This is a genomic window from Streptomyces sp. CMB-StM0423, assembly GCF_002847285.1.
GTDB lineage: Bacteria > Actinomycetota > Actinomycetes > Streptomycetales > Streptomycetaceae > Streptomyces.
This window is the reverse complement of the sequence record NZ_CP025407.1, coordinates 4205732-4262735: the sequence shown is the minus strand read 5'-3', so window position 1 is coordinate 4262735 and position 57004 is coordinate 4205732. Positions and strand designations below refer to the sequence as shown.

Annotated in this window: 50 protein-coding genes and 2 pseudogenes (1 of these 52 only partly in view); 27 read left to right on the top strand and 25 right to left on the bottom strand. The window is 73.4% G+C overall.

The window, feature by feature from the left end; translation table 11 throughout:
• A protein-coding gene (locus CXR04_RS18525; protein ID WP_101423495.1) for a MarR family winged helix-turn-helix transcriptional regulator crosses the window boundary here: on the bottom strand, window positions 1–49 show its 5' portion. Its footprint begins 413 nt before the window's first position; 49 of the gene's 462 nt are visible here — the first part of the coding sequence; its start codon is at window positions 47–49; its stop codon lies off the left edge, out of view.
• Window positions 50–209: 160 nt separating this feature from the next.
• On the opposite strand from CXR04_RS18525, the gene CXR04_RS18520 reads away from it, so the two are divergent.
• A complete protein-coding gene (locus tag CXR04_RS18520) occupies window positions 210–1478 on the top strand; it encodes an MFS transporter (protein WP_101423494.1) in 1269 nt (422 codons plus the stop codon).
• Window positions 1479–1657: 179 nt separating this feature from the next.
• Here CXR04_RS18520 and CXR04_RS18515 read toward each other — a convergent pair whose 3' ends face one another.
• Window positions 1658–2035, bottom strand: a complete 378-nt coding sequence (locus tag CXR04_RS18515; protein WP_101423493.1) for a cupin domain-containing protein — start codon at window positions 2033–2035, stop codon at window positions 1658–1660.
• A gap of 69 nt (window positions 2036–2104) precedes the next feature.
• On the opposite strand from CXR04_RS18515, the gene CXR04_RS18510 reads away from it, so the two are divergent.
• Window positions 2105–2578, top strand: a complete 474-nt coding sequence (locus tag CXR04_RS18510; RefSeq protein ID WP_101423492.1) for a MarR family winged helix-turn-helix transcriptional regulator — start codon at window positions 2105–2107, stop codon at window positions 2576–2578.
• Window positions 2579–2678: 100 nt separating this feature from the next.
• On the opposite strand, the gene CXR04_RS18505 is transcribed toward CXR04_RS18510, so the two are convergent.
• Entirely contained in the window at window positions 2679–3347 is a 669-nt protein-coding gene (locus CXR04_RS18505) for a winged helix-turn-helix transcriptional regulator (RefSeq protein WP_101423491.1), read from the bottom strand.
• 102 nt (window positions 3348–3449) lie between these two features.
• Between CXR04_RS18505 and CXR04_RS18500 the strand changes: the two genes are divergently transcribed.
• A complete protein-coding gene (locus CXR04_RS18500) occupies window positions 3450–4346 on the top strand; it encodes an alpha/beta fold hydrolase (protein WP_101423490.1) in 897 nt (298 codons plus the stop codon).
• Window positions 4347–4520: 174 nt separating this feature from the next.
• Here the strand turns inward: CXR04_RS18500 and CXR04_RS18495 are convergent, their stop codons facing one another.
• Window positions 4521–6119 carry a VWA domain-containing protein gene (locus CXR04_RS18495; RefSeq protein WP_101423489.1) on the bottom strand — a complete coding sequence of 533 codons (1599 nt, stop codon included), beginning with the start codon at window positions 6117–6119 and terminating at the stop codon, window positions 4521–4523.
• A gap of 309 nt (window positions 6120–6428) precedes the next feature.
• On the opposite strand from CXR04_RS18495, the gene CXR04_RS18490 reads away from it, so the two are divergent.
• Both CXR04_RS18490 and CXR04_RS18485 read left to right on the top strand, forming a co-directional pair.
• Window positions 6429–7037, top strand: coding sequence for a Repetin (locus CXR04_RS18490; RefSeq protein WP_101423488.1), 609 nt, complete (start codon window positions 6429–6431; stop codon window positions 7035–7037).
• Between the two features lie 261 nt (window positions 7038–7298).
• Window positions 7299–8054 carry a hypothetical protein gene (locus CXR04_RS18485; RefSeq protein WP_101423487.1) on the top strand — a complete coding sequence of 252 codons (756 nt, stop codon included), beginning with the start codon at window positions 7299–7301 and terminating at the stop codon, window positions 8052–8054.
• Window positions 8055–8085: 31 nt separating this feature from the next.
• On the opposite strand, the gene CXR04_RS18480 is transcribed toward CXR04_RS18485, so the two are convergent.
• The gene (locus tag CXR04_RS18480; protein WP_101423486.1) at window positions 8086–8844 is read right to left on the bottom strand and encodes a GNAT family N-acetyltransferase; all 759 of its coding nucleotides are present in this window, start codon (window positions 8842–8844) and stop codon (window positions 8086–8088) included.
• 330 nt (window positions 8845–9174) lie between these two features.
• Here CXR04_RS18480 and CXR04_RS18475 point away from each other — a divergent pair, with 330 nt between their 5' ends.
• On the top strand, window positions 9175–9750 hold the full coding sequence (locus CXR04_RS18475; RefSeq protein WP_101423485.1) for a DUF4240 domain-containing protein: 576 nt from the start codon (window positions 9175–9177) through the stop codon (window positions 9748–9750).
• A 57-nt stretch (window positions 9751–9807) separates the two neighbouring features.
• On the opposite strand, the gene CXR04_RS18470 is transcribed toward CXR04_RS18475, so the two are convergent.
• Together CXR04_RS18470 and thiC are read right to left on the bottom strand one after the other, a co-directional pair.
• Window positions 9808–9987, bottom strand: coding sequence for a hypothetical protein (locus CXR04_RS18470; protein ID WP_159072343.1), 180 nt, complete (start codon window positions 9985–9987; stop codon window positions 9808–9810).
• A 716-nt stretch (window positions 9988–10703) separates the two neighbouring features.
• A complete protein-coding gene (thiC, locus tag CXR04_RS18465; RefSeq protein ID WP_101423483.1) occupies window positions 10704–12521 on the bottom strand; it encodes a phosphomethylpyrimidine synthase ThiC in 1818 nt (605 codons plus the stop codon).
• 197 nt (window positions 12522–12718) lie between these two features.
• On the opposite strand from thiC, the gene CXR04_RS18460 reads away from it, so the two are divergent.
• Window positions 12719–14257, top strand: a complete 1539-nt coding sequence (locus CXR04_RS18460; protein ID WP_101423482.1) for a YibE/F family protein — start codon at window positions 12719–12721, stop codon at window positions 14255–14257.
• Window positions 14258–14282: 25 nt separating this feature from the next.
• On the opposite strand, the gene CXR04_RS18455 is transcribed toward CXR04_RS18460, so the two are convergent.
• Together CXR04_RS18455 and CXR04_RS18450 are read right to left on the bottom strand one after the other, a co-directional pair.
• Window positions 14283–14495 (bottom strand): DUF5326 family protein, encoded by a 213-nt coding sequence (locus CXR04_RS18455; protein WP_047020110.1) that lies wholly within the window; start codon window positions 14493–14495, stop codon window positions 14283–14285.
• 137 nt (window positions 14496–14632) lie between these two features.
• On the bottom strand, window positions 14633–14950 hold the full coding sequence (locus tag CXR04_RS18450) for a cupin domain-containing protein (RefSeq protein WP_101423481.1): 318 nt from the start codon (window positions 14948–14950) through the stop codon (window positions 14633–14635).
• A 56-nt stretch (window positions 14951–15006) separates the two neighbouring features.
• On the opposite strand from CXR04_RS18450, the gene CXR04_RS18445 reads away from it, so the two are divergent.
• The 6 genes from CXR04_RS18445 to CXR04_RS18420 all read left to right on the top strand — a co-directional run bounded on the left by CXR04_RS18445 (window position 15007) and on the right by CXR04_RS18420 (window position 19721).
• On the top strand, window positions 15007–15381 hold the full coding sequence (locus CXR04_RS18445; RefSeq protein ID WP_101423480.1) for a phage holin family protein: 375 nt from the start codon (window positions 15007–15009) through the stop codon (window positions 15379–15381).
• 116 nt (window positions 15382–15497) lie between these two features.
• Window positions 15498–16019, top strand: coding sequence for a low molecular weight protein-tyrosine-phosphatase (locus CXR04_RS18440; protein WP_101423479.1), 522 nt, complete (start codon window positions 15498–15500; stop codon window positions 16017–16019).
• On the top strand, window positions 16016–16999 hold the full coding sequence (locus tag CXR04_RS18435; RefSeq protein ID WP_101423478.1) for a fructosamine kinase family protein: 984 nt from the start codon (window positions 16016–16018) through the stop codon (window positions 16997–16999). The genes CXR04_RS18440 and CXR04_RS18435 overlap by 4 nt, the downstream gene beginning before the upstream one ends.
• Entirely contained in the window at window positions 16996–18192 is a 1197-nt protein-coding gene (locus CXR04_RS18430; RefSeq protein ID WP_101423477.1) for a cystathionine gamma-lyase, read from the top strand. Before CXR04_RS18435 ends, CXR04_RS18430 begins: the two co-directional genes overlap by 4 nt.
• 154 nt (window positions 18193–18346) lie before the next feature.
• Complete coding sequence (locus tag CXR04_RS36475; protein ID WP_101423476.1) at window positions 18347–19081, top strand: WGxxGxxG family protein; 735 nt, start codon at window positions 18347–18349, stop codon at window positions 19079–19081.
• A gap of 166 nt (window positions 19082–19247) precedes the next feature.
• Complete coding sequence (locus tag CXR04_RS18420) at window positions 19248–19721, top strand: NUDIX hydrolase (protein WP_101423475.1); 474 nt, start codon at window positions 19248–19250, stop codon at window positions 19719–19721.
• Here CXR04_RS18420 and CXR04_RS18415 read toward each other — a convergent pair.
• The 4 genes from CXR04_RS18415 to CXR04_RS18400 all read right to left on the bottom strand — a co-directional run bounded on the left by CXR04_RS18415 (window position 19718) and on the right by CXR04_RS18400 (window position 24125).
• A complete protein-coding gene (locus tag CXR04_RS18415; RefSeq protein WP_101423474.1) occupies window positions 19718–20362 on the bottom strand; it encodes an HAD family hydrolase in 645 nt (214 codons plus the stop codon). The genes CXR04_RS18420 and CXR04_RS18415 overlap by 4 nt on opposite strands.
• Window positions 20363–20450: 88 nt before the next feature.
• Window positions 20451–21347 (bottom strand): hypothetical protein, encoded by an 897-nt coding sequence (locus CXR04_RS18410; RefSeq protein ID WP_101423473.1) that lies wholly within the window; start codon window positions 21345–21347, stop codon window positions 20451–20453.
• A 176-nt stretch (window positions 21348–21523) separates the two neighbouring features.
• Complete coding sequence (locus CXR04_RS18405; protein WP_199850484.1) at window positions 21524–22528, bottom strand: metallophosphoesterase; 1005 nt, start codon at window positions 22526–22528, stop codon at window positions 21524–21526.
• Window positions 22529–23030: 502 nt separating this feature from the next.
• Entirely contained in the window at window positions 23031–24125 is a 1095-nt protein-coding gene (locus tag CXR04_RS18400; RefSeq protein WP_101423471.1) for a LacI family DNA-binding transcriptional regulator, read from the bottom strand.
• A gap of 503 nt (window positions 24126–24628) precedes the next feature.
• Here CXR04_RS18400 and hisC point away from each other — a divergent pair.
• The 5 genes from hisC (at window position 24629) to CXR04_RS18375 (ending at window position 34552) form a co-directional block, all read left to right on the top strand.
• On the top strand, window positions 24629–25732 hold the full coding sequence (gene hisC / locus CXR04_RS18395) for a histidinol-phosphate transaminase (RefSeq protein WP_101426458.1): 1104 nt from the start codon (window positions 24629–24631) through the stop codon (window positions 25730–25732).
• Window positions 25733–26304: 572 nt separating this feature from the next.
• Window positions 26305–27828: a cytochrome ubiquinol oxidase subunit I gene (locus CXR04_RS18390; protein WP_101423470.1), complete on the top strand. Its 1524-nt coding sequence runs from the start codon at window positions 26305–26307 to the stop codon at window positions 27826–27828.
• Window positions 27829–27844: 16 nt separating this feature from the next.
• Complete coding sequence (cydB, locus tag CXR04_RS18385; protein ID WP_101423469.1) at window positions 27845–28969, top strand: cytochrome d ubiquinol oxidase subunit II; 1125 nt, start codon at window positions 27845–27847, stop codon at window positions 28967–28969.
• A 1-nt stretch (window position 28970) separates the two neighbouring features.
• Complete coding sequence (gene cydD / locus CXR04_RS18380) at window positions 28971–32813, top strand: thiol reductant ABC exporter subunit CydD (protein WP_101426457.1); 3843 nt, start codon at window positions 28971–28973, stop codon at window positions 32811–32813.
• Window positions 32810–34552: a sensor histidine kinase gene (locus CXR04_RS18375; RefSeq protein WP_199850483.1), complete on the top strand. Its 1743-nt coding sequence runs from the start codon at window positions 32810–32812 to the stop codon at window positions 34550–34552. Before cydD ends, CXR04_RS18375 begins: the two co-directional genes overlap by 4 nt.
• A 231-nt stretch (window positions 34553–34783) precedes the next feature.
• Here the strand turns inward: CXR04_RS18375 and CXR04_RS18370 are convergent, their stop codons facing one another.
• Together CXR04_RS18370 and CXR04_RS18365 are read right to left on the bottom strand one after the other, a co-directional pair.
• Window positions 34784–35647: an HAD family hydrolase gene (locus CXR04_RS18370; RefSeq protein WP_101423468.1), complete on the bottom strand. Its 864-nt coding sequence runs from the start codon at window positions 35645–35647 to the stop codon at window positions 34784–34786.
• 132 nt (window positions 35648–35779) lie between these two features.
• Window positions 35780–37549 carry a penicillin-binding transpeptidase domain-containing protein gene (locus tag CXR04_RS18365; protein ID WP_101423467.1) on the bottom strand — a complete coding sequence of 590 codons (1770 nt, stop codon included), beginning with the start codon at window positions 37547–37549 and terminating at the stop codon, window positions 35780–35782.
• Between the two features lie 102 nt (window positions 37550–37651).
• Between CXR04_RS18365 and CXR04_RS18360 the strand changes: the two genes are divergently transcribed.
• Together CXR04_RS18360 and CXR04_RS18355 are read left to right on the top strand one after the other, a co-directional pair.
• Window positions 37652–38683: a LysR family transcriptional regulator gene (locus CXR04_RS18360; protein WP_101423466.1), complete on the top strand. Its 1032-nt coding sequence runs from the start codon at window positions 37652–37654 to the stop codon at window positions 38681–38683.
• Window positions 38684–38778: 95 nt separating this feature from the next.
• Window positions 38779–39663, top strand: a complete 885-nt coding sequence (locus CXR04_RS18355) for a serine hydrolase (RefSeq protein ID WP_199850482.1) — start codon at window positions 38779–38781, stop codon at window positions 39661–39663.
• Between the two features lie 4 nt (window positions 39664–39667).
• On the opposite strand, the gene CXR04_RS18350 is transcribed toward CXR04_RS18355, so the two are convergent.
• Both CXR04_RS18350 and CXR04_RS18345 read right to left on the bottom strand, forming a co-directional pair.
• Complete coding sequence (locus tag CXR04_RS18350) at window positions 39668–40561, bottom strand: LLM class flavin-dependent oxidoreductase (protein WP_101423464.1); 894 nt, start codon at window positions 40559–40561, stop codon at window positions 39668–39670.
• 70 nt (window positions 40562–40631) lie between these two features.
• Window positions 40632–41183, bottom strand: coding sequence for a hypothetical protein (locus CXR04_RS18345; protein WP_101423463.1), 552 nt, complete (start codon window positions 41181–41183; stop codon window positions 40632–40634).
• A 257-nt stretch (window positions 41184–41440) separates the two neighbouring features.
• Here CXR04_RS18345 and CXR04_RS18340 point away from each other — a divergent pair, with 257 nt between their 5' ends.
• On the top strand, window positions 41441–41782 hold the full coding sequence (locus tag CXR04_RS18340) for a hypothetical protein (protein WP_199850649.1): 342 nt from the start codon (window positions 41441–41443) through the stop codon (window positions 41780–41782).
• A gap of 59 nt (window positions 41783–41841) precedes the next feature.
• Here the strand turns inward: CXR04_RS18340 and CXR04_RS18335 are convergent, their stop codons facing one another.
• The 6 genes and pseudogenes from CXR04_RS18335 to CXR04_RS18310 form a co-directional block, all read right to left on the bottom strand.
• Window positions 41842–43017, bottom strand: a complete 1176-nt coding sequence (locus CXR04_RS18335; RefSeq protein ID WP_101423462.1) for a hypothetical protein — start codon at window positions 43015–43017, stop codon at window positions 41842–41844.
• Window positions 43018–43168: 151 nt separating this feature from the next.
• On the bottom strand, window positions 43169–44230 hold the full coding sequence (locus tag CXR04_RS18330; RefSeq protein ID WP_101423461.1) for a CobW family GTP-binding protein: 1062 nt from the start codon (window positions 44228–44230) through the stop codon (window positions 43169–43171).
• A gap of 59 nt (window positions 44231–44289) precedes the next feature.
• Window positions 44290–45480, bottom strand: a complete 1191-nt coding sequence (locus CXR04_RS18325; RefSeq protein WP_101423460.1) for a hypothetical protein — start codon at window positions 45478–45480, stop codon at window positions 44290–44292.
• A 234-nt stretch (window positions 45481–45714) separates the two neighbouring features.
• A complete protein-coding gene (locus CXR04_RS18320; protein ID WP_101423459.1) occupies window positions 45715–46650 on the bottom strand; it encodes a MerR family transcriptional regulator in 936 nt (311 codons plus the stop codon).
• 395 nt (window positions 46651–47045) lie between these two features.
• Window positions 47046–48815 carry an SDR family oxidoreductase gene (locus CXR04_RS18315; RefSeq protein WP_101423458.1) on the bottom strand — a complete coding sequence of 590 codons (1770 nt, stop codon included), beginning with the start codon at window positions 48813–48815 and terminating at the stop codon, window positions 47046–47048.
• Window positions 48816–48979: 164 nt separating this feature from the next.
• Window positions 48980–49804: pseudogene (locus CXR04_RS18310) on the bottom strand (M24 family metallopeptidase); the annotation flags it as partial.
• Window positions 49805–50160: 356 nt separating this feature from the next.
• On the opposite strand from CXR04_RS18310, the gene CXR04_RS18305 reads away from it, so the two are divergent.
• Genes CXR04_RS18305 through CXR04_RS18285 form a run of 5 tightly spaced genes read left to right on the top strand, consistent with a single transcriptional unit; the run spans window position 50161 to window position 54526 of the window.
• Window positions 50161–51213 (top strand): ABC transporter ATP-binding protein, encoded by a 1053-nt coding sequence (locus CXR04_RS18305; RefSeq protein ID WP_101423457.1) that lies wholly within the window; start codon window positions 50161–50163, stop codon window positions 51211–51213.
• Window positions 51203–52177 carry an ABC transporter permease gene (locus CXR04_RS18300; protein ID WP_101423456.1) on the top strand — a complete coding sequence of 325 codons (975 nt, stop codon included), beginning with the start codon at window positions 51203–51205 and terminating at the stop codon, window positions 52175–52177. The genes CXR04_RS18305 and CXR04_RS18300 overlap by 11 nt, the downstream gene beginning before the upstream one ends.
• Window positions 52174–53085 (top strand): ABC transporter ATP-binding protein, encoded by a 912-nt coding sequence (locus tag CXR04_RS18295; RefSeq protein WP_101423455.1) that lies wholly within the window; start codon window positions 52174–52176, stop codon window positions 53083–53085. Before CXR04_RS18300 ends, CXR04_RS18295 begins: the two co-directional genes overlap by 4 nt.
• A gap of 18 nt (window positions 53086–53103) precedes the next feature.
• Window positions 53104–53826 (top strand): ABC transporter permease subunit, encoded by a 723-nt coding sequence (locus CXR04_RS18290; protein ID WP_101423454.1) that lies wholly within the window; start codon window positions 53104–53106, stop codon window positions 53824–53826.
• A gap of 22 nt (window positions 53827–53848) precedes the next feature.
• Window positions 53849–54526: a hypothetical protein gene (locus tag CXR04_RS18285; RefSeq protein WP_101423453.1), complete on the top strand. Its 678-nt coding sequence runs from the start codon at window positions 53849–53851 to the stop codon at window positions 54524–54526.
• A gap of 7 nt (window positions 54527–54533) precedes the next feature.
• Here CXR04_RS18285 and CXR04_RS18280 read toward each other — a convergent pair whose 3' ends face one another.
• A complete protein-coding gene (locus tag CXR04_RS18280; protein ID WP_101423452.1) occupies window positions 54534–55088 on the bottom strand; it encodes a winged helix-turn-helix domain-containing protein in 555 nt (184 codons plus the stop codon).
• A gap of 108 nt (window positions 55089–55196) precedes the next feature.
• Between CXR04_RS18280 and def the strand changes: the two genes are divergently transcribed.
• Window positions 55197–55859 (top strand): peptide deformylase, encoded by a 663-nt coding sequence (def, locus tag CXR04_RS18275; RefSeq protein ID WP_101423451.1) that lies wholly within the window; start codon window positions 55197–55199, stop codon window positions 55857–55859.
• Window positions 55860–56118: 259 nt separating this feature from the next.
• Here def and CXR04_RS35995 read toward each other — a convergent pair.
• Window positions 56119–56346 (bottom strand): annotated as a pseudogene (locus CXR04_RS35995) (hypothetical protein); the annotation flags it as partial.
• Between the last annotated feature and the right edge of the window lie 658 nt (window positions 56347–57004).

The following is a 57004-nucleotide window of genomic DNA, read 5'->3' as shown; positions in this document are numbered from 1 at the left end:
CCGACCAGCCCCGGGCCAGTTCGTCGAGCTGCTCGGCTGTGGCCGCCATGAGCGCCTCCGCGTCCCGTGAGTGCAGTGCGTGCGTTCGCCGTCCTGACCCCGAGTTTACTCCACCACCGCAATAACCAGCGTTTGCAAGGACCAGCGTACGCAATTATTGTGGGCGCTTGGTAAATGCCAGCCCCCGCACCCACCGCAGGAGTCCCCGCATGCCTCTCGCGCTGCTCGCGCTGGCCATCGGCGCCTTCGGGATCGGCACCACGGAGTTCGTCATCATGGGCCTGCTGCCCGAGGTGGCCGACGAGTTCTCCGTCTCCGTCCCCACCGCCGGCTGGCTCACCACCGGCTACGCCCTCGGCGTCTTCGGCGGCGCCCCGCTGCTCACCGCGCTCGGCACCCGCGTCTCGCGCAAGCGGATGCTGATGAGCCTCATGGGCCTGTTCATCGCAGGCAACGTCATCTCCGCCCTCGCCCCCGCCTTCGGCATCATGCTCGCCGGCCGCATCGTCGCCTCGCTCGCGCACGGCGCGTTCTTCGGCATCGGCGCCGTCGTCGCCGCCGGGCTGGTCGCCAGGGACAAGCGGGCCGGGGCCATCGCGATGATGTTCACGGGGCTGACCGTGGCCAACGTCGTCGGCGTCCCCGGCGGCACGCTCCTCGGGCAGACCGTCGGCTGGCGGGCCACGTTCCTCGCCGTGGCGGCGATCGGGGTCGTCGGGCTGGCGGGTGTGGCCAGGCTCGTACCGGACCTGCCGCAGCCGCCCGCGGAACCCTCCTCCCCCGGTGCCACCGGTCTCCGGCGCGAACTCGCAGCGTTCCTCAACGTCCAGGTACTGCTGGCCATGGGCATGACCGTCGTCGGCTTCGGCGGGGTCTTCGCCGCCATCACCTACATCGCCCCGATGATGACGGAGGTCGCCGGCTACGCCGACAGCTCCGTCACCTGGCTCCTCGCCCTCTTCGGGCTCGGCATGGTCGGCGGCAACCTGATCGGCGGGCGCTTCGCGGACCGCGCCCTGATGCCGATGCTGTACGTCGCACTCAGCGCCCTGACCGCGACGCTGGCACTGTTCACGCTCACCGCGCACAGCAAGCCGGCGGCGGCCGTGAGCATCTTCCTGGTCGGGTTCTTCGGCTTCGCGACCGTGCCGCCGCTGCAGAAGCGGGTACTTGACCAGGCCGCCGCCGCGCCCACCCTCGCCTCGGCCGTCAACGTCGGCGCGTTCAACCTGGGCAACGCCATCGCCGCCTGGCTCGGCGGCCTCGTCATCTCCGCCGGCCTCGGCTACACCGCCCCCAACTGGGTCGGCGCCGCCCTCGCCGCCTCCGGCCTGGCCCTCGCACTCCTCTCCGCACGACTGGAGCGCCGCGCGGCAGGCACCGCGGGTACGGCGGCCGCCACACGGACGGTACCCGTGGCGGGCAGCGCCGTACACGACGAAGAGGGCGACCCGCGGAAGGACGCCGCGGCCGTATAGGCCGAAGACACCGCCGGCGCCGCACGGGCCGAGGACGGCGCCTCCGTACGGACCCACGCGACCGCCGACTGACGCGCACCGGACGCGCGCCTGCCGCGCGACCACCGCGGCAGCCGCCGAGCAGGCCGAACGCCGTCAACCGGGCACACCGGTCGCCTCCGCCGCCGCAGGGATGCGCCCTACTCCGCCCAGGGCAGGGAGCGCCGCGTGCCGTCCTCGGTGACTGCGCTGCCGCCGGCCTCCATCGCCACCAGCGCCTCGACGGCGCCGGTGCCCTCGGCAGCGCCGAGCCGCCGCAGCACGCCGGGCGGGAGCAGGACCGCTTGCCCGGCGGCGGCGGTCTCGGTGCGGCCGTCGCAGGCCACGGTGAGGGAGCCGGATATGACCATCCAGACCTGCTCGCGGTCGATGGCGTGCACGGGCCCGGACTGGCCCGCGTCCATGCGTACTCGCCAGGTACTGAGCGCGGTGCTGCCCTGGGAGGGGGTGGCGAGGGACTCCATGGAGGCGTTCGGGGTGGTGACGGTGCGGTCGGGGGCCGGGGTGATGACCTTCATGCGTGTAAGGCTCCTTTACTCGAATGGGTTGAGTAAAGGAGGTTTACTCAACTGTGTCAAGATGTCCCCGTGACCCGCGACCACGACAGCCCGCCGACGCCCGAGCTGCTGTTCCTGCTCGGCATGGCCTTCCAGCTCGTGCTGACCGAGTTCAACGAGCGGGTGGCCGCCGCCGGTTACCCCGACCTGCGGCCGGTGCACGGCATGATCTTCCAGATCCTCGGCACCGACGGCGCCACCAGCAGCGAACTCGCCGCCCGGCTCGGCGTCACCAAACAGGCCGCCGGCCAACTCGTCGACGACCTGGAGCGCCGCGGCTACGTACTCCGCACCGCCCACCCCGCCGGCGGCCGCCGCAAGCTCGTCGTCCTCACCGACGCCGCCCGCCGGCACCTCCGCATCGCCGGGGACGTCCTGCACGACCTCGAAGCCGAACTCGCCCGCCGCACGGGCACCGACACCCCTCTCCTCCGCACCGAGCTCCTCCGTCTCGTCCACGGCCTGGCGGGCGACGACCTCCCACCGCTGCGCCCGGTCTGGTGACCCGGCGCCCGGGGACAACGCGTCTGGCGAGCCGGCGTCAGGCCGACGACCGGGGAGGCGACCGAGGCGCCTGCCTGACGTAAGGCAGCAGGTCGGGGCCTCAGTTCCGCTGGACCGCCTCCACCAGGCGCTCCATCACGTCCCCGTCACCCTCGACCGTCAGCTCTCCCGCTTCGACCGCCTCGGACAGCGGGCGCTCGTGGGACAGCACCGACTGCAGCGTGTCGTGGTCCGTGGTCACCGCGACGTCCGGGAACGGCGGCTCCTCGCCGCGCCGCACCGCGGTCAACTCGCCGTCGGCGACCTCCAGCCGGTACACCTCGCGCTCCAGCTCTATGCGGTAGCTCGCCGACCACGCCGCGTGCGGCTGCGGCTGGAAGAAGGCACGCAGCCCGAGCAGCACGGTGTCGGAGGTCAGCACCCCCTCCAGAGGTATCACCGGGGAGCGCAGCCCCCACGTGCGCAGCGCGGCGAAGACCGGCTCCAGCTCGCTGCCCCACTCCGTCAGCTCGTACACCTTCGCCGAGGCGGGCGGCGGCAGCGCGCGGCGGGCGAGCACGCCGAACCGCTCCAAGTCGCGCAGGCGCTGGGACAGCACGCTGGGCCCGATGCCGGGGAGCGCGGCCTGAAGGTCCGCGTAGCGCCGGGGGCCCAGGCGCAGCTCGCGCACGACCAGCAGCGCCCAGCGCTCGCCGATCATGTCGAGCGCGTGGGCGATCGGGCACGCCTGCCCGTAAGTCCGCCTCTCGTCGCCGCCGTCCCTCGCCATCTCCGCGCTCCTCCCACGCTCCCGAATTTCGCTACGAAAAATGTAGCACACACTTCGAGAAATGTAGTAGCCTTCGGGAAAGCCAGGTGAGGGAGGCGAGTCATGAACGGCACGGCGGAAGTCCGGCCCGAGGCGGAGCGGTTGGTGCGGGTCGGGGAGGTGGAAATCTGTACGCAGACGTTCGGCGCGACCGCGGATCCGCCGATCCTGCTGATCGGGGGCGCGGAAGCGTCGATGGACTGGTGGGAGGACGGCTTCTGCTCACGCCTGGCCGCGGCCGGGCGGTACGTCGTCCGCTTCGATACGCGCGATACGGGCCGGTCCACGACGTTCCCGGTCGGGGCGCCGACGTACGGCGGCGAGGATCTGATCGCCGACGTGGTCGGGCTGCTCGACGCACTCGGCCGCGGCTCCGCGCACCTCGTGGGCGTCTCGATGGGCGGCGGCATGGCGCAGACCATCGCTGCGCGACATCCCGGCCGGGTCGCCTCGTTGACGCTGATCGCCACGAGCCCCGCGGCGCCGGTGGGGCCCGACCGTCCCGAGTTGCCGCCGATGAGCGACGAACTGGCCCGGAAGTTCGCGGAGCCGCAGCCGGGGCCGGACTGGTCGGACCGCGAGTCGGTCATCTCCTACTTCATCGCCGGTGAACACACCTTCGCCGGCGCCATCCCGGTCGACGAGCAGCGCGTGCGCCGCGTCGCCGGGCGGGCTTTCGACCGCAGTCCCGTCCCCGCCGCGGCCGCCAACCACTGGCTGCTCGACGATGGGAATGAGGAGGCCCCGCTGTCCCTTGGCGACATCACCGCGCCGACGCTCGTGCTCCACGGCACGCACGACCCCCTATTCCCCTACGCCCACGGGGAGGCGCTCGCCCGCGAGATCCCGGGGGCCAGGCTCGTACCGCTGCAGGGGATGGGCCACCAGATGCCACCCCCGGAGCTGTGGGACACGGTCATAGCCGAGCTCGTCCCCCACACGGGTGGGGCCGCCCGCTGACCGATCCGGCGGCCCGAACGGGGCGGGCCGCTCGGCGGATTGGGCCGCGGGGACAGGCGATCGCGCCGGGCCGGGAGGCCGGACCGGCGCGTCGAGCGGGATGCCGTGATGTCGGGGGCGTGCCAGGGGACGCCGAGTGGCGCTGCCCCTTGGCCGAGTCGGGGGTGAGGAAGGTCAGAGGATGCGTGCGCGGCGGGCGGCGGTGATCCAGCCGGGGAACTGGGAGAGGAGGCGGTCGTAGAGCTGCGGATCGGGAAGTCCGCTGATGTCGTCGACGGAGAAGAACCCGACGTTGTCGACGCGGCGGCCACCGAGGCTGTCGAACCGTTCCAGTACGCCGTAGTCGGAGGCTCCGAGGCCCACGAACTGCCAGAAGATCGGCTCCTCGACCGCTTCGCGCAGCTCGCGCTCGATCTCCGCGTTGCGGTAGACACCGCCGTCGGAGAAGAACAGCACGAGTGTGGGATCGGGGGCAGGGTCCTCGCGGACGTAGGCGCGGACTTCGGCGATGACCTTCTGCTCTTCGTTCTGGATACCGACCGTCCGCATGTCGACCTGGCCGTTCTCCAGGCCCTTGCGCTTCTTGCGGGGGCGGAAGAGAGCGAGCTGCCCGACCCGCACATGCAGTCGCAGCCAGTCGGGAAGGTCACCCAGGTGCAGGTCCGGAAGCCGGGCCGGATGGGAGGCGAACGTCCACGCCTGCATGGCCCCGTCGTCGTCCAACTCCGCGGCGACCGCGGCCATTCGCTCGACGACGTCGGCGACGACGCCTTGGGCGTAGAGGCGGGTCATGGAACCGGAGGCGTCCAGCACGATGATGACGCGCGCGGAGACATCGGCGGCCCCGTGCTTGCGCAGGCTGATGGCCACCTGTTCCTTGCGGAGCGACAGCCGCTTGCGCATGTCGACGGGCAGATGCTCCTCGCCCTTGACCAGCCGCGGCCCGCCGGACGCGGCGGGTGAGGCGGCAGGTGCCGGTGCGGGGTGTGTGCCCGGGGCGGGTGGCGCGGCGGCGGGGGCAGTCGGCGGGTAGGGCGCGGGAGGTGGCGCCGCGAAGGGTGCCTGCGGGGCGGGGACGGGCGCCGCTGGCGCAGGGGCCGGAGGCATGGGTGCCTGCGGGGCCGAGGGCGGCTGGGAAGGGGCCGGAGTGGGGGGTGCCGGTACGGGCGGGGGTGCCGCCGGGGCCGCGAGCGGGGCGGCTGGGGACGGGGTGGGTGGGGCGGGGGAGGGAGAGGGTGGGGAATCGTCGACCGTGATGCCGAAGTCGGTGGCCAGGCCGGCGAGTCCGGAGGCGTAGCCCTGGCCCACCGCGCGGAACTTCCAGCGGCCGCCCCGCAGATACAGTTCGCCGCCCACGAACGCGGTCTCCGTCGTCGCCTCCATGTCGAAGCGGGCCAGTTCGGCGCCCGTTGCGGCGTCCAGGAGCCGCAGCGACAGCCCGGGCACCTGGCCGAAGGTGCCGCCGTCGGCCGAGGCGCACAGGACGACGCGTTCGATGCCCGGTCCCAGGGAGTCCAGCAGCACCTCGACGGAGTCGGTGTAGCGGCCGCCGGCCTGCTGCTTGCCGAGGTGGGTGACCGCCTGGGTGGTGTGCTGCGGCTGGTTGTAGAAGACGAAGTCGCCGTCGTCGCGGACCCGGCCGGCGGCGGTGAGCAGCAGCGCCGAGGCGTCGACGTCGGGTACGCCGGGGCCCTCGGACCAGGAGAGTTCGGCGCGTACCGCGGGGGCGTCGACGGGCAGGTTGGCGCCTTTGGCGAGCGGTGCGGTGGCCATGGACTCGTTCCCTCTCCGATGCGGTCGGACTGCGGCTGTGGTTGTGGTGGCGTACGACGGACCGCGGGCTGCGCACCGTGGTTCCGTGGGGAACTCCCGGCGCCGCGACGTGGTTCCGCGGCCGGTGGCCGGGAGCCTGCCCTGGTCAGGTACAGCGTGTCATGCCGGGGAGGTAGCCGTAACGGTTGGTGAGGCAGACCACGGCGGTACGTCGCTTGCCGCCGCGGGCTGACGCGGCGCGCCTCCGCCGCGGGCGAGGCTGCTGGCACCCGGATCGTCCGGGCCAACAGCCCTTGAGGAGCAGTTCTCTTGCGCCACGTACGCAGCAACCGCCTTCGCGCCGTCGCCCTCTCCGCCGCCCTGCTCGCGACGGCCACCGCCGGTACGGCCGCCGCAGCCGGTGACTCCCGCACCGACGACCGCGGCGGCAAGAGCTTTCACAGCACAGATACCGCCTGGAGCGGCGACCGCGGGGAACGGCCCGCCGCCTCCCTGACCGGCACCGCGAAGCTCACCCGGTCGCTCGGCGACGACATCACGTTCTCCTTCGACGCCCGCCTCGCCGCGAAGCACAACGACGACCCCCTCCAGGCGACCGGCACGTTCCGCTTCAGCCACTACCTCGGCGGCGAGGGCGCGTGGGCGGAGGCCGACGTCGACTGCCTCGTCACCGGCGGCAGGGTCGCCGTCGTCTCCGGTGTCATCACCGACACCGACCTCCCCGGCGCGAAGGGCCTGCGCGTCGGCGTCACCGTCCACGACCAGGGCCGCAACGACCGTCTCGGCTACAGCTGGGCGGGCACGGGCAGCCCGGTGGAGGACAAGGACCTTGCGCCGTGCGTGAGTTCCGCGCCGTTCGAGAAGGTCAAGCGCGGCACCGGCGACTTCCGGGTCCAGCCCTGGCAGCCGGAGCTCTGACCGGCGGAGTTCTGACGAGCGGAGTTCTGACCGGCGGAGTTCTGACCGGAGTCACGCCCCCGTGCCCGCCCGGAGTCGTGACCCGCGCGCCCCGCCCCCGGTACGGTCCCGGGGTGAGGTGATCTTCCGGGCGGCGGCAGCCGGCCACCGGCCGCGGCGCGGCCAGTGGCCGCGGGCCCGCCGCGGACGACGCGGGCGGCTCCCGGCAGCGCGGAGCCGCCCGGCCGGCCTGCCCGCCCCGATCCCTCCGGAGACCACCGCATGACCGCCGAACAGCAGCAGCACCCCCTCGCCTACACCGACTTCGTCGCCCGCGCCACCGCCGACCCCGCCGTCGTCGGCCTCGTCCTCAAGGGGTCCCAGGCCCACGAGGGCATGGCGACCGAGCGCTCCGACCACGACCTGTACGTCGTCCTCGCCGAGGGTACGGCCGGTGGCCTCACCCGCCTCCACGGCCACCGCTCCGCCGCCCTCGACCTCCTCGTCCTCCCCCTCGCCGGCTTCCGCGAACTCGGGCGCGCGCCCGGCTTCGAGCGCTACGCCCTCGCGCGCGCCCGCGTCGTCCTCGACCGCCTCGGCGGCGGCATCGCCCGCGTCCTCGCCGCCGCCGCGCGGCTCGACGCCGACGAGGCGCACCGCGACGCCGCCGCGCTGCTGGACGCGTACGCCAACTCCCTCTACCGCTCCGTCAAGAACACCCGCGACGGCCGCCCCCTCGCCGCCCGCCTCGATGCTGCCGACAGCGCCCGCCACCTGCTGGAGCTGCTCTTCACACTGGAGCGCCGCCCGCGCCCGTACAACAAGTACCTGTGCTGGGAGCTGGCGCGGCACCCGCTGCCCGGCTGGGCGGGCGACGAGTTGCCCGCGGCCGTGGACCGCATCACGTGCACCGGGGACGCGGGCCTGCAGCGCGCCGTCTTCGCGCGGGTCGAGCCGGCGGCCCGGCGGGCGGGACACGGCGGTGTGCTCGACGCCTGGGGCGAGGACCTGCACCTGATGCGCCCGCCCCAGACCTGAGCCCCCGGCCTCCCGGCCACCGGCCCCCGGGTCAGTCAGGCAGGGAGACGTACAGGCGGGTGCCGCCGGGACGGTAGCCGACGCGGGTGTACGTGCCGCGGGAGCCCGCGCCGGAGTACTCCAGCCACACAGATCCCGCCCCGCGGTCGAACATCGCTTCCGTCAGTGCCGCGGTCACCGCCGCCGCGACGCCGCGGCGCCGGTACGCGGGGCGGGTACCGACGCCGGCGAGTTCCGCGGTGTCCTCCGCCCGCGGCGAGCACGTCGCGCCGCCGGCGCAACCGCCGTCCCCGGCCCGTACGAAACGCACCTCCCCGCCGTCCTCCCCCAGCCGCCGCAGCCGCGCCGCGCCTTCCGCCGACGCGGCGAACGCACCGCCGAACGCCTCCGCGAGCGCCGCGTCCAGCGCCCGGAACTCCGCCTCGGTGGCGGGGGTTTCCACCCTCGGGCGATTGCCGCCGGGCAGGGGATCGGTGTACGTGTGCGGGGTGCAGACGAGGTATTCGTGGACCGCCTCCGTCCCGAACCCCGCCGCCCGCAGCGCCCCCTCCACCCGGGGCGCGGCCCCGGGCGCGAACTCCAGCCGCGGCAGCAGCCCCCGCTCCCGGAACGCGCCGACGAGCGCGGCGACGTCGGCGGAGGTGGGGGCGGTGCCGGGCAGCGGGGTTGCGTAGTTGAGGTAGGGGCTGTCGGTGTCGACGGCGAAGCCGGCGACGAACCCGCCGGTCTCGACGACGTCGGGGCGGCGGCGGAGGTTGGCGACGGCGAAGTTCTGGACCTGCTTGTCCATGGGGGTAGCCACGGTGGTATCGACCTCACGAAGTCTCTGACGTGCGCAGACAGAAGAGAGCGTGGGGCCGCCGTACGGGACGGGCGTGTCCGGCGTGGGAGAGCGGGCGGCTCCGCTACGGAAGCGGGCGGGCCACTCGGCGCCGACGGCGGCCGCTGACGGGCGCCGGGATCAAAGGCTTCGTTCCTCACCGTGAGTGCGCCGGCGGACGGCCGGCGGATGTGTCCGCGGGCGCGCGGACGGCGGCCAATGTCCCACGCCGGCCGCGGCCGTGCAACGCGTTTACGGGATGAGACCGGAATGTCAGTGCGGGGTGCCACAGTACGGGACATGGACATCGACCGGTTCTGGCACCTCGTCGAATCGGCGCGCTCCTCCGCGGCGGCGGACGGCGTGCCCTTCGACGAGGCGCTCGTGGGACTCCTCGCGGGGCTCCCCCGGCAGGAGATCCTGGCGTACGCGGAGCGGTTCGGCGAGGTGCACGGTGCCCTGTACCGCTGGGACGTGTGGGCGGCCGCGTATCTCATCGGCGGGGGCTGCTCGGACGACAGCTTCATGGACTTCCGCGCCGGGGTGATCTCCCTCGGCCGCAAGTGGTACGAGCGCGCCGCGGCCGCGCCGGACAGCCTCGCCGAGCACCCTGCCGTCGCCGAGGCCGCGCGGCACGGCCACGACGAGGTCCTCTTCCACGAGGAAGTGAACTACGCGGCGGGCGCCGCCTTCGAGCGCCTGACGGGCAGCAGGGACGCCTTCCACGAGGCGTGGGCGGAGTACCGGCCGGCGGACGGCGAGGGCGGCGCGGCACCGGACATGGGGGAGGACTTCGACTTCGACGACGACGGGGAGATGCACAAACGCCTGCCGCGCCTCGCGGGGCTGTATCTCCGGGCGGCGGACCGGATGTAGCGGGTTCTCGCTCCGCTGCGCGTACGCCCCGGGCGTACCGGCGAACCGGCCGCCGGGTCACCCCGCGGCGAGGGCGACCGCGATCGCGGTGATCGTGCCGAGTACGGCGAGGAGGCCGGGGACGAGGAAGCTGAGCCCGGCGCAGTTGCCGACCAGGCGGCCGGCGGCCCGCCACCCTCGCGGCGTCAGCCCGGGCGAAGCGCCGCGCGGCACGGGCTGGGGCGCGGGATCCGGCACGGGCTCCGGTTTCAGGGTCGCGGCGGGCACCGCGGATTGCGGGTGCGAGCCGAGGAGATCCGCGCATCGAATTCGCCTTCCAGATCCCTCAAGCCGGCGATCTCCAACGGCCTTTCGCGATGTGCAATCCCTCCGAGGTCCAACGACGAACGATTGCCGCCGGGTGAGGATGGCCTCCGCATAATCTCTCTCAAAGATCACATCTGCGCGATCCCGGCTTGGGATGCGATCCAGCAGCAGGTCGATCTGACGGGCCTGTGCAGCTATGGCCCGGAACTGCTCTAGCTGCGTCCTTTGCCTTGGCAGCCAGGGTCCCGGCGGTTACCTCCATGCTGGCACTCCTTAGCATGTACTCGTTCGCACGGGTGGAACGCCCTGTCGTCCTCCGGGATCGGCGCCGGATTACCGTACCGGGAGAAGCGGCGGGCACACGAGCCCGGCGGCAGCCTCCGCCGCGGCACCCGCGGGCACGTCACCACCGAACCGCCCCCGGCACACGTTCACGAAGCGGCGCGGTCCCGGCGGTGCTGGGAACGCAGCCTGGCAAGCTCCCGGTTGCCGCCTGCGGCCCGTCCACGTCCCCGACCGCTTCGTACGAGACGCCGCCGTAGCCGGCACGCTGTTCTCGGCGCCGGCTACGGCGGCGTCCCCGGTCCCTCGGCGGACACACGCCGGCGGGAGGGGCAGGAGCAGAGCTCCTGCCCCTCCCGCCGGGCTCAGTCGGTCAACGGCAGGTAGACGCGGTTGCCCGTGGCCGCGAACTCCCTGGACTTCTCCAGCATGCCGCGTTCGATCTCCTCCGCGGTCAGCTCCGCCTGGTCGTCGGAGCCGAAGCGTTCCGCGATGTTTCTGCTGATCTTCATCGAGCAGAACTTCGGGCCGCACATGGAGCAGAAGTGCGCCGTCTTCGCCGGCTCCGCCGGGAGGGTCGCGTCGTGGAACTCGCGGGCCGTGTCCGGGTCCAGGGCCAGGTTGAACTGGTCCTCCCAGCGGAACTCGAAGCGGGCGTCCGACAGGGCGTCGTCCCAGTCCTGGGCGCCCGGGTGGCCCTTGGCGAGGTCCGCGGCGTGGGCGGCGATCTTGTACGTGATGACGCCGGTCTTGACGTCGTCGCGGTCCGGGAGGCCCAGGTGTTCCTTCGGGGTGACGTAGCAGAGCATCGCCGTGCCCCACCAGGCGATCATCGCCGCGCCGATGCCGGAGGTGATGTGGTCGTAGGCGGGCGCGATGTCGGTGGCCAGGGGGCCGAGGGTGTAGAAGGGGGCCTCTTCGCAGATCTCCTGCTGGAGGTCCACGTTCTCCTTGATCTTGTGCATCGGGACGTGTCCCGGGCCCTCGATCATGGTCTGCACGCCGTGGGACTTCGCGATCCGGTTCAGTTCGCCGAGCGTACGCAGCTCCGCGAACTGCGCCTCGTCGTTGGCGTCGGCGATCGAGCCGGGGCGCAGGCCGTCGCCGAGGGAGAACGTCACGTCGTACGCGGCGAGGATCTCGCACAGCTCGTCGAAGTGGGTGTAGAGGAACGACTCCCGGTGGTGGGCCAGGCACCAGGCGGCCATGATGGAGCCGCCGCGGGAGACGATGCCCGTCTTGCGGCGGGCGGTGAGCGGGACGTAGCGCAGCAGGACGCCGGCGTGGACGGTCATGTAGTCGACGCCCTGTTCGCACTGTTCCAGGACGGTGTCCTTGTAGACGTCCCAGCTCAGTTCCTCGGCGCGGCCGTCGACCTTCTCCAGCGCCTGGTAGAGCGGCACGGTGCCGATGGGCACGGGGGAGTTGCGCAGGATCCACTCGCGGGTGGTGTGGATGTTGCGGCCGGTGGACAGGTCCATGACCGTGTCGGCGCCCCAGCGGGTGGCCCACGTCATTTTCTCCACCTCCTCCTCGATGGAGGAGGTGACGGCCGAGTTGCCGATGTTGGCGTTGACCTTCACCAGGAAGTTCTTCCCGATGATCATCGGTTCGGACTCGGGGTGGTTGACGTTCGCGGGGAGCACGGCGCGGCCGGCCGCGATCTCGTCCCGTACGAAGGCGGGCTCGACGCGCTCGCGCAGCGCGACGAACTCCATCTCGGCGGTGATCTCCCCGCGTCTGGCGTACGCGAGTTGCGTGACGGCGGCGCCGCGGGCGCGCCGCGGCTGGCGCGGGCGGCCGGGGAAGACGGCGTCGAGGTTGCGCAGACCGCCGCGGGGCGAGGTGTGTTTGAGGCCGTCGTCCTCGGGGCGGGGCGGGCGGCCCGGGTACTCCTCGGTGTCGCCGCGGGCGATGATCCAGTTGTCGCGCAGCGGGGTGAGCCCGCGGCGTACGTCGGTGTCGGTGGTCGGGTCGGTGTACGGCCCGGACGTGTCGTACAGCGTCACGTCGTCGCCGTTCGTGAGGTGCACGCGCCGCACCGGGACCCTGATGTCGGGCCGCGCGGGGTGCTCCAGGTGGTCCTTGTGCCAGCCGATCGCGGCAGACTCCGCGGACGCCGCAGACTTCGCAGATTCCGCGGAGTCCCCGGTGGCGGGCGTACGTGCATCCGAAACGGTCATGGAGACCCACTCCCTACGCCGGCATTACCCGGTAACAGGTTCGGCGGTCGGCGCAGCCTCGGTCCGGATCCGGATCCGTCAGCGCCCTCTCAGCCCGGTGCTCCGAGCTCCCGCGGTGTGCAGTTCGCCGACCACGCTAACCGCTGCACGCACCGGTACGAAAGAGGGCGCAGGAGCACTCCTGCGATGATCTGGCCGTGACACATTCGCACAGCCACCACCACGGCGCCCCCGCCCCGCCCGCCTCGCACCGGCTGCGCAGGGTGATCGCCGCGGTGCTCGTCCCGTTCGCGCTGGCGGTGCTCGCCGGGCTGATCGCGCTGTGGCCGGGGAGTGAACCGGCGGGCGAGCGCAGCGGCATCGGCTTCGACCAGGAGCGGCAGCAGGCGAAGGTCACGAAGGTCGAGGAGGTGAAGTGCGCGGACGTGGGCGCGCAGATCCAGGAGCAGGGGCCGCCGGGCGGCGGTGGCGACACCGACGAGCCGCGGCCCGACCAGGACGCGATGTGCGAGCAGACGACGATCGAGGTGACGTCGGGCAAGCACGCCGGGCGGACCTTCACGGAGATCGTCGCGCCCGACGCGTCCCGGCGGTACGAGGTGGGGCAGGAACTCGTCGTCTCCTACTCGCCGAAGGCGCCGCGTGAGCTGCAGTACGCCGTGTCCGACGTGGTACGCACCGTGCCGATGACGGCGCTGGCGCTGGTGTTCGCGGTCGCGGTGGTCGTCGTCGGGCGGCTGCGCGGGCTGGCGGCGCTCGCGGCGCTGGCGGTGAGTTTCGCGATCCTGATCCTGTTCATCCTGCCGGCGATCCTCGACGGGTCGAACCCGCTGGTGGTGGCGGTCGTCGGGGGCAGCGCCATCATGCTGATCGCGCTCTATCTGTGTCACGGCTTCAACGTGCGTACGTCGGTGGCCGCCCTCGGCACGCTCGCGTCGCTGCTGCTGATCGGGCTGCTCGGTTCGCTGTTCATCGGCTGGTCGAAACTGACCGGGAACACCGACGACTTCACGGGGCTCATCCACACCCAGTACCCGGACATCGACATGAGCGGGCTGCTGCTCGCGGGGGTGCTGATCGGCTCGCTCGGGGTGCTCGACGACGTGACGGTGACGCAGGCGTCCGCGGTGTGGGAGCTGCGGCAGGCCGATCCGTCGGCGCCGTGGCGGAAGCTGTACGCGTCCGCAATGCGGATCGGGCGCGATCACATCGCGTCGGTGGTGAACACGCTGGTCCTCGCGTACGCGGGGGCGGCGCTGCCGCTGCTGCTGCTCTTCACGATCGCCGACCAGGGTGTCGGCACGGTGGCGACGAGCGAGTTCGTCGCCGAGGAGATCGTACGGACCCTCGTGGGCAGCATCGGGCTGGTCGCGTCGGTGCCGCTGACGACGGGGCTCGCGGCGCTCGTCGTCTCGGCCGACCGCCGCCACGGGGCGGGTCCTGCACCAGTGCCGGGTGCCGAACCGGTCGGGGGTACGGGACCGGGTGCCGGTACGGGACCGGTTCCTCGTACGGTGCCGGGCCCTGGAGCTGGACCGGGGCCGGGGCCGGGATCAGGGCCGAATCCGGGAGCCGGCACGGGACCGCAGCCGGGAGCCGGCATAGGACCGGGACTGGGGCCGGGCGCCCCCGCGGGGCCCGGAGGCTGGGCGGGCACGGGCTCCGGCGCTGCCGCGGCTCCTCCCGAGGGCCGCTCCCGCCGCCGGGGCGGCGGCGGACGGCGGCGCCGGAGGTAGCGCCGGAGACGAGGGACCCTGTCGGCTACCAGTCGTTCTTCGACGACGACGCGGTCATGAACTTCCGCACCAGGAAGATCGCACCCGCGATCAGCGCCGCGGCCAGCAGCACCTTGAAGAGCAGGCCGATGATGAAGCCGACCAGCGCCATGATCAGGCTGCCGAAGACCACCAGCACGATCGCCGGGATCAGCACCCACGTCACCCACCACGGCAGTCCCGCGGTGATCTCTTTCACGGACACGGTCATTCCTCCTCCGGTACGCCGGGGTTGTCCCGGTGCATTCGATGCTAGGACGCCGGGCGGGCGGATGGGAGTGCCCCCTGCCCCGGTCCACCCCGGAACGAACCCCGAGGCGACCCTGAGGGACTGATTCACGCCTCGGGTGGAGAGAAGACCACCAGAACCCGGAGATCCTCGGTGATGTGGTGGAAACGATGCGGTACGCCCGCCGGTACGTAGACGACGCAGCCCCTGCCGACCTGCAGGGTCTCGTCGCCGACGGTGACGGAGCCGCGACCGCTCATGATCACGTAGACCTCGTCCTGGCGATGGGGCTGCTGCGGATCGGGCGCTCCGGCGTCCAGCGCGTAGAGGCCCACCGACATGTTCCGCTCGCGGACGAACTGCAGGTACGCTCCGTCGTTCGCACGGCGCTCCGCCTCGAGGTCGTCCAGCCGGAATGCCTTCATCGTGCTCCATCCTCCGCGTCCATGGTGCTCCCGACTACCTCTGGAACGATCAACCCATGAAGACTTTCCTGATCAAAACCCTCGCCAACGCGGCCGCCCTCGCGGTCGCGGTCTGGCTGATCCCCGACATAGGACTGACCGGTCACGACAACGCCGACAAGGCCGTCTCACTGCTGCTGGTCGCGTTGATCTTCGGCGTCGTGAACTTCATCGTCAAGCCCCTCGTGCAACTGCTGTCGCTGCCGCTGCTGGTGCTGACCCTCGGGCTCTTCACGCTCGTGATCAACGCGCTGATGCTGATGCTCACCTCCTGGATTGCCGACAAAGCGGACTTGAGCTTCCATGTGGACGGATTCTGGACGGCGGTGCTCGGCGGACTGGTGATCAGCATCGTGTCCTGGGCGACGAGCATGGCCCTCGACCGGGACTGACGGCAGCGCGCGCCGGTACGGGCCCGGAGCGGCGGACTCCGGGGCCGGGAAGCACCGCGGAACCAGCGCGGGAACCGGCCACCGGCACCGGGCGCCCGCGCCCCGGCTGAGGCAGGATGGACCGCATGCGAACGAGCGAACGCCCCCTCCCCGCGCCTTTCCGCGTCTGCTTCGTCTGCACCGGCAACATCTGCCGCTCGCCGATGGCCGAGGCCGTCTTCCGCGCCCGTGTCGCGGAGGCGGGGCTCGACGGCGAGATCGAGGTGGACAGCGCCGGCACCGACGGCTGGCACGTCGGCGAAGCCGCCGACCCGCGCGCCGCCGCCGTGCTCACCGGGCACGGCTACGAGCTGGCGCACACCGCCCGGCAGTTCACGCCCGACTGGTTCGCCGAACGCGACCTCGTCCTCGGCCTGGACGGCGGGCACGTCCGCAGGCTGCTGAAGATCGCACCGACGCCCGTCGACGCCGAGAAGGTGCGGCTGCTGCTCTCCTTCGCGCCCGACCTCGACCTGACCGATGTCGAGGACCCGTACTACGGCGGCACCCGCGGCTTCGAAGAGGCTCTGGACCTGATCGAGACCGCCGCCGAGGGCCTGCTCCAGGCCGTACGCAACGAACTCACCGCCCGCCCGTGAACCCCCCGCCGGCCGGCGCCGCGCGGGGCGCCGGGGACCCCACCCGGGGCGTCGGGGCCCGCGCCGCCGCGCTCGCCGGTGCTCCCGTACGGGCCGCGCGCCCCGTCGGCGGCGGGGACATCTCCGCCGCCCACCGCCTCGAACTCGCCGACGGCCGCCGCGTCTTCGCCAAGACACGCGCCGGCGCGCCCGCCGACTTCTTCGCCGCCGAGGCGCACGGCCTGCGCCTCCTCACGGACACCGGCACCGTCCCCGTCCCCGCCGTGCTCGGCGAGGAGCCCGGGATGATCCTGCTGGAGTGGATCGAGCCGGGGCCCGCGGCCCCCGCGCAGGCCGAGCGGCTGGGCCGCGACCTCGCCGCGCTGCACGCCACCCCCGCCGCCGCCTTCGGCACCCCCTGGCCCGCCTACATCGGCTCGCTCCCGCTGCCGTCCCCGGGCACACCGGACACCCCCGGCCCCCCGGATCCGGCTCCGGAACCACCCCCTGAGCACACCGGACATGCGCCTGCCTCCCCCGCTGACTGGCCCGCCTTCTACGCCGGGCACCGGCTGCTTCCCTTTCTACGCCTCGCCACTGACAACGGCGCCCTCACGCCCGCCGACACCCGCGCCGTCGAGCGCCTCTGCGGCGTGATCGACGAGGTCACGGGCCCGCCGCAGCCGCCCGCCGTCATCCACGGCGACCTGTGGTCCGGCAACGTGCAGTGGTCGGCGGGCGACCGCGCGTACCTCATCGACCCCGCCGCGCAGGGCGGCCACCCCGAGGTGGACCTCGCGTTCCTGGAGCTGTTCGGCTGCCCGCAGCTCGGGCGGCTGCTCGCGGCGTACGAGGAGGTACGCCCGCTGCCCGGCCGGCGCGGCCGGGTGCCGCTGTACCAACTCCACCATCTGCTCGTGCACGCCGCGCTGTTCGGCGCCGGCTACGGCGCGCAGTGCGGCGCCGCGGCGCGCGCGGCCCTGAAAGGAGCCGGCCGATGACACCGGACGACACCCCGCACGCCGACCCGCCTCCGCGGAACACCGCCGACGCCACCCGCGTCGTACGCGCCGGCCTCCCCGCCCCCGAGCCGTACGAACCCGCCCTCCCCGGCCCCGTCTTCGCCGCCCATTACCACCTCCCCGGCGACGTCACCGCCGCCCCCTACGACTACGGCCGCGACGCCAACCCCACCTGGACCCGCCTCGAAGCCGCCCTCGCCGAGCTGGAGTCCCCCGGCGTCCCCGCCGAGGCCGTCGCCTTCGCCTCCGGCATGGCCGCGATCACCGCCGTCCTCATGGCCGTCCCCGGACCGCCGCAGGACGGGGGGGCGCCTCGCGGCCACGTCGTCCTCCCCTCCGACGGCTACAACCTCGTCCCCGGCGGCCTCCGTGCCCTTCTCCAGGAGCACGGCACCGACGTGCGCACCGCCCCCACCGCCGGCGACGCCCAGGCCGATCTCCTCGACGGCGCCCGCCTGCTGTGGCTGGAGACCCCCTCCAACCCCGGCCTCGACGTCTGCGACATCCGCCGCCTCGCCACCGCCGCGCACGCCGCGGGCGCGCTCGTCGCCGTCGACAACACCCTGCCCACCCCCCTCGGCCAGCGCCCCCTGGAACTCGGCGCCGACCTGTCCGTCGCCAGCGGCACCAAGGCGCTCACCGGCCACGGCGACGTCCTCCTCGGCTACGCCGTCACCCGCGACCCCGCGCTCGCCCGCCGGCTGCGCACCTGGCGGAAGACCGCGGGCGCCATCCCCGGGCCGATGGAGGCGTGGCTCGCGCACCGTTCGCTGGCGACGCTGGAGTTGCGTACCGCGCGCCAGGCGGCGAACGCCCTCGCCGTGGCCGAAGCGCTGCGCGCGACGCCGGGGGTACGGGACGTGCGCCACCCCGGTCTGCCGTCCGACCCCGCGCACGCGCTCGCCGCGCGCCAGATGCGCGCCGGGCGGTACGGGTGCGTGGTGGCGTTCACGCTGCCGGACCGGGCGGCGGCGGAGCGGTTCCTGGGCGCGGCGCGGCTGGTCGACGAGGCGACGAGCTTCGGCGGCGTGCGCTCGACCGCGGAGCGGCGCGGGCGGTGGGGCGGGGACGCGGTGCCGGAGGGCTTCGTCAGGTTCTCCGCGGGCGTCGAGGACACCGCGGACCTCGTAGCAGACCTGCGTGAAGCGCTCGCGTACGCGCTCGCCCGCTGACTCCGCACGCGGTCGGGCAAAAATCCGGCAAAAGCGATAAAACTCGCGTAAACCGGCAATGCGTGTGTTCATGGTGTGTGGGGGAGCCGCGGGCACGCGGAGCGGGAGCCGCGTCGAGACGCCCGTCGGCACAGCTCTCAAGGGAGATCACACCATGCGTAAGATCGCCGCAACACTGGGCGCGGCCGGGATCATCGCCCTGGCTCCCCTGACCGGCGCGAGCGCGCAGCCCGCCGCCACCCCGGCGGACAACCCCCAGACCACCGTCCAGCAGGATCAGGGCCCGCGCGGCCCGAAGGGCGACAGTGCGAGCAACTGGGGCCTGCTGGGTCTGGCCGGTCTGCTCGGCCTCGCCGGGCTGGCGAAGAAGTCCGGCACGGGCAGCCGCCGCGGCGACGTCTCCAACCGCGCCGCCCAGACGACGGGTACGCGCCGCGAGTACGGCATGGAGCACGACACCCACGGGCACGCCCGCGGCCACGGCAAGGACGCCGGCCGGATGGGCAACAAGTCCGACGAGGACATGCGCGGCGGCAAGCAGGAGATGCACGGCGGCGAGCACGGCGAACACGGCAAGCACGGCAAGCACGGCATGCACGGGGAGAAGCACAGCAAGCACGGCAAGCACGGGATGCACGGCGACAAGCGCGGCATGTCCGGCGACACGTCCGGCACTTCGGGTTCGTCCGGCATAAAGGGCGGCGAATCCGGCGCCTCCGGCGGTACGTCCCGTACGTCCCCCTCGCCCGACCCCGGCCGCACGACGCACAGCGACATCACCGGCGGCACCGCGCACGAGAGCAAGCCCGGCACCGAACAGAGCGGCACCACGCACCGCGTCTTCGGCAAGGACGAGCCCGCCCCCGGCGACGACGACAAGCCGCGGTGACCGCCCCGGCACCCCACCGCCGGATCCCGCCCGTCCCGTCGCGCCCCCGCGCCCCGCGCGCGCCCGGCGCGGCGGGACGGGGGTGCTCCCGCCGTACGCACCGCTCCGCCGCATTCCTCCGGCGGCCGCGGGTTTCGACCGCCGCCCCGCGTGCCACATACACCCCATGACCGTGTCCCACCGGCCCGTGGTCAAGCGCACCGCCCGCGCCGTCCTCCTGGACGGCGACGAGATGCTGCTCATCAAGCGCACCAAGCCGGGCCGCGAGCCCTACTGGATCACCCCCGGCGGCGGGGTCGAGCCCGCCGACACCTCCGTCGTCGCCGCGCTGCACCGCGAGGTCGACGAGGAGCTGGGCGCCCGCGTCACCGGCGTCGTCCCCGTCTTCGTCGACACCGTCCCCGAGGACGGACGGGGCGTGAAGGTCCAGCACTTCTTCGCCTGCCGGCTGGCGTCCATGGACCCGGCCAGGCGCCACGGCCCCGAAGTCGACGAGCCCTGCGGCGAGTACGAGACGGTGCGCATCCCCTTCACCCGCGAAGGCGTCGACTCCGTCGACGTCGTACCGCCCAGTCTGCGCGCCTATCTGCGCACGAACATCGAGGGCGTCCTCGCCGTCCTCGCCGACGACTTCGGCTAGCGGCCCGTCACCCCGCCGGTACGCGTCAGCGCGTACGCCTCCCGCAGGTCCCGGCCGCTGTACGCGTGCGAGGCGAGGCCGCTCACATGATGGTCGGCGTTGACAGCGACCGACCGCGGCACCACCGCGAAGAGGTCGGTGTCCGACATGGAGTCCCCGTACGCCACGCAGTCCGCCCGCGTCAACCCGTACTCCGCGCAGAGCAGATCCGCGATCCGCACCTTGTCGGGCGGCCCCAGGATGCCCGCCATGTCGACCGGCTCGCGGAACGGCAGCGCCGGGAACCGCGACCCGTGCGCCGCGTGCACCCCCCACTCCAGCAGCCGTTCGACGAAGAACCCGGGCGCCAGGGAGATGACCGCGCAGTGCTCCCCGCGGTCGGTGATGTCCGCCCATACCTCGCGGATCCCCGCGAGCCACGGCGCGCCCGCGAACGCGCGGCCCAGGATCTCGGGCGTGAGGCTGCTCCACATGCCGTGGGCGTGCTCGGCGTAGTCGTACGTGTCGATCTCGCCGGAGCCGAACGCCGCGTCCAGCGCCTGGAACTCCGCGACCAGGTCCAGTTGCCGCGCCAGCTCGATGTTCGCGGAGGAGCCGTGCAGCAGGGTGCCGTCCATGTCGAAGATGTGCAGCCGGGACATGGCGTGAGGCTAGGACGTGCGCATGCCCGCGGACAAACGATTACTCGCGCCGCACCCGGAGCCGTGCCGCGCCGGATCAAGTCCGGGGTCAGTCGGGGTCGTGCTCCGGGCCGCCGTAGTCGGGGCTGGTGAAGTCGGGGCTCGAATAGCTCGGTCCGTCCTTCGACTGGCCGTCGTCGGGGCTGGAGAACGCCGGGCGCGAGTAGCCCAGCCGCGGGGTGCGGGTGGCGGTCGGGTCGGTACGCACCGCGGGGTACGCACCGCCGCCCCCGGGGCCACCGCCCTCGGGTCCCGCGTCCGGGCCGCCGGCGTCGGGACCGCCGCCCTCGGCGCCGCCGGCGAGGGCCTGCTCGATGAAGGGCTGGATGCCGCGTTCGAGCAGCGCCGCGCGCCACTCCTCGCGGGCGCGGTCGACCTGCTCGGTCAGATCCCGGCTGGCCGCCGCCCTGATGGACGTCGAGCCGTTGCGCACCGCCGTCAGCAGCAGCGCGACCATCGAGATGACGATGGCGGCGGCCGCGAGGATCGCGAAGATCCAGCCCGCCTGGCGCATCGAGGAGGCCACGGACGGCTCGGGGTCCATCAAGTGCAGCAGATAGCCGACGAGAAGGAAGATCACCGCCGCCGTACCGGCCAGCACCGGCACCAGTACCGCCGCCGCCGCGGCCACCCCCGCACTGGAGTTGTCGCCCTGGGCGCCGCCCCGCGCGCCGGAGAAGCGGATACCGTCGGGACCGCCCAGCGTCCCGCCGCCCGACGAGGGCCGGCGCAACTCCGTGCGCAGCCCTACATACCGCTCGTATTCGGCCGACGCGCTCGCGGAAATCTCCGCCGTGGCACCGAGGGCCCGGGTGCGGAGCTGCTCGGGGTTGAGCGGCCGCCCGCGGCCGGCGCCGACCGTGAACTCGGCATTGTGCAGCGCGGTATCGAGGAGCCGCTCGAACTCCGGGCGGTCCTCGGTCAGCAGATGCGACGCACTGGTCATGTGCTTGTGCTCCCCCGGATGGGCAGGCAACAAGGCAAACGGGGACGGAGCGTGCCTGCGGCGCTAGGCCCTGGGCGGCAGAGCCTATTACCGATGGTAGAGCGCTTCGCGTATGGCGGATAAGTGTCTTTTCAGAAAAGGAGGTTCCGTATTAGAGCACGCCGGGCGGACGCGCGCTACCGCCCGACCAGCGGAAGTCGCACGACAAGCAGTTTTCCGGCCATGGTGACCCCCCCGTCCATGGCGATGGCCAGGTCGTCTGCGTAGATGTGCGGCCCCTGCACGGAGGCGCCGCGCTCCTCGGGATCGGTGTCCTCGCTGGGCACTTCCCCGAGCAGATACGGGATCGGGCTGTGCCCGTGCACCAGCCGCTCGCCGCCGTACCGGCCCAGCAGTTCCCGTACCGCCGAGGGTCCCGTCTCCTCGTCACGGAAGGCGAAACGCTTGGTGAACTTGCGGAAGAGATCCCATACCTCGTCCGCGTCCGAGCGGGCCAGGATGTCGTGGATGGTGTCGTTGACGCCCTCGATGGAGTCGCCGTAGTCGAGGTACGCGGTGGTGTCGGAGTGCACCAGGAGGTGGTCGTCCTCCTCGTGGATGGCGTCGAGGCGCGCCATCCACTGCAGGTGGACGTCCTCCAGCCGCTCCATGTCGGTGCGCTGGCCGCCGTTGAGGAGCCAGGCGGCCTGGAAGGAGGCGGTGCCGGCACCGGAGTTGACCGGCGTGTCGCCGAAGCGCTTGGCGCCGAGCAGCAGCAGCTCGTGGTTGCCCATGAGCGCCTTGCAGTAGCCGCCGGCGGCCGCGGCCTCGGCGGACAGCCGCATGACGAGGTCGATGACGCCGATGCCGTCGGGGCCGCGGTCGGTGAAGTCGCCGAGGAACCACACGCGGGTGTTCCCGGCGATCCAGCGGTCGGCCTCGTCGATGATGCCCTGGGCGCGCAGGGCGGCGCGCAGCTCGTCGAGATAGCCGTGGACGTCGCCGACGACGTACAGCGGGCCGTAGCCGCCGCTCTCGCCGCGCCTGATCACCGGCAGGTCGGCCTGGGTCGGGGTGTACCCGTCGTCGGCGTGCCCGAAGGCGTCACCGGCGGCCGGTGCCGCGGGGACGGGAGGCGCCGCCCCGGCGGGCACCCCAGCCGTGGTCCGCAGCCCCGGCGTCTGACCGGCCCCCTGTTGCATCGAACCCCTCCACCGCCTAGCCGTTCTGCCACCGGGACACGACCCGGCCGCCGTGGGACCAGGTGCCGCTCCCCCGTGCTGGTGGAGGAGATCCGCGGTGTGCGTGCGCCCATCATAGAAATGCCTGTCGCGCCTTGTGCGGTACCAGGGGCCGCCAATTGGCTCCGGCTGCGGAAGACGGCGCCCTCCGGACCGCCAGAACCGGGCAAACGGGGCACGACCGGCGTGGGGGAGGGCGGGGTGGGGTCCGGCGGGGGTCATGAGTTGTCGTACGGCACGGGGCGCGGGCGGGTCCGTGGCGGGGTGAGCGCGGCGGGGCGGCCCCCGGCGCGTGGCGAAGGGGGCGTTGCCCGGCGCGCGGCGCGGCGCGTGGCGAAGGGGGTGTACGGCGGCGGTGCGTGGCAGGGGTGCGGGCGGCCGTACGAGTCCGGGGGTGAGCCGGGTCGTACGGCCATGGCGTACGGCCGCCGCGCGGGCCGGGTCGTACGGCCGGGGCACCCCGCTACGCCGGGCGGCGCGGGGCGCTGACGACCGTACGCGGCGGGCGGCGCTGCGAGGACGCCCGCACGATCAGATCCGTCGGTATGACCTGCTCGATGGGCCGGCCCGCGTCGACTCCCTCGATGGCGTCGATCAGGAGCTGGACGACCGCGGTGCCGATGCGGCGCGGCTTCAGGGACAGCGTGGTGATGGGCGGGTCGGTGGAGGCGTAGCCCGGGGACTCGCTGCAGCAGACGAGCATCAGGTCGTCGGGCACCCGCAGGCCGTAGCGGCGGGTGGCGGCGAGGAGGTCGGTGCCGTTGGGGTCGAAGAGGCCGTAGACGGCGTCCGGGCGGTCCGGGCGGGCGAGCAGCCGGTCGGCGGCGACGGCGCCCGCACGGGGGTCGTGGGCGGGGTAGGACTCGTACACCGGATCCTGTCCGACGCGCTCGCACCAGGTGAGGTACGCGGTGGTGGACAGCCGGGTGTAGGTGTCCGTGCTCGTGCCGGTGAGCAGCCCGATGCGGCGGGCGCCGGCCTCGGCGAGGTGGTCGAGCAGGTCGAGGACGGCGGCCTGGTGGTCGTTGTCGACCCAGGCGGTGACGGGCAGGGAGCCGCCGGGGCGGCCGTCGCTGACGACGGGGATGCCCTGCCGGACGATCTCGCTGACGACGGGGTCGCCCTCCGCCGGGTCGATGACCACGGTGCCGTCGAGGGCCACGTTGGACCACACGTCGTGCCGCGAGGTCGCGGGGAGGATCACCAGCGCGTACCCGCGGGCGAGGGCGGCCGAGGTCGCGGCGCGGGCCATCTCGGCGAAGTACGCGAACTCCGTGAAGGTGAACGGTTCTTCCCCGTAGGTCGTCACCGTTAAGCCGATGAGTCCGGACTTGCCGGTGCGCAACGCGCGGGCGGCGGCCGACGGCCGGTAGCCGAGGCGGTCGGCGACCTCGCGGACGTGCCGGCGGGTCGCTTCCGGCAGCCGGCCCTTCCCGTTCAGCGCGTCGGAGACGGTGGTGATCGAGACGCCCGCGGCGGCGGCGACATCCCGGATGCCCGCCCGCGCCAGCTTGCGGCTGGGCGGCCGGCTCACTTGCGGTTGGATCGAGCCGGTCATGCGCCTTCTTTCTTCCAGCACGTACGTGGTCCCCCGTGCAAGCCGCGTAGTCAGGCAGGCTTGTCATCGCGAGCTGATAGTAGGGCTCGGATGGCTCGATTGCGGGAGAATCCGAACCGTAACTGACAGGCACGATTCTGCAGGAGCGCAACGGTCAAACGACCATGGAATGCCAAGTGGTTGCACCATTGTCGGCCATCGGTCCATGGCGCAAGCTGGGTGGCACCTGCCATGGTACGAAGGTCTCGAAGAGGTCTCAGTCACCTTCACGGGTGATGCGCGCCATGGCGTCCGCCACCCGTGCGCGCCAGGGTGGATGCGCCCCCTACGGGTGCGGCCCCGTCTGCGGCGGGTGGAACGGGCCGGCGGGAACGGCGCGTAACGGCAGGGTACGGGCTCGGTCGAGGAGGACCGCGGTGACGAACGACAAGACTCCCAGGGCTGCTGAGGCCGCTGAGACTCCGGAGGCTGGTGCGGCCGGCGGGGCTGGTGAGACGCCCCGGCTGCGGGCCGCGCTGGCGGGCATTCCGACGTACAAGCCGGGGAAGCCGGCGGCGGCGCGATCGGGGTCCGGGGGCTCCGCGGGTGCGGGGCCGGGGGCGGCGGCGTACAAGCTCTCCTCGAACGAGAACCCCTACCCGCCGCTGCCCGGCGTGCTGGAGGCGGCGGTCGCGGCGGCCGGGAGCTTCAACCGCTACCCCGACATGGCGTGCGCCGCGCTCACCGCGGAACTCGCCGAACGCCTCGGCGTGCCGCCCGGGCACATCGCCACGGGCACCGGTTCCGTGGGCGTGGCACAGCAGTTGCTGCAGGCGACGGCCGGTCCCGGGGACGAGGTGATCTACGCCTGGCGGTCGTTCGAGGCGTACCCGATCATCACGCAGATCTCGGGCGCGCGGTCGGTGCAGGTTCCGCTGACGGCGGAGGAGCGGCACGACCTGGACGCGATGGCGGACGCGGTGACGAACGCCACCCGGCTGATCTTCGTCTGCACGCCGAACAACCCGACGGGCACGGCGGTGCGCCGCGGGGAGCTGGAGCGGTTCCTCGACCGGGTGCCGGAGGACGTGCTGGTGGTGCTGGACGAGGCGTACTGCCAGTTCGTCCGGGACGACGGCGTGGACGGAGGCATCCCGGACGGGCTGGAAATCTACCGGGACCGGCCGAACGTGTGCGTGCTGCGCACCTTCAGCAAGGCGTACGGTCTTGCGGGCCTGCGGGTCGGCTTCGCGGTGGCGCACGAGCCGGTGGCGGCGGCGCTGCGGAAGACGGCGGTGCCGTTCGGGGTGAGCCAGATCGCGCAGGAGGCGGCGATCGCGTCGCTGCGGAGCGAGGACGCACTGCTGGAGCGGGTGGAGGCGCTGGTCGGGGAGCGCACGCGGGTGCGGGAGGGGCTGCTGGCGCAGGGCTGGACGGTGCCGGAGACGCACGCGAACTTCGTCTGGCTGCGGCTGGGGGAGCGGAGCATGGACTTCGCGGCGGCGTGCGAGGCGGCGGGCGCGGTGGTCCGGCCGTTCGCGGGCGACGGCGTCCGGGCGTCGGTGGGCGAACGCGAGGCGAACGACATCCTGCTGGCGGTGGCGGAGGAGTTCCGGAAGGAGCTGTAGGGCGGGGGCTGGGGGCGGGTGGCCCCCGGGCGCGGCCGGTGCGGTGCTCGCAGTGGTGAGCAGTGCTCTCGTCACGGAGCGGCGCCCGGCGGTGGCAGCGCTCCGGGGCGCTCGCCACGTGCACGCCCCCGCCACGGCGGAGAGCACCGCTCACGTACGAGAGCACTGATCTCGGCGTAGAGCACCCGCTCGCGCCGGAGCACCGCTTTCCGCGCGGAGCACCGCTCTCCCCGGAGAGCGGTGATCGCCCGCGCGAGCAGTGATCTCCGTACGGAGCACCGCTCCCGCACCCCGTATCCGGCCACCCCCGAGAGCACCGCCTCCCGTGCGAGCACCGCTCTCGCACCGGCCTCGCATGACCCCCTGGACCTGCCGAAACGAGACGTAGGGGACCCCCCTGGAAGGCCGGAGAACCGCTGTGCCACACTGAGGCTTGTGAATGTGAACGCATTCACGAGCGGCGCTGTTCGTAGGGGTTTCCCCCCGTATGCCATGTCGCCACGGCCCCACCCGGCCGACCGGCGCATGGATCATCGTCAGAGCCGTGCCCGTGATCGCGGAGAGGAGCCCTCGTGGATCTGGCACTCGCCCCGGAGACCCTGGCGCGCTGGCAGTTCGGCATCACCACCGTCTACCACTTCCTCTTCGTCCCCCTGACGATCTCCCTCTCCTCCCTCGTCGCCGGACTGCAGACGGCCTGGGTGCGCACCGGCAACGAGAAGTACCTCAGGGCGACCAAGTTCTGGGGCAAGCTCTTCCTCATCAACATCGCCATGGGCGTGGTGACCGGCATCCTGCAGGAGTTCCAGTTCGGTATGAACTGGTCCGACTACTCCCGCTTCGTCGGCGACGTCTTCGGCGCCCCCCTCGCCTTCGAAGCCCTCATCGCCTTCTTCTTCGAGTCCACCTTCATCGGCCTCTGGATCTTCGGCTGGGACCGCCTGCCGCAGAAGATCCACCTCGCCTGCATCTGGATGGTCGCGGTCGGCACCGTGCTCTCCGCCTACTTCATCCTCGCCGCCAACTCCTGGATGCAGCACCCCGTCGGCTACCGCATAAACGAGGAGTCCGGCCGCGCCGAGCTGACCGACTTCTGGCACGTACTCACCCAGAACACCGCCGTCGCGCAGTTCTCCCACACCGTCACCGCGGCCTTCCTCACCGGCGGCGCGTTCGTCGCCGGCATCGCCGCGTACCACCTGATGCGCGGCCGGCACGTCGCCGTCATGCGCAGCTCGCTGCGGCTGGGCCTGATGACGATGGTCGTCGCCGGGCTGCTGACCGCGTTCACCGGCGACCGGCTCGGCAAGATCATGTACGAGCAGCAGCCGATGAAGATGGCCTCCGCCGAGGCCCTCTGGGAGACCGAGGCGCCCGCGCCCTTCTCCCTCTTCGCCATCGGCGACGTCGAAAAGGGCCACAACAGGGTCGCCATAGAGGTCCCCGGCGTGCTGTCGTTCCTCGCCCACGACAACTTCTCCGACGAGGTCCCCGGCATCAACCCCACGAACGAGGAGCTCAGGGACAAGTACGACGACAAGTTCGGCCTCGGCGACTACCGGCCCAACATCCCCGTCGCGTACTGGAGTTTCCGCTGGATGATCGGCTTCGGGATGTCCTCCCTCGCCCTCGGTGCCCTCGGACTCTGGCTCACCCGCCGCCGCTTCTGGCTCGCCGGCCGGCTCCGTACCGGCGAGGACGACGTCCCCAGACTCGCCCTCACCAAGGACCGCGAGCTCAGCCCCCGCCTCGGCAACTGGTACTGGCGCCTCGCCCTCTACACCCTCCTCTTCCCGCTCATCGCCAACGCCTGGGGCTGGATCTTCACCGAGACGGGCCGCCAGCCCTGGGTCGTCTACGGCGTCCTGCCCACCTCCTCCGCCGTCTCCCCCGGCGTCTCGCAGGGCGAGGTCATCACCTCGCTGAGCGTCTACACCCTCCTCTACGCGGCCCTCGCCGTCATCGAGGCCAAGCTGATGATCAAGTACGTGAAGGCGGGACCCCCCGAACTCACCGACTCCGACCGCAACCCGCCGACGAAGATCGGCGGCCACCACCACGAAGACTCCGACCGGCCCATGGCCTTCTCGTACTGAGGGGGGAGATCACGCCATGGAACTGCACACTGTCTGGTTCATCCTGATCGCCGTCCTGTGGACCGGCTACTTCTTCCTGGAGGGCTTCGACTTCGGCGTCGGCGTCCTGACCCGGGTGCTGGCCCGCGACCGCGCCGAGCGGCGCGTGCTCATCAACACCATCGGCCCCGTCTGGGACGGCAACGAGGTCTGGCTGCTCACCGCGGGCGGCGCCACCTTCGCCGCCTTCCCCGACTGGTACGCCACCCTCTTCTCCGGCTTCTACCTGCCCCTGCTCCTCATCCTCGTCTGCCTCATCGTCCGCGGCGTGGCCTTCGAGTACCGGGCCAAGCGCGCCGAGGAGCACTGGCAGCGCAACTGGGAACTCGCCATCTTCTGGGCCTCCCTGCTGCCCGCGTTCCTGTGGGGTGTGGCGTTCGCCAACATCGTGCGCGGGGTGCAGATCGGCCCCGACAAGGAGTACGCCGGCGACGTCTTCGACCTGCTCAACCCCTTCGCGCTGCTCGGCGGGCTGGTCACGCTCTTCCTCTTCACCTTCCACGGCGCGGTGTTCACGGCGCTGAAGACCGTCGGCGACATCCGGATGCGGGCGCGCCGGCTGGCCACCGTCCTCGGTACGGCGACCGCCGCGCTGGCGCTCGGCTTCCTGCTGTGGCTCCAGGCGGACACCGGCGACGGGCGGAGCCTGGTGACGCTGATCGTGGCGGTGGCGGCGCTGTTCTGCGCGATCGGCGCGGTGGCGGCGGGCCGGGAGGGATGGTCGTTCCTCTACTCCGGGGTGACGATCGTGGCCACGGTCGCGACGCTGTTCCTGGCGCTGTACCCGGACGTGATGCCGTCGAGCCTGAACCCGGCGTGGAGCCTGACGGCGGAGAACGCCTCGTCGACGCCGTACACGTTGAAGATCATGACGTGGTGCGCGGGGATCGCGACACCGGTCGTGCTGATGTACCAGGGGTGGACGTACTGGGTGTTCCGCAAGCGCATCGGTACGCAGCACATCGCACCGGAGGCGCACGCGGCGGTCGCCGCGGGCGGTGCGGGTACGGACGGTCCTGCCGCGGGCGGGGCGGGTACGGACCGTGCGGGTACGGACGGCACGGGGACCGGCGGGACGGGAACCGGCGGGGCGGGCCGGTGAGATGAAGCCCGTCGACCCGCGCCTGGCCCGCTACGCCCGCGCCACCCGGCTGTTCCTGCTCGCCACGGTCGCGCTGGGCGCGGCCGGTGCGGGGCTGGTCATCGCGCAGGCGGTGCTGATGGCGGAGATCGTCGTCGGTGCCTTCGAGGACGGCCTGTCGGCCGCCGACCTGCGCACGCCGCTGCTGCTCCTCGCGGCGGTCGCCGTGGGGCGGGCGGTGGTGAGCTGGCTGACGGAGCTGGCCGCGCACCGGTCGAGTGCGGCGGTCAAGTCGGAGCTGCGGATGCGGCTGCTGACGGAGGCGGTACGGATCGGAGGATCCCGTACTCCGCAAGGGCCGGGCGCCGCCGGCCCCGAAAAGCCGGGCGCGGACGGCACGGAGGCGCGGGCCGCGGACGGCACCGCCGGGGACGGACTCCGTACCGGCGAACTCGCCGCCCTCGCCACCCGCGGCATCGACGCCCTGGACGCCTACTTCGCCCGCTACCTGCCCCAACTCGGCCTCGCCGTCGTCGTCCCCGCCGCCGTACTCGCGCGCATCGTCACCGACGACTGGGTCTCCGCCGCGATCATCGCCGGCACCCTGCCGCTGATCCCGGTCTTCATGATGCTCATCGGCTGGGCCACCCAGGCGGCCACCGACCGCCAGTGGCGCACCCTGTCGCGGCTCTCCGCCCACTTCCTCGACGTCGTCTCGGGCCTGCCGACGCTCAAGGTCTTCGGCCGCGCGAAGGCCCAGGCCGACAACATCCGCACCATCACCGCCGACTACCGGCGCGCGACGATGCGCACGCTGCGGATCGCCTTCCTGTCGTCGTTCGCGCTGGAGTTGCTGGCGACGATCTCGGTGGCGCTGGTCGCGGTCACCATCGGCATGCGGCTGGTCCACGGCGAACTGGACCTGTACACCGGCCTGGTCGTGCTCATCCTGGCCCCGGAGGCGTATCTGCCGCTGCGCCAGGTCGGCACGCACTACCACGCCGCGGCAGAGGGCCTGGCGGCGGCGGACAGGGTCTTCGCGATCCTGGAACGGGGCGAGCCCGGCGAAACCCGGACCGACGCAACCGCGACCGCAACTGCGAGCGCGACCCCCACCCCAACCCCGCACACCCGCCCAAGGGTAGGCGCCCCCACCGACAACGCCTGCCGGGAAGCCTGCCCGGACGCACGCCACGCCGGCCTCGTCCTCGACGGTCTCGTCGTACGGCACGAAGGCCGGGCCGCGGACTCCCTTCCGCGGACGGACCTCACCCTCCGCCCCGGCGAGACCGTGGCGCTCACCGGGCCCTCCGGCGGCGGCAAGTCGACGCTGCTCGCGGCGCTCCTGGGCCTCGTACGGCCCTCGTCCGGCCGAGTGCTCATCGGCGGGCGCGACCTCGCCGAACTGGACCTGCCGAGCTGGCACGCGCAAGTCTCCTGGGTACCGCAGCGGCCCGCGCTCTTCGCCGGCACCATCGCCGACAACGTCCGCCTCCCCCGCCCCGACGCCACCGGCGCCGAGGTCGCGCGGGCACTCCGCGCCGCCGCCGCCGGCGACCTCGACCCGGCCGCCGTCCTCGGCGAGGCGGGCGCGGGCCTCTCCGCCGGCCAGCGGCAACGGGTCGCGCTCGCACGGGCGTTCCTCGCCGACCGGCCCGTGGTCCTCCTCGACGAGCCGACCGCCGCCCTCGACGGCGACACCGAGGCCGCCGTGACCGCCGCGATCGCCCGGCTGGCCCGGGGCCGCACGGTGCTGCTCGTGGCGCACCGCCCGGCGCTGCTGGGGGTGGCGGACCGGGTGGTACGGCTGGGGGAGGGCCGTATGCCGGTGGCCGCAGGGACGCACGCGGTACGGGCCGGGGCGGCCGCGCCGGCAGCCCGTTCCGTACCGGAGCAGGGTGGCGAGAGTGCGTACGCGGAGGACAGCGGGTCGTACGAACCGGAGGCGTCGCCCCGGGGCGGCAGCGCGCTCCGTACCACCACCGCCCGCGGGCGGCTGGCGCTCGCCGCGCTGCTCGGCGCGCTGGCGCTCGCGTCCGCGGTGGGACTCATGGGCGTCTCGGGGTGGTTGATCTCCCGGGCCTCCGAACAGCCGCCGGTGCTTTACCTCATGGTCGCGGTGACGGCCACCCGCGCGTTCGGTATCGGGCGCGCCGTCTTCCGCTACGCCGAGCGCCTCGTCTCCCACGACGCCGTGCTACGGATCCTCGCGGACCTCCGCGTCGCCGTGTACACCCGGCTCGAACGCCTCGCCCCCGCCGGCCTCGCCCCGCACCGCCGCGGCGACCTGCTGACCCGGCTCGTCGCGGACACCGACACGCTCCAGGACCGCTACCTGCGCTGGCTGCTGCCGGTCTCCGCCGCCGCGCTGGTCGGCGCGGGGTCCGTGGGGATGGCGGCCGTGCTGCTGCCCGAGGCGGCCGCCGTGCTCGCGGCCGGGCTGCTGGCGGCGGGCGTCGGGGTGCCGCTGCTGGCCGTGGCGACGGCCCGGCGGACGGAGGCCCGGCTCGCGCCGGCGCGGGCGGCGCTCGCGACGGAGGTCGTCGACGTCCTCACCGGCACGGCGGAACTCGCCGTCGCCGGCGCCCTGCCCCGCCGTCTCGCCGCACTCCGCGACGCCGACCGCCGGCTGACCCGTATCGCCGCCCGCAGCGCCGCGGCGCTCGCCCTGGGCGCGGGGCTGTCGGCGCTGATCTGCGGGCTGACGGTGGTGGGGGCGGCGGCGGCCGGGGCGCAGGCGGTGTACGAGGGGCGGCTGCCCGGCGTGTGGCTGGGGGTGGTGGTGCTGGGGACCCTCGCGGCGTTCGAGGCGGTGAACGGGATGCCGCTGGCGCTGCAGCAGCGGGCCCGGGTGCGGCGGAGCGCGGCGCGCGTGGACGAGATCCTGGACGCGCCGCCGCCGGCCGCGGCGGGTACGGGGCGGCCGCCTGCGGATCCGTTCCCGGTGACGCTGTCGGGGGTGTCGGCGCGGCATCCGGGGCAGGCCGGGCTCGCGCTGGACGGGGTGGATCTGGCGCTCACGCGGGGGCGGCGGGTCGCGGTGGTGGGTGCGTCGGGGTCGGGGAAGACGACGCTGGCGCACGTGCTGCTGCGGTTCCTGGATCCGGTGGCGGGTGCGTACCGGCTGGGCGGGGCGGCGGAGAGCACCGCTCTCGCTTCGGAGCACCGCTCCTCAGAGCGCCGCTCTCCCGCGAGAGCACTGCTCTCCAACGCGGGCACCGCCGACGCCCTCGACTGCGACCCCGACGCCGTACGCCGCCTCGTCGGCCTCTGCGCCCAGGACGCCCACCTCTTCGACAGCACCCTGCGCGAGAACCTGCGCCTCGCCCGCACCTACGCCACCGACGACGACCTGCGCGAAGCCCTCGCCGCCGCCCGCCTCCTCGACTGGGTCGAGACCCTGCCGCTCGGCCTCGACACCCCGGTCGGCGAACACGGCGCCCGGCTCTCCGGCGGCCAGCGCCAGCGCCTCGCCCTGGCCCGCGCGCTCCTCGCCGACTTCCCCGTGCTCGTCCTCGACGAGCCCGCCGAGCACCTCGACCTGCCCACCGCCGACGCCCTGACCGCCGACCTCCTCGCCGCCACCGAGGGCCGGACCACGCTGCTGATCACGCACCGGCTGACGGGACTGGAGGCGGTGGACGAGATCGTGGTGCTGGAGCGGGGCCGGGTCGTGCAGCGCGGGACGTACGCGGAGCTGGCGGACGCGGACGGCCCGTTCGGGCGCACGCTGCTACGGGAGCGGGCGCACCCGTCTCCGTACCCGTACGAGACCGCCGACGGCCGCGGCGCGCCGGGCACACCCGGCGCAACCGACAATCCCGACTTTCCCCACCGAGAGCCGCTTATTACCCTCGGGACATGACCGCTGCCGACTCCATGGACGCCGCCGCCCGCGCCACCCGCGGACTCCAGGGGGTCTCCAGCGAGCTGGCCGAGCGCGTGACGCAGTTGCTGGCCGCCATGCGGTCCATCGGCACGGGGCTGCAGCTCCACCCCACGCTCGACGTGATCGCGCAGACGGCGGCGGAGCTGGCGGGGGCGCGGTACGCGTCGATCGTGGTGATCGATGAGCAGAGCGGTGATCTCGACGAGTTCGCGTCGTACGGCGTGGACGAGGTGGACCGGGCGCGGCTCGACGCGATCCCGGACGCGCCGGGCACGACGCTGACGGTGCCGATCGACGTGGACGGGCGGTACTTCGGGGACCTGGTGCTGTCGGAGAAGCGCGGCGGCGGCCGGTTCCTCGACGACGACCTGCACCTCGTCCGGATCATCGCCACCGAGGCGGGCATCGCGATCGGCAACGCGCGGCTGCACCTGGAGACGCGGCAGCGGGAGCGGTGGATCGACGGGGCGCACGCCGTGACGACCGCGCTGCTGTCGAGCGCGGACGCGCGGGACGCGCTGGGGGTGATCGCGGAGCAGGCGCGGGGGCTCGCGGACGCGATGGCGGGGGTGGTGCTGCTGCCGCGGTCGGGGGGCGAGGTGACGGGTGACGTGGGACGAGCTGGTGATGCGGGTGGTGCGGCTGGTCGGGGTGGTGCCGGCGGTGGGGGCAGGGCTGCCGGGCCGGAGTGGCTGGAGGTCGTGGCGGTGGCCGGGGAGGGCGTGGACGACCTCGTGGGGCGGGTGCTGCCGTCGTACAGCCCGACGGTGCGGGCGCTGCTGGCCGGCAAGGAGGTCTTCCTCGACGACGCCGCCGCCGACCCGCGGGCGGTGAGCGACGGCGCGGAACGCTTCGGGCCGTGCATGATGCTGCCGCTGCGGAGCGGGAAGAAGGTGCTCGGTGCGCTGTCGCTGCCGCGGGCGCCGGGGGCCCGGCTGTACCGGGAGTCGGAGAAGCAGTCGGCGACGCAGTTCGCGGGGCAGGCGGCGCTGGCGCTGATGCTGTCGGAGGTGCAGCGGGACCGGGAGCGGCTGGCGGTGTACGAGGACCGCGACCGGATCGCCCGGGACCTGCACGACCTGGTGATCCAGCGGCTGTTCGCGACGGGGATGCAGTTGCAGGGGGCGAAGCGGCTGGAGCGGGTGCCGGAGGTGCGGCAGCGGATCGACGCGGCGGTCGACGCGCTGGAGCTGACGATCGAGGAGATCCGCGGCACGATCTACGCGCTGCAGCAGGAGCCGGCGCAGGCGCCGACGGGGCTGCGGGCGCTGGTGCTGCGGGAGGTCGCGACGGCGGCGGGGCCGCTGGGGTTCCAGCCGTCGACCAGCTTCGTGGGGGCGGTGGACGAGCGGGTGGACGAGCGGATCGCGCGGCAACTGCTGGCGGCGCTGCGGGAGGGGCTGTCGAACGCGTCGCGGCACGCGGGGGCGGGGCAGGTGGGGGTGGTGGTCGATGCGACGGCCGAGCTGCCGGACGGGCGGGACGCGGTGCGGCTGACGGTGGCGGACGACGGGCGGGGGCTGCCGCAGGACGGGCGGCGGAGCGGGCTGCGGAACATCGAGCGCCGGGCGGAGGAACTGGGCGGGCAGGCGACGTACGGGCCGGGGCTGGGGGACTGCGGCGGGGGGACGTCCCTGATCTGGGAGGTCCCGCTGACGGCCCCGGCCGGCGAGTCGGGCGGCGGCCCGGGGACGGCGGGGGCGGCCGCGGCGTAGGGGGCGGGTGCTCCGGTTTCGGAGCACTGATCACGTAGGAGAGCACCGGTCTCGGTGTGGAGCGGCGGTCGGGGCAGGTGCTCGCGGTGGAGATCGCCGCTCACGTACCAGAGCACTGATCACATACCAGAGCACTGATCACGTACGAGTGCACTGATCACGGTACGGAGCGCCGCCCCGCGCCCGCTCTCGCGGCGGAGCACCGCTCTCGGTCCGGAGCGGTGCTCCCCCTCACCACCCGTGCAGCAACTGCTCGATGACCAGCGCCACCCCGTCGTCCTCGTTCGCCGCCGTGCGGTTCGTCGTCGCCGCCAGGACCTCGGGGTGGGCGTTGGCCATCGCGTACGACCTGCCCGCCCACGTCAGCATCTCGATGTCGTTCGGCATGTCGCCGAAGGCCACGACCTCCGCCGCCCCGATCCCCCGCGCCTCGCAGTAGCGCTCCAGCGTGCTCGCCTTGCTCACGCCCAGCCCGCTCACCTCCAGCAGCGCGCTCGACGTCGACCGGGTGAACTCCCCGTGCCCCGCCGCCCCCGCCCGCGCCGCGTGCAGGAACTCGTCCGCGCCGAGGCTCGGGTGGTACGCCAGCAGCTTCAGCAGCGGGTCTCCCGCCCGCTCCCCGTCCTCCGCCAGCAGCCTCTCCACCGGCGCTATCGGCCCCGACCCCCGGTGCAGCGGATAGTCCGGCTCGCGGCCGAAGCCGCCCGTGTACTCCACCGCGAACGCCGTACCCGGCGCGATCGTCCGCAGCACCCCGACGACCGCCACCGCGTCGGCCAGCGGCAGCGGGCAGACCTCCGCCAGTTCGAGCCCGCGGTGCAGGTCGACCACCGCGGCGCCGTTGGCGCAGATCGCCATCCCGTGCCCGTGCACGTGCTCCGCGACCACGCCCATCCACCGCGCCGGCCGCCCCGTGACGAACACCACCGCCAGCCCCGCCTCCTCCGCCGCGGCCAGCGCGGCGACCGTGCGGTCGGAGACGGTCTGGTCGTTCCGCAGCAGGGTCCCGTCGAGGTCCGTGGCGATGAGCCGCGGACGGGGCGGGGGACGGAAAGCGGAGGAGGCGGGGGAGGTGGAGGCAGCGGCATCGGTCACCCGGCCATCATCGCGTACGGCCCGCGAGGACCGTACAGGCGTACGGACAGCCGCCACCCCCGCCACGGATCACGAACTACGACCACCCGCCCCGCCGGCGCAACACCCCGCGCAGCACCCGCGCAACACCCCTCACCCCACCGCCTCCAGCACGTCCCGCACCACCGGCCCCGCGTCCCCCGACCCGCTCTCCGCGTCCTCCACCACGCACGCCACCGCCACCCCGTCGCGGTACGCCACCAGCCACCCGTTGTTCGGCCCCGTCGCCGTCACCTCCGCCGTCCCCGTCTTCGCCCCCACGTCCCCCGGCAGCCCCGCCAGCACCTGCGCGCTGCCCTCCGTCACCGTGTCCGCCATCAGCGCCCGCAACTGCTCCACGACCCCCTCCGGCAGTTCCTCGGCCGAAGCCGACGGCTCCTGCCCCGCCACGATCACCGGCTGCCGGAACGTCCCCGTCGCCGCCGTCGCCGTGACCGACGCCATCACCAGCGGGTTCGCCCGCAGCCGCCCCTGCCCGAAGAGCGACGCCGCCTTCTCCGTCTCGTCCCCCGGCACCGGCACCTCCCCGTCGAACGACGGCACCCCGGTGCTCCACTCCTCCCCGATCCCGAAGTACTGCTCCGCGAAGTCCGTCATCTCCTCGTTGCCGAGCGAGCCGCGCAGCGCGACGAAGGCGGTGTTGCAGGAGTGGATGAAGTCCTCGCGGAAGGTCGCGCCCGGTATCTCGGAGGTCTCCACGTTGTGGAACTGCTTCCCGACCGTCAGGTACTTCGGGCAGTCCACCGTGGTCTCCGGGCTGACCGCGCCCTTGTTCAGCAGCGCGGCGGTCGTCACGACCTTCCAGGTCGAGCCGGGGGCGTACGTGCCCTGGAACGCCCGGTTGAAGCCCGAGGCCGGGGAGTTGGCCGCGGCCAGCACCTCGCCGCTGTCCATGTCGAGCGCGACGAGCCCCGCGTTGCGCCCGCCGACGTGCCGCTCCATCGCCGCCTCCGCGGCGCCCTGCAGTTCCGGGTCGACCGTCGTACGCAGCGTCCCGTCCCCCGCGTCCCGCGGTGGCCCGAAGCGCGCCTCCGTACTCCGCACGTCCCCCGAGTGCCGGTCGACGACCTGCACCGCGCCCTGCGGCTGCCCGCCGCCCAGCCCCAGCACGCCCACCAGCGACGGGTGGTCGGCGGCGGAGACGGCGCCCCCGTCGCGGTCGACGGCATCAAGTTGCTCCGACTCCTCGCGGACCAGCCGGAACTTCTCCGTCTCCGTCAGCTTCGGATGCACCACCCCCAGCTCCCACCGCACCCGCCACTCGCCGCCGTCCCCGCGGACCAGCGGCAGCGTCGCCTTGTACGTCCAGGTGCCGAGGCCGCGTACGGGCATCTTCGCGGTGTACGCCACCTCCGCCCCGCCGTCGCCGTCGGCCCGGGCCCGGCCCGCCGTCAGCTTCGGCTTCGCGATCTCCAGGCCCTCCGTGAAGCTCGACAGGATCCGCTCCGCCTCGGCCGGCGAGTCCGTCAGCCGGGCCGCAGCCTTCATCTCCCCCATCGACCAGCCGCCGAGGAACCGCTCCGCGGTCCGCCGCGCCTCCGGGTCCGCGGGCCCGCCGCCGCCGGCGCCGCCGTCGAGCGGCCCGGCGGTCGCCGCCCAGTACCCGCCGCCGGCCAGCACCACCGCCACCGCGGCGAACACCGGACCGCGCCGCCGTCGCCGTCGCGCGCGCGGGCGGTGTTCCGCCACGCCGTCGTACGGATCGGCCCCGTACGCATCGACGCCGTACGGATCCACGCCGTACCCGTCCGCCGCCCCGTGATGATCCGGCCCGTACCCGTCCGTCCGGTACTGATCCACGCCGTGCGCACCGCCGCGGCCGGCGTCCCCGTACGAGTTTCGCGACCCGTCCCCGTACCCCACCCCATGTCCTGTCATGCCGGACAGCAGATCAGCCGCCGGGCGCCCCAGTCCAAGACCAATACCCTCATCGATCCGATAGGCAACTGACTATCCTCACTGTTCATGGACCTCCTCCGGCATCTGCGCTACTTCAGGGCGGTCGCCGAGGAGCGCCACTTCGGCCGCGCCGCCGAGCGCCTGCGCATCGCGCAGCCGTCGCTGTCCCAGCGCATCCGCCGGCTGGAGCGCGAGCTGGGCGTGCGGCTCTTCGACCGCGGCAGCCAGGGCACGGCGCTGACGCCCGCCGGCCGGCTGGTGCTGGCGGAGGCCGACCAGGTGCTGGCCGCGGCGGACCGGCTGGCGGCGGCGGTGGCGCGGATCGGGAGCGGTGCAGCCGGTACGCTGCGCGCGGCCGTACCGCCGCACCTCGGCCCCGCGGCCGTCGCCGCGCTCATCACCGGCTACCGCGAGCGCTCCCCGGGCGGCGAGTTGGAGCTGCGCGAGCTGACCACCACCGCGCAGGCCCGCGAACTGGCCGCCGGCACGCTGGACGCGGGCGTCGTACGGCATCCGTGCCCCGCACCCGGGCTCGCCTTCGGGCCCGTACTCCACCAGCCGCTCGGCGTGCTCCTCGCCGCCGCCGACCCGCTCGCCGCGGTCGGGCGGCTGACCGCCGCCGACCTCAGCGGGCGCGCGCTCGTCCTCACCCCGCGGGCCGACGATCCCGCGCTGTACGACGAGGTGCTCACCGCCTGCGCCCGGCACGGCTGCACCCCGGCCGCCGTCCACGAGGCGTCCGGCGGCGACTTCACCCGCGCCCTCGTCCTCTCCACCGCCCCGGCCGCCCCCGCCACATCCGAAGCACCCGCCCCACCGGCAGCCAGACCGCCCGACTCACCGGACGCACCCGCCACCCCCGGCGGGGCCGTCGCCCTGCTGCCCCGTACCACCGCGGGTCCGGGTACGGTGTGGCGCCCCCTGGCCGGTGAGCCGATCGGCTGGCGTACGTCCGCGGCGTGGCCGGCGGACGGTCACAACCCGGCCGTGGCCCGCTTCGCGGAGGCCGCCCACGAGGCGATGCGCGACCACGCCGGCATGCGCCCCGCCCGCGCCGCGGCCGTCCACCCCCGCCCCGCATCGGAGTTCCCGCTGTGACCCCGCCCGAGCCGCCTCCCGCGCAACCGCCGCCGCCCCCGGAGCGCCCCGGTCCGCCGCGCCCCACGGACGCGCCCGCGCCCCCAGCCTCCCGCGTGCCGGCCGCCCACCGCACCGCCAGGTCCCGCATCCGCCAGGCGTTCACGGAGGCCGGAGTCACCGGCCAGCTCCACGCGCGCGACATCGACACCGGCGCCGGCCTCGCCGTGGCCGCCGACACCCCGGTCAGCACCGCCAGCGTGCACAAGGTGTGCCTCCTGGCCACCCTCTACCGCGAGGCCGAGCACGGCCGCGTCGACCTCACCGCCGCCGTCGACGTCCCCGCCGAAGGCCGCACTCCCGGCCCGACCGGGCTGGGCGCCATGCGCGACGCCGCCCGCCTCTCGCTGCGCGACCTGGCCGTCCTCGCCGTCTCCGTCAGCGACAACACCGCCGCCGACGTGCTGTGGGACACCGTCGGCATCGAGGCCGTCAACCGCGCCATGACCGCCCTGGGCCTGACCCGTACCACCGCCGTGCAGAAGGTACGCGACCTCTACGCCGCACTCGCCGAGGACGCCGGCCCCGCCGGCGCCCCCGCGCTCCTCGACCCCGCCCGCGTCGCCCGCCTCCGCGCCCTCGACCCCGCCCGTACGAACCGCTCCACCCCGCGCGAACTCACCGCCCTCCTCGCCGCCGTCTGGCGCGACGAGGTGTGCACCGGCGCGTACGCCGCCGATCTGCGCCGCACCCTGGGCACCCAGGCGTGGGGGCACCGGCTGGCCTCCGGGTTCCCCTTCGACGACGTACGCATCAGTGGGAAGACGGGCACGCTGCCGACGCTGCGGCACGAGATCGGCGTCGTGGAGTACCCGGACGGGGGCCGCTACGCGGTCGCCGTCTGCACCCGCGCGGCGGCGACCGCGGTGACGCTCCCGGCGGCCGACGCGGTGATCGGCACCGCGGCCCGCCTGGCGGTGGACGCGCTGCGGGCCCCGTAGGCGATCAGGCGCCCAACTGGGCCGGCGCCTCCGTGGCGATGCGCTCGAAGACGCTCTCGTCGGCGGCGAAGACCGAGTCCGGGATGGGCCAGTGGAGCACGATCTCGGTGAAGCCGAGGGCCGCGTGCCTGCCGGCGAAGTCGACGAAGGCGTCGAGGGAGTCCAGCGGCCGGTCCGGGGTGAAGCCGGCGAGCAGCACCTTCTCCATCGCCGCGGTGTCCCGACCCACCGCCGCCCCCGCCTCGGCGAGGCGGGCGATCTGGGTGCGGATGGCGGCCAGGGAGTCGTCGGCGGTGCCCGTCGCGGAGGTCTGCGGGTCGCCGGTCGTCACCCACGACTGCCCGTAGCGCGCGGCCAGCCGCATGCCGCGCGGCCCGGTCGCCGCCACGGCGAACGGCAGCCGCGGCCGCTGTACGCACCCGGGGATCATCCGCACCTCGTGCGCCGAGTAGTACGTGCCCGCGTACGACGTGGTGTCCTGCGTCAGCAGCGTGTCCAGCAGCGGTACGAACTCCCCGAACCGCTCCGTCCGCTCCCGCCCCGCCCACGGCTGCTGCCCCAGCGCGGTCGCGTCGAACCCGGAGCCCCCCGCGCCGATCCCCAGGACCATCCGCCCGCCCGACACGTCGTCGAGCGAGATCAACTCCTTGGCGAGCGTGACCGGATGCCGGAAGTTCGGCGAGGTCACGAGCGTCCCGAGGCGCAGCCGGGAGGTCGCGCAGGCGGCGGCGGTCAGGGTCGGCAGGGCACCGAACCAGGGCCCGTCGCGAAACGTCCGCCACGACAGGTGGTCGTAGGTGTACGCGGCGGAAAAGCCAAGCTCCTCCGCCCGCTGCCATTGCGCACGACCGCCGGAGTGCCACCGCCGGACGGGCAGGATCAGGGTGCTCAGTCGCATACCGCGACCCTACGGCCTGCGTTGCGCGGCCGCAGGGTCGCGGCGGGGGGCCGTCGCGGGCTGTGGCGGGTCAGCAGCCGCCGCAGTTGTAGTACGTGACGTCCCAGTGGTTGCCCTCGCGGGCGTAGATGTTGCCGGAGCCCGACTTGTACATCGGGGCGCCGTCGCCGCGTACGCCGATGTAGGCGAAGTTGCCGGTGACGTAGTTGTTGACGCAGGTGCCGAGGGAGTAGTCGAGCTTGTAGCCGTTCCAGTGGCTGTACGTGCCGCCGGCGTGGCCGGTCTCGGTGCCGCCGGTGATGTTCAGGGCGCAGCCGCTCGCGGACTTGAGCGTCTGGGCGCCCTGGGCGGAGGCGAGGTTGAGCTGCTCGAAGGAGGTGCAGGTGGGGTTGTTGCGGTCGGAGCAGCCGCCGGACGACGACCAGGTGATGCCGGAGGAGCGGAACCTCGTCGTGGCCTGGGCGTGGGTGATCTTCGTGACCAGGGGTGCCGCGGGTGCGGCCGCCTTGGCCGGAGCCGCGGGGGCGGCGGGCGCCGCCGCGGCCTGGGCGGGGGCGGCCGCCAGGCCCACCGAGGCGCCGGCGACGAGGGCGAGGGCGGTGAGTGCGGAACGTACGCGCATGTGGAACCTCCTGCTGGTGCGGGGGAGTTGTGGGGGTCTTGCTGAGCAGGTGGTACACCGCAGGATGATGCCCGATGTCTACGCGCGTCGCCAGGGGGTGCGGGGCGGGAGGCGGGAGAACTTCACGCGCGGCGGACGCGTCTGTTTCCGGCGGGGGTGGTGTGGGGCGTGAGCAGGATGGAGGGTGACGAGACGGGTGGTGACGTGGGGTGAAGAGAGACGGTGACGGCGTGGGCGGTGACGGCGCGGGTGTGGAGGTGCGCGGCGGTACGGGAGTGGGGCTGGGCGGGTGCGCGCTCGCGCTGTTCGGGGCGGCCCTCGCGCCGCTCGCGTGGGCGCCGCGGGCGGCGGACAGCGTGCGCGGCGGGTTCGAGGGGCACGCGCGCGACCTGAGCGTGCTCTACGTCGACCTCCCGCTCGTCGTCCTCGGCGGTGCGCTGCTGCCGCTGGGGGTCCGGGCGCTGGGGCTGCGGTGGACGGGGCGGCCGTGGGTGGCGGCGGTGGCGGCCGTGGTGGCGCTGGGTCTTGGGGTGTGGGGGCTCACGGAGTGGTGGTCGCCGCGGCGGCCGCCCGACCCCGGGTACGGGCCGGGGATCTGACGTCGCGTACCCGGGGTGGGGGTCGGGGTGCCGGCTGCGGGGCGCGGGGCGCCGGCCGCTCAGACGAGGACGCCGGTGAGGGGGTCGTAGCGCAGGAGCGTGAAGTCGTTGTCCGCGGGGTGGCTCAGGCCCTGGGTGCGGATGGTCATGATGCCGACGCGGTAGCGGTCCTCGGTGGTGACGCGCAGCCAGGGGCGGCCGTCGCGTACGACCGTGACCTCCTCGGTCAGCGAGCCGTCGCGGCCCGCGGCGAGGGCGTAGCCGGGGCCCGAGGGCGGGGCGATGTCGATGCCGCCGTCCCCGCGGATGGTCATGGTCGCGACGAGTTCGCCGCGGCCGCCGTTGGCGTCGCCGGCGAAGTCGTAGAGGCGGGCCGGGTCGCCGACGTAGTGGCGCAGGCGGCCGAGGCCGGTGACGTCCATGCCGTTGTAGAAGTTCTTCGCCCCGGCGTCGAGCCAGAAGTGGGTGTTGTGGGTGGGGGAGTTGAAGTCGGGGCCGGAGTTGTACGAGATGTGCCAGTGGGGCGGGTTGTCGGCGTGCAGGGTGTTGTTCGTCTCGAAGCCGGCGACGAACCAGCGGTGACCCTTCGCCGCCGCGGTGGCCTTCAGGCCGGAGTCGACGAGGATGCGGTGGGCGGCGACGAGTTGGTGGAGCTGGGAGCGGGCCTGGTTGGCGGGCCACGCGACGGTGGTCCAGGGGCCCGCGACGCGGTCGGGGTCGTTGTGGTCGAGCTTGTAGTACATCCCCGGGGATATGTCGGGGTGGCTCCAGATCTGGAGGGTGGGCTGGTTGGCGTCGGCGGAGGGCTGGGTGACGGGGAGGGTGAAGGCGAAGCGGTGGCGGTCGGCGGGGTCGCGTCTGATACGCAGCCGGGTGTCCATGTGGACGACGGCGGCGACGGTGACGCCGGGCCAGCGGACGGAGACCTCGATGCCGTCGGGGGTGGCGGGGCCGCGGACGAAGGAGTAGTACTCGGCGCGGCTGGCGACGTGGTAACGGTCGCCGGGCACGAACTCGTAGCCGTCGGGGAGCGTCACCTCGGGCACGGCGGGGTCGCCGGGGCGGAGGCGGACGAGGCGGAAGGCAGCGTACGCGACGGCGGCACCGGCGGCCGCGGGTGCCGATCCGGCGGTGCCGGCGGCGGGTTCGGCGGCTGCGGCGGCGTGGGGCAGTGCCAGGGCGAGGCCGGAGGCGGAGGCCCCGGCGACCAGGGCGCGGCGGCTCAACGTGCTCATGCGGGATCCCTCTCGGTCGGATGCGCGACGCGGGCCAGCCTGCAGGGTCTCGGGGCCCGCAGACTTTCTGTCCCGCAACGGGCAGTTGAACCCGGGCGACCGGCTACGCAGCTTGGTCGCTACGCCACCTGATCGCTCGGCAACCCGGTCGCTACGCCGCCGGGTCCTCGTCTCCGTCCACGTACCGCAGCACTCCCCACATCGCATCCTCGCCGCCGTCCTCGGGCATGTGGCCGCAGCAGGCGTCGAGTTCCTTGCGCACGGCGCCGGCATCGATCCCCGCGCCGATCAGCACCAGCCGCGTGCCCCGTTCCTCGCCGCGGCCCCAGGGGGCGGGGCGGAAGCGCAGGAAGCGGCCGACGGCGTGCAGCCCGTACTTCTGCGGGTGGCCGGGGACGCCGAAGTGGACGAAGCCCTTCACGCGGTAGAGGCCGGCGGGGCGGGTGTCGAGGAAGTCCAGCAGGCGGCGCGGGCTGATCGGCTGGTCGGTGGCGAACTCGACGCTCTCGTACGCCGCGTGGAGATGCGCGTCGTGGTCGTCGCCGGTGGACTCCCCGGCCGCCAGGTCGGCGAAGGAGAGCTGGCGGTGGCGGGGCGCCGCGGCACCGGGGGCGTCGTCGCCCCTGGGGTCGAAGAACAGCTCGGGGTCCACGCGCCCGTACGCCGTCGCCACCACGGGCGTGCCGGGGGCCGGTTCACCGATCGCCTCGTGAAGGCGGCGGCGTTCCGCGTCGTCGATCCGGTCGGTCTTGTTGAGCACGACGAGGTCGGCGACGGCGAGGTGGCGGTCGATCTCCGGGTGCCGCTCGCGGGTCGCGGCGAACTCGGCGCCGTCCACCACCTCGACCAGCCCCCCGTACACGATGCGGTCGTTCTCGCTGGCCAGCACCATGCGGACGAGTTCCTGCGGCTCGGCGAGGCCGCTGGCCTCGACCACGATGACGTCGATCCTGCCGGTGCCGGCGAGCCGGTCGAGATAGGCGTCCAGTTCGGTGGTGTCGACGGCACAGCACAGGCAGCCGTTGCCGAGGGAGACCATCGAGTCGACCTGGCCGGCGACGGCCATGGCGTCGATCTCGATGCTGCCGAAGTCGTTGACGACGGCGCCGATCCGGGTGCCGCCGCCGTTGCGCAACAGCCCGTTGAGGAGGGTGGTCTTGCCGGAGCCGAGAAACCCCGCGAGGACGACCACGGGGATCCGTCCGCTGCCCACCAGCCACCCTCCCGGCGCCGTCCGCTCTCTGCCGGCGTCCAGCGTAGAGGGCGGGACCGTCAGCCGTAGCGCTCGATACGCGCCTGGGCGGGCGGGAACGGCGACTGCGCGGTGGTACCCGCCGACCAGAAGCCGGCTGTGCCGGGTATGGGCGCGAGGGCGGACATCACGGGGGTGGTGCCCTGTGCGGCTACGGGGCCGCGCTCGCTGGTCCAGGCGGTGCCGTCCCAGCGGAGGTAGTGGGCGCTGGTGCCGTCCCGGAAGTCCCAGCCGGCGATGACGGCGGGACGGCCGGCGGCGTCGGGTGCGATGGCGCCGAGGGAGCCGACGGTGAAGGGGGCGGCGACGTCGCTCCACGCCGTGCCGTCGTAGTGGCGCAGGACGACGCTCGGCGGCTTGCCGGGCGGGCCGCCGACGCCGTAGTCGTGGCCGGTGAGCCAGATGTCGTCGGGGGCGACGGGGAGCAGGTCGGTGACGGACAGGCGCAGCCCGGCGAGCCGGGGCAGGACGAGCCAGGAGCGGTCGTCGTACCGGGCGACGACGACGTCACCGGAGACCCAGGTGGCACCGGCGCGGTCGACGTGGACGTTCCACAGGCTGGGGACGGAACCGCCGTCGGTGGGCAGCGGCGGCGACCAGCTCCAGCGGGTGCCCGCCGCGTCGTCGGCACGCAGCACGCGGGCGGCGCCATCCCGTGTACCCGAGATCCGGACGGTGCCGTCCTGCGCGACGGCGACGGCCCACAACTCCGTACCGGACTCGCCGCGTCCGGGGAAGCCGTGCTCGCGCCAGGTGGTGCCGTCCCAGGCGAGGAGGTGGTCGGCGCCGGCCCGGTCGTACGCCACGGCCCAGGCGGCGACCGCCCCCGCGGCGCCCGCGGGGGCGGCGGCGACGTTGCGGATGCTGCCGGCGAAGGCGAGGTGCGAGACATCGGTGGAATGCCAGGCGGAACCGTCCCAGGTACGGGCGACGGGCCGGCCGGACGTCGAGCCGCTACGGGCCTCCTCACCCACGGCCCACGCGAGATCGGGCCCCGCGGCGGCAACGCCGCTGAGCAGGACGGCGGGCACCCCGGCCGGTACGGCAACCTCCCGCCAGGCAGCACGGCGCCGGACCCCGCGGCCGGACCGGCCGTCGGCGGTGGCGGTGGTGGCCGTGGCCGTGGCGTGGCCGTGAAGGGCGGCGGTGAGGCCGAGGCCGGTGACGGCGGTCGTAGCGGTTAACCCTCTGACAAAGCTGCGTCTGCGCATGGGTGTTCTCCTCCCGTTGAACGGCTGGCCCAGAGTGACCCGCGAGTAACCGGGGGTCAACCCCCGCATCCAGCCGTGCCGGAGCCGAGCGCCGGAGCAGGCGGGCGGGAACGGTCGGGACGGCGAACGGCCGGTCCAGGGCCATGCCGTGGCGCTACGCGCCGGGCGCCCTCCGAGCGAGAAGCACATGTCCGGACCCCGCCCGGCGCTCCCTCCCTGGCGCCGAACCGCCGCTCAGCCCGGGCCGTCCTGCCCGCCCGCGCCCCCCGCCAGGGTGTCCATGCGGCGCTTGTGGACCTCCCGTTCCGTCGCGGAGGTGACGAACTCCGCCGTCGCCGCCGGGCCCACCAGGTCGCGGACAGCCGCCACCGTGGCCGCCGGCAGGCTCACCGGGACCGTCGCCGGGGCGGCCGCCTGGGGCTGGGGCGGTCCCGCGAGGTGCTCGTGGAGTTGGCGCGTGGCCAGGGTGCGCATCGCGCGGGCCAGCTCCGCGTCCATCGTCTGCTGCGCCAGCGGCCGCAGCCGGCGGACGAGGCCGGCGGCCTCGGTCGCCTCCGCGTCCGACGGGGGATGGTCGAGGTAGCGCTGGAAGACATGCTCGGCGGTGAAGTCGAGCAGGCCCGCCGCTATCTCCTCCACCCGCAGCCGCAGCTCGCGCAGTTGGCCGGTGATGGCAGGGAACGGGACACCCGCCGCGTGCAGTTCCGCGGCCACCGTGAGCTGCTGCGGGCTGGGCACAAGGAACATCTCCGGCTCGCCCGGCACCCGCTCCAGCACGCCCAGCTCGACGGCCTCCTCGACCGCGGACTCGTCCGCAGCCCCGCCGAACAGCTCCGCCAGCTCCGCCCGGCTCAACTGCCCGGACTCCTCGTCGGTCCACGGCCCCTGCACCTCGGCGACCAGGCCCAGCACACCGCCCAGCCCCCGGCCCTCGTCCCACGCCTCCAGCAGCTCCTTGATGGACGCCAGCGTGTAGCCGCGGTCGAGCAGGCCGGCTATCTGCCGCAGCCGGGCGAGGTGTTCCTCGCCGTAGACGTTAGTACGCCCGCGCCGCTCCGGCCGGGGCAGCAGCCCGCGGTCGGCGTACGCGCGGATGGTGCGCACGGTCGTGCCGCTTGCGTGCGCCAGGCCCTCGATCCGGTACTCACCGGCCGTCTGCTGCTCCAGCACCGCTCGCCTGCCCCTCGGCCCGTGCCCCGGCCCGCTCGCCGCCGCGGCGGGCCCTCTTGGGAGGGATGGTACGGCCGGCGCGTACACCGGAGGCTCCAGCCGGCCGAACGACACCTGGGGCGGCGTGCTCGCGCCGTGCTCCGCGGGCGGGGGGCGTGCTTCGGTGCTCATGATGCGGCTCCTGGAAGGCGGATCGATCTGGTCGGGTGGCGAGTGGACGACGGACACGTCGGCCCGGTTACGGGTACGGGAACGGGCAGGAGGCCGACGGGGGTCGGGATCCGGAGGACGGAACCCCGAGGGCGGGATCCCCGCGCCGGCGTCCGGAGTCCGGAGACCCGGGAGCCGGGAGGCGGGATCCGAAACCCGGGAGCCGGTGCCCCCCTGGCCCCGCGCTAGATCTTCGGCTCCACCCGGGCTATCGCCCGCAGCGCCCGCGGCGAGACCCGCGCCAGCAGCCGCGAGCCCCGCGCCTCCGGCGTGACCGGCACCACCGCCTGGTTGCGCGCGACCGCCCGCAGCACGGCGTCCGCGACCTTCTCCGCCGGGTAGTTCCGCTTCCCGTACCAGCGGTGCGCGCTCTTCCGTCGCCGCCGCTCCTCCTCCTCGGAGACACCGGCGAACCGCGTGGTGGCCGTGATGTTGGTGTGCACGAAGCCGGGGCAGACGGCCGAGACCCCGATCCCCTGCCCCGACAGCTCCGCGCGCAGGCACTCCGAGAGCATCAGCACCGCGGCCTTCGACGTGGCGTACGCGGGCAGGGTCCGCGACGGCGCATAGGCGGCGGCCGAGGCGGTGTTGACGATGTGCCCGCCCTGGCCGCGCTCGGCCATCTGCCTGCCGAAGAGCCGGCACCCGTGGATGACACCCCAGAGGTTGACGTCCAGCACCCGGCGCCAGTCCGCCGTCGAGGTGTCGAGGAACGGGCCGGACAGACCGATCCCGGCGTTGTTCACCAGCACGTCCACCACCCCGTACGAAGCGGCGACCCGCTCCGCGAACTTTTCCATCGCCTCCTCGTCCGCGACGTCCACGACCTCGGGCCACGCCTCCGCCGCACCGATCATCCGGCACAACTCGGCGGTCGTGGCCGCCCCCTCGGCGTCGACGTCCGCCGCCACGATCCGCGCGCCGGCCTCCGCGAAGGCGAAGGCGGTGGCCCGCCCGATGCCGCTGCCCGCGCCGGTGATCAGCACCAGCCGGCCGCCGAACCGGTCCGCGTACCGCCCGTCGGGGACGATCTCCGCCACCGGCGTGCCGTCCTCGTGGGCGAGGACGAACTCGCCGATCCACGCGGTGAGCTGATCGGGCCGGGTGCGCGGGACCCAGTGCCGGGCGTCGATCGTGCGCCGCAGCAACTGCGGCACCCAGCGGTCCAGGTCGTCGTGGAGGCTCGGCGAGAGGAAGGCGTCGCCGGCGGGGGTGATGAGCTGCACCGGCGCGTGCGCGTAGGCGTCGGCGCGGGGGTGGCGCAGCCGGGCGCGGACGTTGTCCCGGTAGAGCCAGGCGCCGTGCGCCGCGTCGTCGCCCAGGGAGGCCGTCGGATAGCCGTCGCCCGGGACCTTCTCCAGTCGGCGCAGGATCGCCGGCCAGCGCGCGCCGAGCGGACCGCGCCAGGCCAGCTCGGGCAGGACGGGGGTGTGCAGCAGATACACGTACCAGGACTTGGCGGTCTGGCCGAGCAGTTGGCCGGCCCGCCGCGGGGTGGGGCGGCGCAGCCGGCCGTTGATCCAGTGCCCGAAGTGGTCAAGGGACGGGCCGGAGAGGGAGGTGAACGATGCGATACGGCCCTCCGTGCGCTCCACCGTGGTGAACTCCCAGCCCTGCACCGAGCCCCAGTCGTGCCCCACGAGGTGCACCGGGCGGTCCGGGCTGACGGCGTCGAGCACGGCGAGGAAGTCGTCCGTGAGCTTCTCCAGTGTGAAGCCGCCCTTCAGCGGCTTCGGCGCGGTGGAGCGGCCGTGGCCGCGGACGTCGTACAGCACGACGTGGAAGCGCTCGGCGAGCCGGGACGCGACCTGGGACCACACCTCCTTGCTGTCCGGATAGCCGTGCAGCAGCACGACCGTCGGCTGCCCGGCGTCCCCCAGCTCCGCCACGCACAGCTCGACCCCGGCGGCCCTGACCCACCGCTCCCGTACGGGCACGCCGCCCCACTCGCTCATGCCACCCACCCCTTCTCCTGCGCCCGCCCCTGCACTTCGTCCTGCCGGCCACCCGGCGCCGGGCCCGGCGCACGGTCCCGCGCCGGGTCCGCCGCCTCGCCGGCCCCGGGGTCCGGCGTCTCATCGCCCACCCGGTCCTCCGCCAGCTCCCGGTCCGCCTCCGCCTCCCGCCAACGCCGCACATGCGGCAGGTCGTCGTCGAGCCAGAAGGCGCTCTCCGCCGCGTCCCGCGAGTCCGTCACCACCAGCAGCTCCTCGAACTTCGCCCCCGTGCCCCGGAAGCCCAGGTGCGGCTCCACCGCCCACAGCCCCGGCCGCGGCGGATGCTGCGAGAACCGGTACGGACTCCACAGCGGCGACCAGCCCTCGCGGTGCCCGCGCAGGGCGTCCTTCGCCAGCCCCTTCAGGCTCTGCGTGCCGAAGCCGAACACGTGCGGCGAGAAGCGCCGCTCCCGGACGCGGTCGACCTTGTGCGCGATGACGCCGAACGGATAGGCCCGGTGCCGGTTGTGATAGCCCTGCCGGACCATGAGGCGCTCCACGTCCTCGTATATCTCCCGCAGCGGTCGGCGCTCGCGCACCTCGCGCAGGATCAGCTCCCGGTGCACCCGCAGGTCGCGCATCAGCCGGTGGTGCACGGGATTCGGCCCGAGGGAGCCCGAATACCCCACGTCGGCCGTGTGCCCGCCGTGCACCGGCGCGAGGTCGAGGATGAACGGCATGCCCGGCGCCAGCTCCCGGTTCGTCGGGAAGAACTGCAGCGGCACCCGGAAGCCCGCGAACGCCGTCCGGTCGCCGAACCACGCGAACGGCAGGTGGAACCAGTCCCGCACGCCGCGCTCGCGCAGCCACTCCCGCTGCATCCGCGCGGCCTCCCGCTCCGTGACCCCCGGCCGGAGCTGTACCGCCACCGCCTCCGCGCACTCGTACGCCAGCCGCTGCACGCTTCTGAACCCCCGCAGAGCCGCCGAGGACTCGGTGAGTGTCATCAGTCCGCCCCTCCCCTTCCCGCCAACCGGATTCCGCAGCCGAAACCCGCACCTGAAACCGCACCTGCAACGCGAAACCGCACCGCCGCAGCCGGCGCTCCTCGCCCGGCCCCACCCCAAATCCACCCTGCCCGGCCCGACTTCACCCGAAGCCGGATCCGCCCCAAAAGCTGACACCAATGACTGTGACATCGCCCCATGGCTCCGTCAATGCCCGCAGTCGCCCTGTGGATACCGTCGGTAACCTCAGGGTTCCCGGCCCCTTCCCCCTACGGGTCCGTCCCTCCCCGGTCGTATCCGGCAACCATCGCCAGGTCTGACGACCCCGCGTCCCCGCGCCACTACCGTCGTGCAACGTGACAGTCATCGCCACCGAGAACCTGAGCAAACGGTTTCCCCGGGTCACCGCGCTCGACAGCCTCACCGTCGGCATCGGCCCCGGGGTCACGGGCCTGGTCGGCGCCAACGGCGCCGGCAAGTCCACGCTGATCAAGATCCTGCTCGGGCTGTCGCCCGCCTCCGAGGGCTCCGCCACCGTGCTCGGCCTCGACGTGGCCGCCGGCAGCGAAACCGCCGCCACCATCCGCGAGCGCGTCGGCTACATGCCGGAACACGACTGCCTGCCGCCCGACGTCTCCGCCACGGAGTTCGTCGTCCACATGGCGCGCATGTCCGGCCTCCCCGCCACCGCGGCCCGCGAGCGCACCGCCGACACCCTGCGCCACGTCGGCCTGTACGAGGAGCGCTACCGGCCCATCGGCGGCTACTCGACCGGCATGAAGCAGCGCGTCAAGCTCGCCCAGGCCCTCGTGCACGACCCGCAGCTCGTCTTCCTCGACGAGCCGACCAACGGCCTCGACCCCGTCGGCCGCGACGACATGCTCGGCCTCATCCGCCGCGTACACGCCGACTTCGGCATCTCCGTCCTCGTCACCTCGCACCTCCTCGGTGAGCTGGAGCGCACCTGCGACCATGTCGTCGTCATCGACGGCGGGCGGCTGCTGCGCTCCAGCTCCACCAGCGACTTCACGCAGACCACCGCCACCCTCGCGGTCGAGGTGACCGATACCGACGCCCACCCCGACGGCACCGCCACCCTGCGCAAGGCGCTCGCGGGCGCGGGCCTGGGGATCACCGCGGACGGCCGGCTGCTGTACGTCGAGGCCGAGGACGACGGCACGTACGACGTCGTACGGGACGCGGTGGCCGGGCTCGGCCTCGGGCTGGTGCGCATGGAGCAGCGCCGGCACCGCATCGCGGAGATCTTCCGCGACGACGACACCCTCCCGGCGAGCACAAGCACGAGCACGAGCGTGACCGCGAGCGTGACCGCGAGCGCAGACACGAACCCCAGCACCCCCGCGAGCACGTCCGCGACCGACACCGCAGGAAGCCCTCATGCCCACTGACGCGCCCGCCACCGGCAACTCCGGCACCACCGGGAAACCCGGCGCCACCGCCGAAGCCCCCGGCACGAGCACGAGCACCCCCGCCGCCACCGACGTCATCCACGACATCGGCTACCGCCACTACGATGGCCCCCGCCTCGGCCGCGGCTACGCCCGCCGCTCCCTGTTCACCCAGTCCCTGCGCGCCGCGTACGGCCTCGGCCGCTCCGCGAAGTCCAAGGTCCCGCCCGCGCTCCTCTTCGGCATCATGTGCCTGGTCGCGCTCATCCTCGTCGCCGTCGCCATCGGCACGAGCATGGACGAACTGCCGCTGGAGTACACCGACTACGCGATCTACCTCCAGCCCGTCATCTTCCTCTTCATCGCCGCCCAGGCCCCCGTGTCCGTCTCCCGCGACCTGCGGTTCCGTACCGTCCCGCTCTACTTCTCCCGCCCCGTCGAGCGCCTCGACTACGTCTCCGCCAAGTACGCGGCGATGGCCTCCGCGCTCTTCATCCTCACCGCCACCCCCCTGCTGATCCTCTACGTCGGCGCGCTGCTGGCGAAGCTCGACTTCACCGACCAGACCAAGGGCTTCGCCCAGGCGCTCCTCTCCGTCGCCCTGCTGTCGGTGCTCTTCGCCGGCATCGGCCTGGCCATCGCCGCCCTCACCCCGCGCCGCGGCTTCGGCGTCGCCGCCGTCATCGCCGCGTTCACCGTGCCGTTCGGCGCGGTCAGCGCGCTGCAGGGCATCGCGTGGGAGCAGGACAACCTGGGCGCCATCGGCTGGTTCGCGCTCTTCTCGCCCATCGGGCTCATCGACAACATCCAGTCGACGTTCCTCGGCGCGACCCCCGCCACCGCCTCCCCCGAGCCCGTCGACCCGTCCACCGCGGCCGGCAGTGCCGCGCTGCTGGTCGCGCTCGCGCTCGCCGCCGGCTGCTTCCTCTTCCTGCTGCGCCGCTACCGAAAGGCCGGGCTGTGACCACCATCCGGATCGACAGCGTCTCCCGCTGGTTCGGCAACGTCGTCGCCGTCAACGACGTGACCATGGCCATCGGCCCGGGCGTCACGGGCCTCCTCGGCCCCAACGGCGCCGGCAAGTCGACCCTCATCAACATGATGGCCGGCTTCCTCTCCCCCTCCACCGGTGCGGTCACCCTCGACGGTGTTCGCATCTGGCGCAACGAGCGGGTCTACCAGCAGATCGGGCTTGTCCCCGAGCGCGAGGCGATGTACGACTTCCTCACCGGCCGCGAGTTCGTCCTCGCCAATGCCGAGCTGCACGGCCTCGGCGCCGAAGCCGCGCGCAAGGCGCTGGCCACGGTCGAGATGGAGTACGCGCAGAACCGCCGCATCAGCACGTACAGCAAAGGCATGCGCCAGCGCGTGAAGATGGCGTCCGCCCTCGTCCACGAGCCCGACGTGCTGCTTCTCGACGAGCCGTTCAACGGCATGGACCCGCGCCAGCGCATGCACCTCATGGACCTGCTGCGGCAGATGGGCGCCGCCGGCCGCACCGTGCTGTTCTCCTCGCACATCCTGGAGGAGGTCGAGCAACTCGCCGCGCACATCGAGGTGATCGTCGCCGGCCGGCACGCCGCCTCCGGCGACTTCCGCAAGATCCGCCGGCTGATGACCGACCGCCCGCACCACTACGCCGTACGCTCCAGCGACGACCGCGCCCTCGCCTCCGCGCTCATCGCCGACCCGTCCACCGCCGGGCTCGAACTCGACCGGCGCGACGGCGTCCTGCACATCCAGGCCGTCGACTTCGCCCGCTTCACCGAGCTGCTGCCGCGCGTCGCCAGGGACCACGGCATCCGCCTCTACGAGGTCTCGCCGTCCGACGAGTCCCTCGAATCCGTCTTCTCGTACCTGGTCGCGGCCTGAGAAGGAGCGAAGAACGCAATGCTCTACCACCCCACCGTCGCCCGGCTCACCCAGCGGGCCATCCTCGGCCGCCGCCGGGCGCTCATCCTGCTCCTGCTGCCCGTGCTGCTCATCGCCATCGCCATCGTCGTACGCGCCCTCGTCGGCGCCGACGACGAGGTCACCGCCGACCTCCTCGGCGGCTTCGCGCTGGCGACCATGGTGCCGCTCATCGGCGTCATCGCCGGCACGGGCGCCATCGGCCCGGAGATCGACGACAGTTCGATCGTCTATCTGCTCGCGAAGCCCGTGCCGCGCCCGACGATCATCCTCACGAAGCTGATCGTCGCGGTCAGCGTGACCGTGGCGTTCTCCGCGCTGCCCACGCTGGTCGCCGGGTTCATCCTCGGCGGCAACGGCAGCCGCCTGGCGGTCGCGTACGCCCTGGCCGCAGCGGTCGCCTCCGTCGCGTACGCCGCCTTCTTCCTGATGCTCGGCACGATCTCGCGGCACGCGGTGGTCTTCGGACTCGTCTACGCGCTGGTGTGGGAGGCCCTGCTCGGCAGCCTCGTCGACGGCGTGAAGACGCTCAGCATCCAGCAGTGGGCGCTGGCGGTGGGCGAGAGGATCGGCCAGGGCGGTCACGTGGTCTCCGATGTGGCGCTGCCGGTGGCGACGGTCCTGCTGGTCGTGGTCACGGCGGGTGCGACGTGGTTCGCCGCCCAGCGGCTGCGGTCGCTGACACTGGCGGGCGAGGAGTAGATTCCGGGGTGGGGGGCGGGCGATGCCTGAGACGTTCGAGATGATTCCGGATCCTCCGGCCCGTACCGCCGCGTTCGAACCGCACCTGGACGGGCTGCTGGAACTCTTCAGCCCCGCCTGGGCCGTTCCGGACGGTGCGGGGGAGAGCGCCTACCGCCGGTGCGAGGTCAAGCGCTGGGAGATCGGCCGCGCCGCCGGGGCCGACCCCGACCGCACGCGCCGGCACGCCGAACTGCTCGTCCGGGCCGCGGTTCTCGACCACTGCCGCAGCGGGATCAACCAGCTCGTACGCCCCCTGGTCAAGACCCTCGGGCACCGCTGGACGCAGGAGCGGATCGTCTCCTACGTCCGCAGCGGCACGCCCGCCGAGAAGACCGGGGCGACCATGGCCTGGTACTTCTCCGGGCCCCCGCTGCGCTACGCGTCCGCGGACGGCGTACGAAGCGGAACGCCGACCCCGGAGAGCCAGGCCGCCTCCGACGCACTCGCCGACGTGCGCGCCGCCTACCGGGAGGCGGTCCTGACCGCCTTCCTGACCTGCGACGACCCCGCGGTGCGGCTGGACCTCGCGCTGTGGATCCCGCTGGATCCCGCCGCCTGGCCGGATGCCTTCAGGGCGGACCACGACCGGGCCAGGAGCCTCATCCTGGCCGACCCCGACCACTACGGGCTCGTGCTCCGCCGCGCCGGTCTGGACTGACTGCGGCTCAGTCCTGGTCCTGGCCGTCCTGCGGGTGGGGCAGCAGGGGGAACAGCCGGGTGACGAGGGCCACGGGCCGGGCGTCGGCGGGCCGCGCCAGGGGGCGTTGCTCGCGGTCCTGGTACGGAAGGAGCGCCCGGCGGATCGCGTCCGCGACCCGGCTCATCTCCTCGGGCGTCAGATAGGCGACGGCGCTGAAGGCTTCGTCCCGCCGCCACGCGGTCGGCGCCTCGTCCCGCCGGGCCAGCCACCGCTGCCAGCTCTCGTCCTCCAACCCGCGGGCCAGATCGCCGAACTGCTCCTCGGCGGGGCTCGCGGCAGCGGCGGCGGGCCGCGTCAGGCGCCAGGGGCGGGCGCGGCCGCCGCGGGTGGGGACCTCCTCGACGTATCCGTGGCGGGCGAGCTGCCGCAGGTGGAAGGAGCAGAGGCCGGAGCTGAAGCCGAGCCGGGCGGCGGCCTCGGTCGCGGTGACGGTGCCGACTTCGGCGAGGAGGTCCAGCAGGGCGGTACGGACCGGGTGTACGCGCAGTTCCGCGCGGGTGGCGGCGTCGTCTTCAGTCACTTTGCAAAGTCTGCTAGTTTGCAAAGGAGTTGGCAAGGGTTTGCCCTTGGCCAGGCATGCGCCGGCGGCGCCGGCCGACGCTGCGGCGTACGGAAGAGGGAGAAGTCCATGTCTGTTCGCGACGAACGGTCCCGCCCCGCCGGCCCGCCAGTCCGCGTACAGGGCCGCCCGGTGGACAGCCACCCGGCCCTCCCACCGGAGGCGGCCCGGGGTTCGGTGCGCAGGGTGACGGTCGTGGGTGAGGAGGTGCTGAGCCGTCCGTGCCGGGACGTCACGGAGTTCGGGACCCCGGGGCTCTCGGCGCTGATCGACGACATGTTCCTGACCATGTACGTGGCCGAAGGCGCCGGCCTCGCCGCCAACCAAGTCGGCGTAGACCTGCGGCTCTTCGTGTACGACTGCCCGGACGACGACGGCGTCCGGCATCTCGGCCACCTCCTCAACCCGGTCGTGGACCTCCCCGCCCCGGCCGACCGCCGCCTCATCGACGACTACGAGGGCTGCCTCTCCGTCCCCGGTGCCGGCATGCCGGTCCCCCGCACCGACCGCGCCACCGCCCGCGGACTCGACAAGGACGGCAACCCCCTCGTCATCGAGGCCACGGGCTACTTCGCCCGCTGCCTCCAGCACGAGACCGACCACCTCGCCGGTCACACGTACCTCGACCGCCTCTCCAGACGGGACCGCAAGGACGCACTGCGCCAGATGGAGGCGAACCGCGAGGACGTCTTCGCCCAACGCGCCACCCGAGCCGCCGCCCTGGGCAAGTGAGCACCTCCGCACGTACCGCGGGCGCGTGCCCCCGAACGCAGCCCTGACCGGCCTTCCGGCCGGGAGAGCAACGTTCATCCGCCCCAGGCGGGACGCTCATCGGCCGGTGACCGGTATCCGCAGGTCGTCGGACCGCAGTGCGCCTCGTGGTCCCGCCCCCAGAGGTACGTATCCCGCTCGGCCAGGCGGGCGGAACCGTCGACGCCACCGCAACGCCCGGTGCCTGCCACCGATTGCTCATCGGCCGCCATCGATGTGGTCAGGGGCTGCCCTCTGAGATCCGGCGGCGGGCCGTGTCCCAAACCGCCTCGAACTCTTCGGCGGTCAGCGGCTCGGGACGGTGGCCTTCCCACTGAGAGACGGGCGGCTCGGCGGTGATCCCGAACCTGCTGTCGTACTCATCGAGGCGGCCCGTATCCCGCGCCTGCTGCCATTCGTCGAGGGACGCTGCCGCACTCGGGGCGGGCAACGGGCCCTGAAGCTCGACCCCACAGTGGCGGCGTTCGCTCCCCAGGCGGAGTGGTGGCGCTTCAACTCACCTCGTAGGCTGTCTCAGCTCATGTCGGGGCACGGTGTCTCAGTTCCGTGGCATTTCCCTGTGGACACCTTCCGCGACCATCCGCTCTGCCCACTCACGCTGGGTCACGGCTTGTCCGATGCGGCTGACGACGTCTGTCCTGGACGCCGCGTCCAAGGTCTCCGGGATCTTGTCGAAGGTGCCGGGAAGGACGTCGAGCGCTGAGCTCGTCACTCGCCTGCGTCGTCGCAGTCATAGGGCGGGATGGTCCATCGCATCACCATCTCACCCGCCTCGTCGGCTTCGAGCGTGACCGGATATACCTGGCCTGCGCCCCGCTCACCGCGGTGCCTCATCGAATGGTCGCCCTGGTCCCATTCGATGCCGAGTACCCGGCAGCCGCCGACCTCGATCGCTCCTGCGCGCAGCGGGTGGTGCCACCCGACTCGCCGGAAACGGTGGAAGTCGATAGCATGTCGATCTTCTGTGATCTGCCGGTTCTCTGCTGTCTCACGGCGATGTCACCCGAGATCAGTCTCAGATCGATGCCATTTCCCCGGCGGAACGATGAGTCTGCGGCTGAGCTCAGATCGCGCACCGATGAGTTTCCCGCGCCGCGCCGGTCTGT

Coding starts and splice junctions, on each gene's coding strand:
- CXR04_RS18300 (WP_101423456.1), top strand. CDS start 51,203: ATGCCCACTGACGCGCCCGCCACCGGCAACTCCGGCACCACCGGGAAA.
- CXR04_RS18375 (WP_199850483.1), top strand. CDS start 32,810: ATGACCGCTGCCGACTCCATGGACGCCGCCGCCCGCGCCACCCGCGGA.
- CXR04_RS18360 (WP_101423466.1), top strand. CDS start 37,652: ATGGACCTCCTCCGGCATCTGCGCTACTTCAGGGCGGTCGCCGAGGAG.
- CXR04_RS18415 (WP_101423474.1), bottom strand. CDS start 20,362: ATGTCCCGGCTGCACATCTTCGACATGGACGGCACCCTGCTGCACGGC.
- CXR04_RS18480 (WP_101423486.1), bottom strand. CDS start 8,844: ATGGACAAGCAGGTCCAGAACTTCGCCGTCGCCAACCTCCGCCGCCGC.
- def (WP_101423451.1), top strand. CDS start 55,197: ATGTCTGTTCGCGACGAACGGTCCCGCCCCGCCGGCCCGCCAGTCCGC.
- CXR04_RS18350 (WP_101423464.1), bottom strand. CDS start 40,561: ATGCGACTGAGCACCCTGATCCTGCCCGTCCGGCGGTGGCACTCCGGC.
- CXR04_RS18485 (WP_101423487.1), top strand. CDS start 7,299: ATGACCGCCGAACAGCAGCAGCACCCCCTCGCCTACACCGACTTCGTC.
- CXR04_RS18345 (WP_101423463.1), bottom strand. CDS start 41,183: ATGCGCGTACGTTCCGCACTCACCGCCCTCGCCCTCGTCGCCGGCGCC.
- CXR04_RS18515 (WP_101423493.1), bottom strand. CDS start 2,035: ATGAAGGTCATCACCCCGGCCCCCGACCGCACCGTCACCACCCCGAAC.
- CXR04_RS18445 (WP_101423480.1), top strand. CDS start 15,007: ATGAAGACTTTCCTGATCAAAACCCTCGCCAACGCGGCCGCCCTCGCG.
- CXR04_RS18290 (WP_101423454.1), top strand. CDS start 53,104: ATGCTCTACCACCCCACCGTCGCCCGGCTCACCCAGCGGGCCATCCTC.
- CXR04_RS18475 (WP_101423485.1), top strand. CDS start 9,175: ATGGACATCGACCGGTTCTGGCACCTCGTCGAATCGGCGCGCTCCTCC.
- CXR04_RS18500 (WP_101423490.1), top strand. CDS start 3,450: ATGAACGGCACGGCGGAAGTCCGGCCCGAGGCGGAGCGGTTGGTGCGG.
- CXR04_RS18315 (WP_101423458.1), bottom strand. CDS start 48,815: ATGAGCGAGTGGGGCGGCGTGCCCGTACGGGAGCGGTGGGTCAGGGCC.
- CXR04_RS18520 (WP_101423494.1), top strand. CDS start 210: ATGCCTCTCGCGCTGCTCGCGCTGGCCATCGGCGCCTTCGGGATCGGC.
- CXR04_RS18450 (WP_101423481.1), bottom strand. CDS start 14,950: ATGAAGGCATTCCGGCTGGACGACCTCGAGGCGGAGCGCCGTGCGAAC.
- CXR04_RS18285 (WP_101423453.1), top strand. CDS start 53,849: ATGCCTGAGACGTTCGAGATGATTCCGGATCCTCCGGCCCGTACCGCC.
- cydB (WP_101423469.1), top strand. CDS start 27,845: ATGGAACTGCACACTGTCTGGTTCATCCTGATCGCCGTCCTGTGGACC.
- CXR04_RS18400 (WP_101423471.1), bottom strand. CDS start 24,125: ATGACCGGCTCGATCCAACCGCAAGTGAGCCGGCCGCCCAGCCGCAAG.
- CXR04_RS18325 (WP_101423460.1), bottom strand. CDS start 45,480: ATGCGCAGACGCAGCTTTGTCAGAGGGTTAACCGCTACGACCGCCGTC.
- CXR04_RS18505 (WP_101423491.1), bottom strand. CDS start 3,347: ATGGCGAGGGACGGCGGCGACGAGAGGCGGACTTACGGGCAGGCGTGC.
- CXR04_RS18440 (WP_101423479.1), top strand. CDS start 15,498: ATGGACCGCATGCGAACGAGCGAACGCCCCCTCCCCGCGCCTTTCCGC.
- CXR04_RS36475 (WP_101423476.1), top strand. CDS start 18,347: ATGCGTAAGATCGCCGCAACACTGGGCGCGGCCGGGATCATCGCCCTG.
- CXR04_RS18430 (WP_101423477.1), top strand. CDS start 16,996: ATGACACCGGACGACACCCCGCACGCCGACCCGCCTCCGCGGAACACC.
- cydD (WP_101426457.1), top strand. CDS start 28,971: ATGAAGCCCGTCGACCCGCGCCTGGCCCGCTACGCCCGCGCCACCCGG.
- CXR04_RS18335 (WP_101423462.1), bottom strand. CDS start 43,017: ATGAGCACGTTGAGCCGCCGCGCCCTGGTCGCCGGGGCCTCCGCCTCC.
- CXR04_RS18405 (WP_199850484.1), bottom strand. CDS start 22,528: ATGCAACAGGGGGCCGGTCAGACGCCGGGGCTGCGGACCACGGCTGGG.
- thiC (WP_101423483.1), bottom strand. CDS start 12,521: ATGACCGTTTCGGATGCACGTACGCCCGCCACCGGGGACTCCGCGGAA.
- CXR04_RS18410 (WP_101423473.1), bottom strand. CDS start 21,347: ATGACCAGTGCGTCGCATCTGCTGACCGAGGACCGCCCGGAGTTCGAG.
- CXR04_RS18495 (WP_101423489.1), bottom strand. CDS start 6,119: ATGGCCACCGCACCGCTCGCCAAAGGCGCCAACCTGCCCGTCGACGCC.
- CXR04_RS18420 (WP_101423475.1), top strand. CDS start 19,248: ATGACCGTGTCCCACCGGCCCGTGGTCAAGCGCACCGCCCGCGCCGTC.